General features: G+C 44.9%; 49 protein-coding genes, 1 tRNA gene and 1 pseudogene (1 of these 51 running past the window's edge). 30 read left to right on the top strand and 21 right to left on the bottom strand.

Annotation, left to right across the window (positions count from 1 at the left end; all coding sequences use genetic code 11):
* The 5 genes from RTR63_RS03330 to RTR63_RS03310 form a co-directional block, all read left to right on the top strand.
* Positions 1-714, top strand: partial view of an acyl-CoA dehydrogenase gene (locus RTR63_RS03330; RefSeq protein WP_312522648.1) — the 3' portion only. 384 nt of this gene lie to the left of the window's left edge; the window shows 714 of its 1,098 coding nt (coding positions 385-1,098); its start codon lies beyond the left edge, outside the window; its stop codon occupies positions 712-714.
* Positions 702-1,523 (top strand): PIG-L deacetylase family protein, encoded by an 822-nt coding sequence (locus tag RTR63_RS03325; RefSeq protein WP_312522646.1) that lies wholly within the window; start codon positions 702-704, stop codon positions 1,521-1,523. Before RTR63_RS03330 ends, RTR63_RS03325 begins: the two co-directional genes overlap by 13 nt.
* Positions 1,516-2,118 carry a class I SAM-dependent DNA methyltransferase gene (locus tag RTR63_RS03320; RefSeq protein WP_312522644.1) on the top strand — a complete coding sequence of 201 codons (603 nt, stop codon included), beginning with the start codon at positions 1,516-1,518 and terminating at the stop codon, positions 2,116-2,118. Before RTR63_RS03325 ends, RTR63_RS03320 begins: the two co-directional genes overlap by 8 nt.
* A 14-nt stretch (positions 2,119-2,132) precedes the next feature.
* On the top strand, positions 2,133-2,852 hold the full coding sequence (locus RTR63_RS03315) for a glycosyltransferase family 2 protein (protein ID WP_312522642.1): 720 nt from the start codon (positions 2,133-2,135) through the stop codon (positions 2,850-2,852).
* Between the two features lie 321 nt (positions 2,853-3,173).
* Positions 3,174-3,386: a cold-shock protein gene (locus tag RTR63_RS03310; protein WP_007116258.1), complete on the top strand. Its 213-nt coding sequence runs from the start codon at positions 3,174-3,176 to the stop codon at positions 3,384-3,386.
* A gap of 210 nt (positions 3,387-3,596) precedes the next feature.
* Here RTR63_RS03310 and RTR63_RS03305 read toward each other — a convergent pair whose 3' ends face one another.
* The 7 genes from RTR63_RS03305 to RTR63_RS03275 form a co-directional block, all read right to left on the bottom strand.
* Entirely contained in the window at positions 3,597-4,157 is a 561-nt protein-coding gene (locus RTR63_RS03305) for a response regulator transcription factor (RefSeq protein WP_312522640.1), read from the bottom strand.
* A gap of 9 nt (positions 4,158-4,166) precedes the next feature.
* Positions 4,167-5,474 (bottom strand): sensor histidine kinase, encoded by a 1,308-nt coding sequence (locus RTR63_RS03300; protein ID WP_312522638.1) that lies wholly within the window; start codon positions 5,472-5,474, stop codon positions 4,167-4,169.
* Positions 5,475-5,583: 109 nt separating this feature from the next.
* Complete coding sequence (locus RTR63_RS03295) at positions 5,584-6,396, bottom strand: SDR family oxidoreductase (RefSeq protein ID WP_312522660.1); 813 nt, start codon at positions 6,394-6,396, stop codon at positions 5,584-5,586.
* A gap of 224 nt (positions 6,397-6,620) precedes the next feature.
* The gene (locus RTR63_RS03290) at positions 6,621-7,424 is read right to left on the bottom strand and encodes an SDR family oxidoreductase (protein WP_312522659.1); all 804 of its coding nucleotides are present in this window, start codon (positions 7,422-7,424) and stop codon (positions 6,621-6,623) included.
* 100 nt (positions 7,425-7,524) lie between these two features.
* The gene (locus tag RTR63_RS03285) at positions 7,525-8,301 is read right to left on the bottom strand and encodes a histidine phosphatase family protein (protein WP_312522636.1); all 777 of its coding nucleotides are present in this window, start codon (positions 8,299-8,301) and stop codon (positions 7,525-7,527) included.
* A gap of 8 nt (positions 8,302-8,309) precedes the next feature.
* A complete protein-coding gene (locus tag RTR63_RS03280; RefSeq protein ID WP_312522634.1) occupies positions 8,310-9,377 on the bottom strand; it encodes a phosphotransferase family protein in 1,068 nt (355 codons plus the stop codon).
* A gap of 140 nt (positions 9,378-9,517) precedes the next feature.
* The gene (locus tag RTR63_RS03275; protein ID WP_050324210.1) at positions 9,518-10,756 is read right to left on the bottom strand and encodes an acyl-CoA dehydrogenase family protein; all 1,239 of its coding nucleotides are present in this window, start codon (positions 10,754-10,756) and stop codon (positions 9,518-9,520) included.
* A 173-nt stretch (positions 10,757-10,929) separates the two neighbouring features.
* On the opposite strand from RTR63_RS03275, the gene RTR63_RS03270 reads away from it, so the two are divergent.
* On the top strand, positions 10,930-11,874 hold the full coding sequence (locus tag RTR63_RS03270) for a LysR family transcriptional regulator (protein WP_312522632.1): 945 nt from the start codon (positions 10,930-10,932) through the stop codon (positions 11,872-11,874).
* A gap of 39 nt (positions 11,875-11,913) precedes the next feature.
* Here RTR63_RS03270 and gmk read toward each other — a convergent pair whose 3' ends face one another.
* A complete protein-coding gene (gene gmk / locus RTR63_RS03265) occupies positions 11,914-12,531 on the bottom strand; it encodes a guanylate kinase (protein ID WP_095355641.1) in 618 nt (205 codons plus the stop codon).
* A gap of 196 nt (positions 12,532-12,727) precedes the next feature.
* On the opposite strand from gmk, the gene ispH reads away from it, so the two are divergent.
* Together ispH and htpG are read left to right on the top strand one after the other, a co-directional pair.
* Complete coding sequence (ispH, locus tag RTR63_RS03260) at positions 12,728-13,696, top strand: 4-hydroxy-3-methylbut-2-enyl diphosphate reductase (protein ID WP_312522629.1); 969 nt, start codon at positions 12,728-12,730, stop codon at positions 13,694-13,696.
* Between the two features lie 237 nt (positions 13,697-13,933).
* Positions 13,934-15,904 carry a molecular chaperone HtpG gene (gene htpG / locus RTR63_RS03255; RefSeq protein WP_312522627.1) on the top strand — a complete coding sequence of 657 codons (1,971 nt, stop codon included), beginning with the start codon at positions 13,934-13,936 and terminating at the stop codon, positions 15,902-15,904.
* A gap of 137 nt (positions 15,905-16,041) precedes the next feature.
* Here the strand turns inward: htpG and RTR63_RS03250 are convergent, their stop codons facing one another.
* Positions 16,042-16,989: a pilin gene (locus RTR63_RS03250; protein WP_050324205.1), complete on the bottom strand. Its 948-nt coding sequence runs from the start codon at positions 16,987-16,989 to the stop codon at positions 16,042-16,044.
* 127 nt (positions 16,990-17,116) lie between these two features.
* Here RTR63_RS03250 and trmB point away from each other — a divergent pair, with 127 nt between their 5' ends.
* Positions 17,117-17,953, top strand: coding sequence for a tRNA (guanosine(46)-N7)-methyltransferase TrmB (gene trmB / locus RTR63_RS03245; protein WP_409418189.1), 837 nt, complete (start codon positions 17,117-17,119; stop codon positions 17,951-17,953).
* A gap of 209 nt (positions 17,954-18,162) precedes the next feature.
* Positions 18,163-19,650: pseudogene (putP, locus tag RTR63_RS03240) on the top strand (sodium/proline symporter PutP).
* A 201-nt stretch (positions 19,651-19,851) separates the two neighbouring features.
* Here the strand turns inward: putP and RTR63_RS03235 are convergent.
* Positions 19,852-19,928, bottom strand: a tRNA-Met gene (locus tag RTR63_RS03235).
* A gap of 346 nt (positions 19,929-20,274) precedes the next feature.
* On the opposite strand from RTR63_RS03235, the gene RTR63_RS03230 reads away from it, so the two are divergent.
* From RTR63_RS03230 to RTR63_RS03205, 6 genes are all read left to right on the top strand, one after another.
* Complete coding sequence (locus RTR63_RS03230) at positions 20,275-21,444, top strand: PhoH family protein (RefSeq protein ID WP_312522626.1); 1,170 nt, start codon at positions 20,275-20,277, stop codon at positions 21,442-21,444.
* A 3-nt stretch (positions 21,445-21,447) separates the two neighbouring features.
* Positions 21,448-22,074, top strand: coding sequence for an rRNA maturation RNase YbeY (ybeY, locus tag RTR63_RS03225; protein WP_312522624.1), 627 nt, complete (start codon positions 21,448-21,450; stop codon positions 22,072-22,074).
* Positions 22,075-22,082: 8 nt separating this feature from the next.
* Positions 22,083-23,177, top strand: a complete 1,095-nt coding sequence (locus RTR63_RS03220; protein WP_312522622.1) for an asparaginase — start codon at positions 22,083-22,085, stop codon at positions 23,175-23,177.
* A gap of 61 nt (positions 23,178-23,238) precedes the next feature.
* Complete coding sequence (gene truA / locus RTR63_RS03215; RefSeq protein WP_219331033.1) at positions 23,239-24,045, top strand: tRNA pseudouridine(38-40) synthase TruA; 807 nt, start codon at positions 23,239-23,241, stop codon at positions 24,043-24,045.
* 127 nt (positions 24,046-24,172) lie between these two features.
* The gene (infA, locus tag RTR63_RS03210; RefSeq protein WP_007116282.1) at positions 24,173-24,394 is read left to right on the top strand and encodes a translation initiation factor IF-1; all 222 of its coding nucleotides are present in this window, start codon (positions 24,173-24,175) and stop codon (positions 24,392-24,394) included.
* A 245-nt stretch (positions 24,395-24,639) separates the two neighbouring features.
* Entirely contained in the window at positions 24,640-26,106 is a 1,467-nt protein-coding gene (locus tag RTR63_RS03205; protein WP_312522620.1) for an OmpP1/FadL family transporter, read from the top strand.
* 134 nt (positions 26,107-26,240) lie between these two features.
* On the opposite strand, the gene RTR63_RS03200 is transcribed toward RTR63_RS03205, so the two are convergent.
* Both RTR63_RS03200 and RTR63_RS03195 read right to left on the bottom strand, forming a co-directional pair.
* Positions 26,241-27,347: an energy transducer TonB gene (locus tag RTR63_RS03200; RefSeq protein WP_312522618.1), complete on the bottom strand. Its 1,107-nt coding sequence runs from the start codon at positions 27,345-27,347 to the stop codon at positions 26,241-26,243.
* 133 nt (positions 27,348-27,480) lie between these two features.
* Positions 27,481-27,651: a DUF2256 domain-containing protein gene (locus tag RTR63_RS03195; RefSeq protein WP_312522617.1), complete on the bottom strand. Its 171-nt coding sequence runs from the start codon at positions 27,649-27,651 to the stop codon at positions 27,481-27,483.
* Positions 27,652-27,879: 228 nt separating this feature from the next.
* On the opposite strand from RTR63_RS03195, the gene RTR63_RS03190 reads away from it, so the two are divergent.
* Positions 27,880-29,445 (top strand): cryptochrome/photolyase family protein, encoded by a 1,566-nt coding sequence (locus tag RTR63_RS03190; protein WP_312522615.1) that lies wholly within the window; start codon positions 27,880-27,882, stop codon positions 29,443-29,445.
* 134 nt (positions 29,446-29,579) lie between these two features.
* Here the strand turns inward: RTR63_RS03190 and RTR63_RS03185 are convergent, their stop codons facing one another.
* Positions 29,580-32,000, bottom strand: coding sequence for a glucose/quinate/shikimate family membrane-bound PQQ-dependent dehydrogenase (locus RTR63_RS03185; RefSeq protein ID WP_312522657.1), 2,421 nt, complete (start codon positions 31,998-32,000; stop codon positions 29,580-29,582).
* Between the two features lie 577 nt (positions 32,001-32,577).
* On the opposite strand from RTR63_RS03185, the gene RTR63_RS03180 reads away from it, so the two are divergent.
* The 4 genes from RTR63_RS03180 (at position 32,578) to pncB (ending at position 36,501) form a co-directional block, all read left to right on the top strand.
* Entirely contained in the window at positions 32,578-33,555 is a 978-nt protein-coding gene (locus tag RTR63_RS03180; RefSeq protein WP_312522613.1) for a DUF1852 domain-containing protein, read from the top strand.
* Positions 33,556-33,633: 78 nt separating this feature from the next.
* A complete protein-coding gene (locus RTR63_RS03175) occupies positions 33,634-34,689 on the top strand; it encodes a methionine synthase (RefSeq protein WP_312522611.1) in 1,056 nt (351 codons plus the stop codon).
* 20 nt (positions 34,690-34,709) lie between these two features.
* Entirely contained in the window at positions 34,710-35,216 is a 507-nt protein-coding gene (locus tag RTR63_RS03170; RefSeq protein ID WP_007116291.1) for a flavin reductase, read from the top strand.
* A 91-nt stretch (positions 35,217-35,307) separates the two neighbouring features.
* A complete protein-coding gene (gene pncB / locus RTR63_RS03165; protein ID WP_007116292.1) occupies positions 35,308-36,501 on the top strand; it encodes a nicotinate phosphoribosyltransferase in 1,194 nt (397 codons plus the stop codon).
* Positions 36,502-36,605: 104 nt separating this feature from the next.
* Here pncB and RTR63_RS03160 read toward each other — a convergent pair whose 3' ends face one another.
* Positions 36,606-38,060 (bottom strand): NAD-dependent succinate-semialdehyde dehydrogenase, encoded by a 1,455-nt coding sequence (locus RTR63_RS03160; RefSeq protein ID WP_312384508.1) that lies wholly within the window; start codon positions 38,058-38,060, stop codon positions 36,606-36,608.
* Positions 38,061-38,406: 346 nt separating this feature from the next.
* Entirely contained in the window at positions 38,407-39,351 is a 945-nt protein-coding gene (locus tag RTR63_RS03155) for an alpha/beta hydrolase (RefSeq protein WP_312522609.1), read from the bottom strand.
* A 205-nt stretch (positions 39,352-39,556) separates the two neighbouring features.
* Between RTR63_RS03155 and RTR63_RS03150 the strand changes: the two genes are divergently transcribed.
* Both RTR63_RS03150 and RTR63_RS03145 read left to right on the top strand, forming a co-directional pair.
* Positions 39,557-39,988, top strand: coding sequence for a BLUF domain-containing protein (locus RTR63_RS03150; RefSeq protein WP_062334532.1), 432 nt, complete (start codon positions 39,557-39,559; stop codon positions 39,986-39,988).
* Positions 39,989-40,147: 159 nt separating this feature from the next.
* The gene (locus tag RTR63_RS03145) at positions 40,148-40,723 is read left to right on the top strand and encodes a BLUF domain-containing protein (protein WP_312522606.1); all 576 of its coding nucleotides are present in this window, start codon (positions 40,148-40,150) and stop codon (positions 40,721-40,723) included.
* A 158-nt stretch (positions 40,724-40,881) separates the two neighbouring features.
* Here the strand turns inward: RTR63_RS03145 and RTR63_RS03140 are convergent, their stop codons facing one another.
* The 6 genes from RTR63_RS03140 to RTR63_RS03115 form a co-directional block, all read right to left on the bottom strand.
* Entirely contained in the window at positions 40,882-41,454 is a 573-nt protein-coding gene (locus RTR63_RS03140; protein ID WP_050324187.1) for a BLUF domain-containing protein, read from the bottom strand.
* Between the two features lie 252 nt (positions 41,455-41,706).
* Positions 41,707-42,471 carry a hypothetical protein gene (locus RTR63_RS03135; protein WP_312522604.1) on the bottom strand — a complete coding sequence of 255 codons (765 nt, stop codon included), beginning with the start codon at positions 42,469-42,471 and terminating at the stop codon, positions 41,707-41,709.
* Between the two features lie 107 nt (positions 42,472-42,578).
* Positions 42,579-43,865 carry an ammonium transporter gene (locus RTR63_RS03130; RefSeq protein WP_409418188.1) on the bottom strand — a complete coding sequence of 429 codons (1,287 nt, stop codon included), beginning with the start codon at positions 43,863-43,865 and terminating at the stop codon, positions 42,579-42,581.
* A 270-nt stretch (positions 43,866-44,135) separates the two neighbouring features.
* Positions 44,136-44,345, bottom strand: a complete 210-nt coding sequence (gene cydX, locus RTR63_RS11790; protein ID WP_095355662.1) for a cytochrome bd-I oxidase subunit CydX — start codon at positions 44,343-44,345, stop codon at positions 44,136-44,138.
* Positions 44,346-44,377: 32 nt separating this feature from the next.
* Positions 44,378-45,514 (bottom strand): cytochrome d ubiquinol oxidase subunit II, encoded by a 1,137-nt coding sequence (gene cydB, locus RTR63_RS03120; RefSeq protein WP_312522656.1) that lies wholly within the window; start codon positions 45,512-45,514, stop codon positions 44,378-44,380.
* Positions 45,507-47,135, bottom strand: a complete 1,629-nt coding sequence (locus tag RTR63_RS03115; RefSeq protein ID WP_312522600.1) for a cytochrome ubiquinol oxidase subunit I — start codon at positions 47,133-47,135, stop codon at positions 45,507-45,509. Before RTR63_RS03115 ends, cydB begins: the two co-directional genes overlap by 8 nt.
* Positions 47,136-47,621: 486 nt before the next feature.
* On the opposite strand from RTR63_RS03115, the gene cydD reads away from it, so the two are divergent.
* From cydD to RTR63_RS03080, 7 genes are all read left to right on the top strand, one after another.
* Positions 47,622-49,319 (top strand): thiol reductant ABC exporter subunit CydD, encoded by a 1,698-nt coding sequence (gene cydD, locus RTR63_RS03110; RefSeq protein WP_312522598.1) that lies wholly within the window; start codon positions 47,622-47,624, stop codon positions 49,317-49,319.
* Positions 49,320-49,323: 4 nt separating this feature from the next.
* Positions 49,324-51,081, top strand: coding sequence for an amino acid ABC transporter ATP-binding/permease protein (locus RTR63_RS03105; protein ID WP_312522596.1), 1,758 nt, complete (start codon positions 49,324-49,326; stop codon positions 51,079-51,081).
* A 223-nt stretch (positions 51,082-51,304) separates the two neighbouring features.
* Entirely contained in the window at positions 51,305-52,162 is an 858-nt protein-coding gene (locus RTR63_RS03100; RefSeq protein ID WP_312522594.1) for a PepSY domain-containing protein, read from the top strand.
* Positions 52,163-52,273: 111 nt separating this feature from the next.
* A complete protein-coding gene (locus RTR63_RS03095) occupies positions 52,274-52,942 on the top strand; it encodes a response regulator (protein ID WP_036603962.1) in 669 nt (222 codons plus the stop codon).
* A gap of 68 nt (positions 52,943-53,010) precedes the next feature.
* Positions 53,011-54,876 carry a sensor histidine kinase gene (locus tag RTR63_RS03090; RefSeq protein ID WP_312522593.1) on the top strand — a complete coding sequence of 622 codons (1,866 nt, stop codon included), beginning with the start codon at positions 53,011-53,013 and terminating at the stop codon, positions 54,874-54,876.
* A 153-nt stretch (positions 54,877-55,029) separates the two neighbouring features.
* Positions 55,030-56,811, top strand: coding sequence for a TrkH family potassium uptake protein (locus tag RTR63_RS03085; protein ID WP_312522591.1), 1,782 nt, complete (start codon positions 55,030-55,032; stop codon positions 56,809-56,811).
* 23 nt (positions 56,812-56,834) lie between these two features.
* On the top strand, positions 56,835-57,539 hold the full coding sequence (locus RTR63_RS03080; RefSeq protein WP_312522590.1) for a potassium channel family protein: 705 nt from the start codon (positions 56,835-56,837) through the stop codon (positions 57,537-57,539).
* The last annotated feature ends 132 nt before the right edge of the window (positions 57,540-57,671 follow it).

Below are 57,671 nucleotides of genomic sequence, written 5' to 3'. Positions count from 1 at the left end.
GATGGCGAAACATGCACGGGACAAAAACTGTGGTGTTCGGGTGCGACCTTTGTCGATCATGGCTTGGTCAGTTTCCGAGATACCCATAATAACGCCCAATTGCTGATGTTAGCCATGAAGCAACCGCAAATCACCATTGATGACAGCGGTTGGTATGCGGTAGGTATGCCCTACACGGCGACAGCCACGCTCCATCTAAAAGGCGCTAACGCCACCCAAATCATATCAAATGCGATTGCCAAAGGTAGCAGCCCTTATCTTGACCGCCCAGGATTTTGGCAGGGTGCAGCAGGGGTAGCGGCTTGTTGGTATGGCGCGGCAGCCCAGTTGGCACAGTTTTTATTGGACAGTTATCAGCAAAAACCCCAAGCCTTTAAAGCACTTTATCTTGGCGAAGTGTCGCAAGCACTCAGTGTCACCCAAGCGTACTTTTATCAAGTTGCGCAATTAATCGATAGTGAGCCTAGCCAAAGTCATGCACTCGCCATCCGTATCTTAAGAGCGCAAGTGGAGACTACCGCCATGCTAGTGCTTGAAAAAGTGGGTAAAGCCTTGGGCGCAACGCCTTATTGCAAAAACGCCCATTTTGCACGGCTAGCAGCAGATTTATCGGTATTTATCCGTCAAACCCATGGCGCATTTGACAGTGAAGCGATTGGCAAATTGACTGCCGAACAGCTAGGCGATTCACAAGGGGCATTATGGCAACTGTAGATTCTAAGCCCGCCCCACTGCATCCGATTGTGGGTGACCGTTTAATTGCTGGCGACGGCACATCTGCACAAGACTGGCAAGCGTGGCAAGGGTTAGACAGTCTCACCAGACTCGATATATCGACCCATTTTCCCAAACATCGGCGTGTGTGTATTTTTGCGCCGCACCCAGATGATGAGATTTTGGGCTGTGGTGGGCTGCTGCAAGCGTTGGTGGCTCAAGGCAATCAAGTATTGATTGTTAGTGTCACCCAAGGCGAGAAAAGCCACCCTAACTCACCGCTGTATCCGACCGACAAACTGGCAAAAATTCGAGCACTTGAAAGTCAGCTTGCGCTTGAAACGCTCGATAGCAGTTTGGATTTGCCCAATGTGTCGATGACGAGCTTAAATTTTCCTGATGGTGAAGTTTTTGGCCGACAAGTGGATTTTTTTGACAAGTTAACATCGCTGATTCAGCCCGCTGATATTTTAATCACCCCATTTGCATACGATGGTCATCCCGACCATGAAGGCACTGGGCAAGTGGTGCAGCGTTTTGCCAATGCTTTTAAAAGCCGCCTAAATTTAACTTGCTATCACGTGCTGATCTGGGCATGGCATTGGGCAAAACCTGGCGATAGCCGTATTCCCTGGCACAAGGCATGGCGATTTGATTTAAGCGAATTGCAGGCGCAGCGAAAAAATTATGCCATGCGCTGTTTTAGCAGTCAAATCTATGCTGACCCAACAACGGGAACAGCGCCTATTTTGTCAGATACCACGTTAACTAGGCTTAGCCAACCGTTTGAGGTATATCTTCATGACTGATGTGTCAGCGTATTTTGCCCAAATTTATGCCGATAGTAGCGACCCTTGGCAATATGAAAAACGCTGGTATGAAGTGCGAAAACGCGCGATTTGCTTGTCATTGTTGCCCTACCCACATTTTGCCAAGGCGATTGAACTGGGCTGTAGCAATGGTGTATTTAGTGAGCAGTTAGCCCAGCGCTGCGATTATTTACGGTGTGTGGATGGGCAGCTTGAGGCAGTCGAACTTGCCAGTGAGCGTCTGCAAAACCAGGCGCATGTGCAGGTGATGCAAGGCTTGATACCGCAGGATTTACCCAGTGAGCGATTTGATTTGATTGTGGTCAGTGAGATTTTATACTACTTGGCGCCTGACGCACTGACCGAAGTCATCGCTTGGCTAAACAGCGCATTAACCGACAATGGTGTGATTTTAGCTTGTCATTGGCGCTATCCGATTGACGGGTTTCAACTGACAGGCGAAACAGTCCACGACAGTTTGCAACAACAGCTGCACTACCCTCAGCAAAGTCATGTGATTGACCAAGATTTTTTGTTGACCATTTGGCAAGCCAATCACCAAAGCCTTGCCAAGCAAGAAAATCTAGTGGAATAACTGAGAAAAACATCATGCCAAATACTCCAGCCCCACAGCGGCGACCCAAAAAAATCGGCATAGTCATCCCTGCCCATAATGAAGCCGATAACATCAGTGCGTGTTTGGATGCGATTAAACAGGCGATTGCTCAGCTATCAAGCGACATAGCGGTACAAATGGTGGTCGTGCTAGATAGCTGTGATGATGATACCTTATCAAAAGTACAAAACGCCCACGTAGACTGGATGCGCTGTGAGTTTCGCTGTGTGGGTAAAGTCAGGGATTTGGGCGTGCGCTACTTAATAGAACAAGGGGCTGATTGGATTGCTTGCACCGATGCCGATAGTATAGTGGAAGCTGATTGGTTAGTTGCACAAATCAAACACCTAAAAGCCGAACCCACAACTATGCCCACAGCTATGATATGTGGCGTAGTGAGTGTCGATTGTTGGGATGCGTTGTCAGAGAGTACCAAACAGCAATACCTCGCCCATTATCAAGATTGTATGAATCATCGCCATATTCATGGGGCGAATTTGAGCTTTGCCAGTCAAGATTATCTGGCGGTGGGTGGTTTTGATGAATTAACTTGCCATGAAGATGTGGGTTTGGTGAAAAAATTTGAGCAAGCCAATTTACCCATTATTTGGAGTAATTTGGTACGCGTGATGACCAGTAGTCGCCTTGACGCCCGCGCTGATGAAGGATTTGCCCATTTTTTAAGGGGGTTAGAGAATCAGCCCTTGTTTTAACTGAAAACCAGCCTTTGAATGAAATAAAGGTAAAAAGTTGGCTTTAACACAGTTCACTTACAAAACTATTGTGATATTCCTTGCTATCTGCCTGTATTACTATATACTGGACAACAGCTAGAAAGCAGTCAGAAGTTTCAATCGCATTACATTAAGTCTATTCTAAGTTCGTTTCCATTACGCTTGTGTCCTAGATTTTAAGTGAATCGTGTATCAAAACTGCCGCAATTCTTTCATACCGAATAGAATCGTGTTGTGGCTTAGTTCCAGCTTTAGGGTCAGATGACCACTTTTAAAATCTATTTAATCAAGGACAATCCTATGTCAAATACTGTAAACGGCACCGTAAAATGGTTTAACGAATCAAAAGGCTTCGGCTTTATCGAACAAGACAATGGCGGCAAAGACGTTTTCGCACATTATAGCCAAATCGCAAGCTCAGGTTTCAAAACATTGAGCGAAGGTCAACGCGTATCTTTCGTTGTGACCCAAGGTCAAAAAGGCGACCAAGCTAGCAATATCGTTGCTATCTAAGGTTAGCTAAGCCTACTATCGTAAATGGTTTGATAACGCGTGGCGTGAATAACGCTGCATTGATTGATTAGCCATTTGCCTAGATATCAGAAAATAGCTATCAAAAAAGCGCTTATTTATTATAAGCGCTTTTTTTGTGTCTTTTGCTCACCCAACTTTTTGGCTGCCTCGGCCGATAATTTGTGGGCTGCTGTGTGCGGTTAAAAAAGGTTATTGCGCATCCACTTTACGTTTTTTTTGAAGTTTTCGTTGTAAAGTGCGCCGGTGCATTTTGAGTACCCTCGCCGCTTCACTGATATTGCCTTGGCATTCATCTAATACTTGGTGGATGTATTCCCATTCGTGATGTTCAAGTGACAAACGTTCATCTGTGGCACTACCGATTGACTTTGTAGGGGTTGCTACGATGTCCAATACTTTATAGATGTCATCCAGGCTACACGGCTTAGGCAAATAATGATACGCGCCCATTTTGACTGCACTGACGGCGGTCGCAATGCTGGCATAGCCAGTAAGCATTAAAATTTTGGCGGTGGGGGTAATAGCGAGCAAAGGCTCAATCAGATGAATACCATTGTCATCACCGATGTTGAGATCCAATACAATAAACTTGGGTAATTGCTTCTTTGCCAGTTGTAGCGCGCTATCGGCATTGCTGGCCGTTAATACCTGATTGCCCTGTTTTTCCAATGACTTTTTTAAAATACGGCAAAACACCTCATCATCATCAATGATAAGCCATGTCTCTGTTAACAGGGATGGGTGTTGCAATCTAGTCTCCTACAACAAACTGGCGGGCGCATCGATTACTGGTAAAGTTATCTTTACGCACGTACCTGAATCATCTAACCTTTTTTTCACGGGTGAATTTTGCTTATTGGTCAGCTCAAGGTGTCCGCCAACATATTCTATAACCGTTTTGGCAATCGTCAAGCCAAGCCCTAAGCCATGATCAGATTCGATGGCGATTTGGTGTTGGATACGCTGTACCATGCTACTGTCGATACCCTGTCCGTTGTCTTCAATAATAATCATCACGTTTTGAGCAAGCTGTACGCTAATACTAAGCATTGTGGCTTGTGCCTGCATGGCATTATTGAGCATATTCATCACAATAGAATACAGCTGTTCTTCACTCAAGGGCACATCGATCGGTTGTGGTGGTACATTGAGTGCTACTTCAACATGGGGGTTGATAAATTGCCAATCATTGACGACTTTGGGCAATAGCGTTTGTAAATTTGATGACGTTACCCATGCCAATGGCTCTGATTGCGCTGGCGGGAGCGCATTGGATTGGATATGGGATTTGAGCTTGTGCAGCGATTGGCGGCAGACGTCGATTTGTGACTGTAACAGTTTTATGTCATCCAATAACTCGTCGTCTTCCTCTAATTGCTGGGCAATGTCATCGCTCAGTAATTGCATCGATGCAATCGGCGTGCTCATCTCATGGGCGATATTGGCAGCAAGACTACTGATGGCAAGCAACCGACGTTGTTGGTGAATCGCTTGCTGCGCTTGCTCAAGCGCCTGATAACTGCGGCTCATCGCTTGTTTAAAATAAACCGTTAAAGCAGTGAACATGATGGCGGCAAAAATAAACACCCCAAACATACCCAGTAAATGGAGTTTTTGACCCACCGCATGATCATGGTGGCTAAGGGTCAGCGGCACATAGCAATACCATAACAGCGTATATAGCCCAACTGACAGCATCGACAAGCTGATGATGTGCACGGTGCGCATCACCATAGACGCCACAGCAATCACCGTCAAAAATAAGGTAATTAACGGATTGGCGGCGCCACCTGAATAATAAATAAAGGCTGACCACGCCAGTAAATCCCCGATAAATCCCGCCATTGTGACCCAAGAGTGTTGTGGGTTAAATTGTCGAATAGCCATTAGGCGTTTAGTTAGCTCAACGCTGACCCCATACATAATGGTAATCGTGAGTAGATGAGTGATTTGCTGTTTGGCAACGCCCCACTGGTCGGCACAAATCATGGCGGCGACCATAATAGCTAACCAGGTATAGCGAGCAATCATGGGGGCTTTTGCGACGTTGTTGATGGCTTGATGCATGGACAAACTTTTGAAGAACCATAAAACAAGATTTTAGCATGAAACAAGCCATCAGCTGCCAAGGCGTTGTTGATTATGCTGAGACTTTAAAATTTTTTTAAACATGGGCTTATAAAAATTTGGTCATAACTTTAAGCGGCAATATTTTCATACCAATCCCAATCGGCAGCCAAGGCCATGCTGGGACAAAGGCTTCATTTACTTTGGCTTCAATCGCTTCGACAATCGCTTCGACACCCTCTTGTTCTGTACTTTCAAACGGCAAATATTTGGCACCGATATTAAGCTCGGTACGGATATAACCAGGGTAAATCGTGGTGACAGTAATCGGACGTTTTTCCTGCATCATATCAGCGCGAATGCCTTCGGCTAAATTTGCCAGTCCCGCCTTGGCAGCGGCATAGGTGGTAAGATGACGGGGCAAACCGCGCACCGCTGACATACTTGAGATGACCACCAACTGACCGCTGTTTTGGGCACGGAAAATCTTCATCGCCGCCTCACACTGGGCAATCGCCGCGATAAAATTGACTTCAGCGGTATGGCGATTGGTCTCAAAGCGTCCATGACCAATGACTCGGCTATCGCCCACCCCTGCATTGACGATAATTTTATCAATGGTTTTACCTCGGGTTTTGCAGTCACTCACAAAGCTATCAAATACCGTAAAAATCTGATTATAATCGGTGACATCCAAAGTTTTGACAGCGACTTTGATAGGGTACTTGCTTTCAATGTCTTGCTTTAACGCATTTAATCGCTCTTCTCGTCTGGCGCAAATTGCCAAATCATAGCCTAGATAAGCAAATCGGCGTGCCATCATCGCGCCAATCCCTGAACTAGCACCGGTAATCAATACGGTTTTGCCTTGACCGATACCTTGTAGCTCAGCTAATGAGCGTCGATTAACCAGTTTTTTCATCACAAATTGACCGTATTTATCAATTTTTTGTAGCGCGTTTTCAAGTTTTTTCATCGTTTGCTTGCCTGTACCACTCAGTTATCGTAACAATAAATAAAAAATCATCAAAGAGTCGCTGATTTTATCACTACGACCCTTGTCTAGCCTACTGCAAATATCGCTATAGGCGTTAAATACATAAGATAAACAAGGATGGTGATAGGGTTAACGATGACTGACAGCGTTTATGCCAACCCATTGACCCATGTCAGTGGGGCGTTTTTCATCCAGTCACTTATCAGTGTCCAGGGTTGTTCAGGGACACACGCTTCATCAGGCTCGCCTTCAATCGCGATTGCCAATGCTTTGGTACCGATTTCTTCACTCACTTCAAAGGGTAACGGTTTAGCACCTTCATTAATCTCAGTGCGTATATACCCTGGATAAATCGTTGACACTTTAATCGGTAACTCAGATAGCAGCATATCGGCGCGAATCCCTTCAGCAAGCTTTGCAATCGCTGATTTACTTGCCGCATAAACTGACATATGTTTTGGTAGACCACGAAACGCCGACATACTTGAGATAACCACCAAATGACCGCTATTTTGGGCGCGGAAAATTTCCATCGCTGCTTCACACTGGGCAAGACCTGAGATAAAATTGATTTCGGCAGTTTTGCGATTAATCTCAAAATTACCCTTGCCAATGCGGCGTCCCTCACCGACCCCTGCATTGATGATGATACGATCAAGCTTGCCAAACTCTTGGGCAAATTCATGAAACACTTTAAAAACCTGCGTATAATTAGTTACATCGAGTGCCTTGACACTAACTTTAATCGTCGGATTATCCGCTAATAGGTTGGCTTTGAGTTGTTCTAGGCGTTCGGTACGGCGCGCACAAATTGCCAGATTATAGCCCATGCAAGCAAAATGGGTCGCCATGCCTGCCCCAAGGCCTGAGCTTGCGCCAGTAATCAAAATGGTTTTGCCCTTACCCACTTGGTTATCGATAAAAGGCGATAAGTCAGTGTTAGGGGGTGTCATTGTGGTTTGAACTTGCTGCAGTAATTCCGGTAGTGTTTGCATTATTTCATCCTTAATTATTTGTTAAATTTTTTTAAACGTTAAACTGATAAGCTAAACCTTAGCGCCAAGTCACCATCTGCTCGCCTTGTTGATACAAATAGCTAAACTCATTAAAGGTTTGTAAAAAAACACCTTGGTCACTCACGCGAAATTGGTGAACACTGGCATTGGCGATATGCCAGTTCAAATCAAAAGCTTGGACATCTGATAGTTTCATCACTTGCTGCATGATACTGGCAATCACGCCACCTGAGGTAAATACCATCGCATGTTCATGCTCGCCAGTTTGCGCCATCAAACGCTCAAAACCGTTCCAGGTGCGCTGTAAAAAGTGTTGCCAACTTTCATCATAATCACTGTCGTACTGACCGCTTTGCCAACGGCTCATGGCTTGGGTAAAAATCTCAGTAAAGCTAATTTCAGGGTGTGTTTGACTGGACAAATACGCCATAAAACTGGCTTTATCCGCAAATGGCAACCCCGCTTTATAAAGAATTTGCTCATGATTAAACTCATTAAAACTGCTATCTTCACCCAACAATAGCGGCATGGTCAAACTGGGATTTGCCTGATTTTTTAAAGCGTTTTGCACATGGTGGGTGATTTCGGTCAGTTCAATGCCTTCACGGGTGACATAATAATGGCTTAAAAAATGCTTGAGACTGTCTTTTTGCCGCGCCATACTGCCTGACATCAGCGCGTGCACTTGCCGACCGGACTGGCGAAAACTATCACCAAGCCACTGGGTCTGAGCGATACCTTTTGGGGACAGTTGGTCGTAATTGTCTGCGCCAAATGACGCTTGCCCATGACGGACAAGGCTGATGAGCTTCATGAAAACCCCTATGATTTATTGTTATTTTTTTCGATAAGTTCGATACAGCGGTCGTGCAAGGCGTTGACTATCACGCCAAAATCTTTAAACGCCGGGTTGTCGGTCTGCCCATGATAATAGCGGTAATAAATCTGCTGTGCAATCGCTGCCAAACGAAACGCCCCAAACACTTCATAAAAGCGCCAGTTATCCACTTTCAAGCCTGTTTTTTGCAGGTAATATTCGACCACTTCGCCACGGGTCATCATGCCTGGCAGATTGGTCGGCTGACGGCGCGTAGCTTTCATCACCGCATTGTCATCGGCTTGAATCCAGTAAGCTAACGCACAGCCCAAATCCATCAAGGGGTCGCCTATCGTTGCCATTTCCCAGTCGAGCACGCCAATGATGTTGGTTGGATTGTTTGGGTCTAAAATCACATTGTCAAAACGCCAGTCATTATGAATCACGCTAGTTTTAACATCGGTTGGGGTGTTGGCTGTTAACCACTGACGCACATCGGCAAAATCAGGCACATCAGGCGTGCGGGCTTGCTCATAGCGTTTATCCCAGCCCATGACTTGACGCTCGCAGTAGCCTTCGCCTTTGCCAAGTGCGACCAAATCAGGATTTTGGGTGTAATCGACCTTGTGTAAATCAATCAACGCATCGACTACCTGCCTGCACAGCTCGCTGACTTGCTGTTCGCTTAACGTCAACGCTTTTGGCAAATTGGCACGGGGAATAATGCCCTCGATGCGATCCATGACATAAAAATCGCAACCAATCACGCGGTCATCGGTACACAGGGCGACCATATTGGGGACGCGTGGGTATTGTGATTGCAGTGCTTTTTGAACTGTGTACTCACGTACCATATCATGGGCGGATTTGGCTTTGGTACCTTTGGGTGGGCGTCGTAAAATTAAATCACGGTTGGCATATTTTAGGCGGTATGTCCAGTTGGATGCGCCCCCTGAAAACTGGGTAACTTCTGGCTCACCTTGCAAAGCGATGCCTTGGCTCATTAAATACTCGGTGACCGCATTGCTGTCAATCTCTTCGCCTTTGCGTACTGGGTTCGCAGTATCAAGCATAATTTCATCCTTGTTTCTTATTTTGTTTTTTAACTTGTATTTTAACTTGTATTTTTAACTAGGTAAAATAGCAAAATGACGTAACCTGACATTACGCCTTTTCTGTTAGCTAGCTATCCTTTTTATTAACTAGCTATTAGCTATTTGGTCGTCGCTTGTTGGCGTTTTTTCACTTCCAGTTTGGCAATCATGCCTTTATGCACTTCGTCAGGTCCATCGGCAAGGCGTAGGCTACGGGCTTGGTTAAAGAACATCGGCAGCAACGTATCTTGGCTCACACCCATCCCCCCATGTAGCTGAATCGCCATATCGACGACTTCTTGTAATACCGTTGGGGCGACCACTTTAATCGCTGAGATTTCGGTCAACGCCGCTTTGGTGCCAAGTTTATCCATTTTATAGGCGGCATACAGGGTTAACAGACGCGCTTGGTCAATTTTGACACGGGCGTCAGCGATACGTTCACGGTTGCCACCTAAATCAAGCAGCGGTTTACCAAATGCGCTACGGCTTAGCCCGCGATCGATGGCAAGCTCTAGCGATTTTTCTGCCGCGCCAATACAACGCATACAGTGGTGAATCCGACCCGGTCCTAAGCGCCCTTGGGCAATTGCAAATCCCTCGCCTGCCCCGCCGATGACATTGCTAAGCGGTACACGCACGTTGTCAAAACGCATTTCGCCATGTCCATGTGGTGCATCATAATCATTAAACACTTTGAGCATACGTTCAATCTTGACGCCTTTGGCATCTATAGGTACCAGTACCATGGTGTGCTGATGGTGGCGATCTTTGCTCTCATCTGGGGTGTGTGCCATAAAAATAATAAGTTTAGCATTTGGATCGCCCAAACCTGAAGACCACCATTTGCGGCCGTTAAGCACAATTTCATCGCCTTCGACAATCGCCGTGGCTTGCATATTGGTGGCATCACTACTGGCCACTGCAGGCTCTGTCATGCCAAACACGGAGCGAATCTCGCCTGCCAATAACGGCGTTAACCATTGCTGTTTTTGGGCGTCGTTACCGTAGCGCCAAATCAATTCCATATTGCCACTATCGGGCGCATTACAGTTAAACACATGTGGGGCAATGAGGCTTCTGCCAGACAACTCAGCAATATGGGCGTATTCTTGCACGCTTAATCCTTGACCCAGTTGCTCGTCTGGCAAAAACATATTCCATAAATTTTGCGCACGGGCTTTGGTTTTTAATTCTTCAAGTTTGGCAGGCCATTGCCAAGTCGTCCAATCGCCTGTGGGATTAAGCTTATGCGCCGCTTGCCAAAATTCTGCTTCAATCGGTTCGATTTCGGTTTCAATAAATGCTTTGGTACGGGCGATGTAATCTTTTGCTTTATCGCTAAGTTGGAATTCCATTGGGCGTTGTCCTTTTTTGGCTAAAACAATCATTGAATCAGCTTAACGGATTTATTATCATGAATAAAATGATTTTAATTAGTATAATACCATGAATAAAATTCATACCATTGAAAGGTCTTAGCCAAATTATTGAGCAAATAATTGTCCTATACTTGTAAGGTATTATCCATATGTTGCGTAAAAACCCATTAAAGCAGCTTGATTTAAATCTACTTAGGCTATTTATTTATATTTTTGAGCTTAGAAATCTTACCCATACCGCAGAAGCTTTGCATTTGAGCCAATCTGCCATTAGCCATGCGTTAGGTCGGTTACGTCAGGCGCTCGGGGACGAACTTTTTTATCGGGAAAAAGGTGAACTGCACCCCACCCTGTATGCCAAACGTCTATACCCAACGGTCAAACAAAGCTTTGAAAATCTCGAACAAATATTTCAAACTAACCATTCATTGAGCGAGGACAAACTTGGCGAGCTGGCGCAGCAGAGCTTTGCCTCATTGACGATTGCCATGCACGATGAAATTGAATTGATTGTGTTTAACAAATTGGTCAGCCAAATTCATCAAGTCCTGCCCAATTGCCAAATCACCAGTAGCCGGCTCAATCGCTCAGAACTCGCGCATGAACTAAAAGTTGGACAGCTGGATTTTGCCATTGATGTGGCGCGGGTGGTGGATAGTGAGATTGTGCACCGACCCTTGTTGCGAGATGAGTTTGTGCTGGTGTTGTATGCGCCAAATTTTGCCGCTGAATTGGCGAATGAACCGACTATCACCCAAGCTCAGTATTTTGCCAGTCAACATATAACTGTGTCATCGCGGCGGCTAGGTCTGTCGATTGAAGATAGTTTATTGTCCAAAGCAGGTTGGCAGCGGCAGAGTAAAATCCGTTGCCAACATTATGCCACTGCTTTTCAATTGCTAAAACAAGATAAGTTATTGCTCACCTTGCCGCGCCAGTTAGCCACCACATTTTTGCCACCCGCCCAAGGCTGGCAGATTTTGGATTTGCCGATTGAGTTGACTCATATCGAGTTACACGGCTATTGGCACCAACAACAGGTTGACCCGCTGTATGGCTGGCTAAGACAGCAGATTTTTAGTGCGTTTCATTAGCTCGCTGCGCTTAATAATTATTTATAGGCTATTGATGATTTATTCAGACAATAGCTGCTCAATACGGCCAGCGTGACGCTCTTGCTGTTTAGCGAGAGTCAAACGATTGGCGATGATGATTGATTTTAACTCCGCTAATGCCACGTCGAAATTGTCATTAATCACCACATAATCAAAATTCACGTATTGCGACATTTCATTGACCGAACCAGCAAGACGTCTTTCAATCACTTCTTGACTGTCTTGCCCGCGATTGGAAAGCCGCTGGCGCAGCGATTGGCGGTCGGGCGGTAGGATAAAAATGGTCGTGGCATCGGGACGCAATTTTTGCACTTGCAGCGCGCCCTGCCAGTCGATTTCTAAGATGACATCTAAGCCATTGGTCAGCATAAATTCTACTGTGGACTGGGCGGTACCATAGTAGTTTTCAAACACTTCAGCATGCTCCAAAAACTCACCTTGCTTAATCATATCAGCAAATATCTCGCGGCTGACAAAGTGATAATGCTGCCCATCAATCTCACCAGGACGCGGCTTGCGAGTCGAATGCGAGATACTTACCGCCAAGTCATTGGTCGTTGCAATCAGCTGTTTGACCAGCGATGTTTTGCCAGTACCGCTTGCTGCGGTGATGATAAATAATGAGCCTTTGGTCATGACATATCCTTAGGGGTTTGATGAAGTGAGTAGTAGCCATTTTTGAATCGGCTATTTTAGCAATTTTTGCTAAAAATTTCTGCGTAATTTAGCCTTTCAATAGCGATTCGCTGATTTTTTACGTTTAACATATTTTGCGTGTATGAACTCATGGTAAACTAGCCATATGAATCATCAATGACTGAAGAACTGCGTTATGAAAATTTTACTCGCCAATCCCCGTGGTTTTTGTGCTGGGGTCGATAGAGCCATCGAAATCGTCAATGTCTGCCTTGAGCGCTTTGAACCACCTATTTATGTACGTCATGAAGTGGTACACAACAAATTTGTGGTGGAAGACCTTGCCAATCGCGGTGCGGTATTTGTCGAAGAGTTGGATGAAGTGCCGGATGGGGCGATTGTGATTTTTTCAGCGCATGGCGTCTCCAAAGCGGTGGAAGATGAAGCCGAACGCCGTGATTTGACGGTGTTTGATGCCACTTGCCCACTGGTTACCAAAGTCCATATCGAAGTCAATAAATTTGCCAAAACAGGCGTAGATGCGGTGTTGATTGGTCATGCCGGTCATCCAGAAGTAGAAGGCACGATGGGGCGCTTCGATCCACAATACGGTGGACGTATTCACTTAATTGAAGATGTGCTGGATGTTGCCAATCTTGATTTACCGACTGATACTGATTTGGCTTTTGTCACCCAAACCACCCTATCGATGGATGACACCGCAGAAGTGATTGATGCGCTAAAAAATAAATTCCCTAAAATCCATGCGCCGCGTAAAGATGACATTTGTTATGCCACTCAAAACCGTCAAGATGCGGTCAAGGAGCTTGCGGCGCGTTGTCAAGTGGTGTTAGTGGTGGGCTCACCCAACTCATCGAACTCCAACCGCTTGCGTGAACTCGCGGAGCGCTTGGGCGCCAAAGCGCATTTGATTGATAATGCCGGCGAAATGCAAAAAGACTGGTTTGCCGGTGTGGATACGGTGGGTGTTACTGCGGGTGCATCCGCGCCTGAAGTATTGATTCAAGAAGTGTTAGATACCTTACAATCTTGGGGCGGCGAAAAACCTGAAGAATTATCAGGTATTTTGGAAAACGTGACCTTTAGCTTGCCCAAAGCATTGCGTTCACCACAACTGCGTAATCCTAGTGAATCCAAGATTTAAAAGAGATATAGCATCGGATAGATAGCAAGTAAAGCCGGGTATAAGTCTGCTCGGCTTTTTATTGGTCATTTAATTATTGGTGATTTAAACCCTGCTTGCATCATTTTTTTATTATTTAAAAATTAAAAAATTGTGATGCTTATGCTTGAAATAGTTTTAGACTCACCCTAACTATGACAACGAACCATCATAAATTGGGTTAATTATTTTTATTCTTATTTTTAGGAGTTACTTACTATGGCAGATTCAAACAAACCTGAGCCAAAAAAACATAGCTTTGAAGCTGAAGTCGCGCAACTATTACATTTAGTCACCCACTCGCTTTACTCTAATGCGGATATCTTTGTGCGTGAGCTGGTGTCAAATGCGTCTGATGCCTGTGACAAGTTGCGCTTTGAAGGCAATCAAAACGACGCGCTGTATGAAGGTGACAGTGAACTATGCATTCGCATTGATATTGATAAAGATGCCAAAACCATCAGCTTTATTGACAATGGTATCGGTATGAATGAAGCCGATGCCATCGAGCATTTGGGTACTATTGCCAAATCAGGCACCAAAGCTTTCTTAGAAAAATTATCCGATGCACAAAAACAAGACGGCAATTTGATTGGTCAATTTGGGGTGGGTTTTTATTCAGGTTTTATCGTAGCGGACACCATCACGGTGGAATCTCGTAAAGCAGGTGAGCCTGCCAGCCAAGGTGTACGCTGGATTTCAGACGGTACCGGTGAATTTACCACCGAAACCATCGAAAAGCCTACCCGTGGCACGACAGTGATTTTGCATATCACCGATGAACACAGCGAATACCTTGACCGCCAAAAAATCAAATCTTTAGTCAATAAATACTCTGATCATATCAGCTTGCCAATCCAAATGCGCAAAGAAGTTTGGCAAGAAGAAGAACTCACTGACGCGCAAAAAACTGCTAATTCAGAAGCAGGGGGCGAAACTGCCAAAGGTGAGATACCCCAAGGTCAAATGATAACCACCGCTGAATGGGAAACCATCAACCAAGCCAATGCCCTATGGACGCGCTCACCTTCAGAAATTGAAGATGAAGAGTATAAAGAATTTTATAAAAATCTTACCTATGACTATGATGAGCCGCTAACTTGGACGCACAACCGTGTCGAAGGACGTCTACAATATACCCAGCTGCTATATATCCCTAAAAAAGCGCCGTTTGACCTGTACCAACGTGAGCAAAAACACGGTCTAAAACTGTACGTCAAACGTGTATTTATCATGGATGATGCCGAGCAGTTATTGCCGATGTACCTGCGTTTTGTCAAAGGGGTCATTGATACCGCTGATTTACCGCTCAATGTCAGCCGTGAAATCCTGCAAGAGTCTCGCGATGTCAAATCTATCCGCGATGGTAACGCCCGCCGTATATTGACCGTGCTAGCTAGCCTAGCCAATAGCGATGAAGCTGAAAAACAAGAAAAATATAAACAGTTTTATGCTGAATTTGGCAACGTCTTAAAAGAAGGCTTGGGTGAAGACCAGAGCAATAAGGATAAAATTGCCAAATTATTGCGCTATGCCACTACCACTGATGACAATGTGGTCACCAGCTTTGACGACTATAAAGGTCGTATGAAAGACGGTCAAAAGGCGATTTATTATCTAACAGCTGAAAACCTTGCCGCCGCCAAAGCCAGTCCGCAACTTGAAGTGTTCAAGAAAAAAGGCATTGAAGTCATCTTGATGACCAACCCCGTTGATGAATGGGCAATGAACTTTATGTTTGAGTACGATGGCACACCGCTACAAAATATCGCCAAAGGCGCGGTAGACTTAGGTGATTTGACCGATGAAGCCGAAAAAGAAGAAGCCAAAAAGGCGGAAGAAACCTTCAAGCCTGTGGTAGAAAAACTCAAAGGCGTGTTAGGTAGCCGTGCTAAAGATGTGCGCGTGTCAAATCGTTTGGTGGATAGCCCTGCTCTGCTCGTTACCGCTGATGGTGAACTATCACCACAGATGATGCAAATGCTCAAACAAATGGGTCAGCCTGTGCCGGAGAGCAAGCCAATTTTAGAAGTCAACCCGAACCATCCGCTCATTCGAAAATTGGAAAGCGCGGAGCAGTTCGATGACCTCGCGCAAGTGATTTTTGACCAAGCACTACTTGCCGAAGGCGGTCAGCTTGAAGACCCAGCCGCTTATCTAAAACGCGTCAATGCGTTGTTGATGAAGTAAGTTATTTTGCTGACTTCAATATAAAACCCATAAATAAAAACAAAAAAACCGAAGCCTAGGCTGTTGCTTAGGCTTCGGTTTTTTTTTGAAAACCACTGCCATCGCATCGGCTAGTGGTTGTAAGGACAACTATTTTATCAGCGCTCGGCAAGCATACACTGTTTGGGGATTTGCTTGCGATTGAGTGAGGTGATACAGCCCCAACTACCATCGACTTTACTATCGCCAATACGATACATGGTCAGCGTCTGACCATTGAGCCAGCGATTGGGAAACGGCACGCCTCGTACGGTCGCTTGAATCATACAATGACTGTCAGTTGGAATGCTTTCTGCTTGGGTAAGCACTTTTAGCACCACTTTTTGGTTATCTGTGCTTAGTGGTGTATTGACAGGACATTGACCGGTGGCTTTGTAGATGGCATCGACTCGCCCCTGTGCGCTTTCTACGATATCAAGCACCTCAAACAGCGTGGCATTGGCTTTTTGTTTGGCATAAATCGGCAAAAACTGCACTTGTATTACAAACAAAGAAAACGCATAAAACCCAAACGCCAGCGCCAAACCCACCAAACTCACCCCGCCGTGCCTGCGGATATGAGCGAGCTGTTTTTCCTCATCCCGCGGATACATTTCAATCGCATCGGCAATTTCACGGCGCGCCATCCGATAATAATAAGCATCGCTCCAACGTGCCACCATCACTGACCAAAACAGCCAAATCGCAAGCCCAATGCCAATACGTAGCGGCATACGAATCGCTTCATCAAGATTGCGTATCAATAAATACTCTATCGCCACCAAAATGATGGTGACATTGAGCTGAATAAATGACCATCCCGCCACCGAATAGACAATGCTATCTAAGAATCGCTTACGGTATAACAGCCAAGGAAACGTCATCAAAAACCCTGCCCAATGCCACTTTGCCGTCAATCGCCCTGCCTGATCAAACTGGGCAAAACGCTTGAGATAATAGGCCTGAGAACGATTGCCGATAAAGGCTTTGTCGTACATCAGACGCTGTTTATCGGTTAGCTGTGGCTGCCAAAATGGCGGCGGTGATGTTTTTTCAAGAAATAACATGGCGATTAGGGATTATCCATTGGTTGTGTTCACTTGTTGAGGTTTTTACTTTTTGGGGTTTTCACTTATAATAGCCGAATTTTATCACAACCACCCTTTATCACACCAACTACGATTTTTGCAAATGATGACACCCCAACATACCCAAACTTCTGAGACAGTCGATGCGGCTAAACCCGATGCACCATTGCTTTCTCCCAATCTCCCCACTAGCCCACAACCGAATGATGAAAACCCTGATTCATCCCCGCACTATCGCGCCATTCAAACTTTTATGAAACGCAAAACCCATGTGGGCAAAAAGGCAGAAGCTGGGTTACAGTCAGACTTTGCCCATTTTTTTGTCCAGCCCAATTTGGATGCAATACAAGCAATGGATATCGGTGGCATAACCAATTTGCGTGAGCTATTTTCAAACCCTGATGCGCCTTTGACACTGGAAATTGGCTTTGGTATGGGCACAAGCTTGGTAGAAATGGCAAAAAATGACCCAACACGAAACTTTGTCGGCATTGAAGTGCATGAGGCAGGACTGGGTAACTGTGCATTTTTGGCAGGGGAACTGGGTCTCAATAACCTCAAACTCATCAGTGGCGATGCCATTGCCCTGATGCAGCAATTACCGGCGGCGCATATTGACACGCTGCAGTTGTATTTTCCCGACCCTTGGCAAAAAAAGCGCCATTACAAACGCCGTTTTGTCAGTGCTGATCGCATGAGGGTGGTGGAACGGGTGCTTAAAAAAGGCGGCATGTTCCATGCTGCTACCGATTGGGAACATTATGCCCACTGGATGATTGAAGTCATGGATAGTTTAACCGCGTTTGCAAATGTCGAAGGCAAAAACAGCGAAGGTATAGGTAACTTTTTGCCACGTCCCGATTTTCGCCCCCTGACTAAATTTGAAAAACGCGGTATGGAGGAAGGTCGCGCTATTTACGATATTATGTATCGCAAAATTTAGCGCGTTGACAATTTTATGCCATAAACAGGATAATCAAAGCGATTATCCTTTTTTTATGCCTGATATTTTTCTACAATGTGACTTTTCGTTATTAGATGGTATCTATCAGGATGTCGATTAGCGTGTGATGCCACGTAAAATCTCTATGACTGCTATCAATTTTTAGTGGTTTTATTACCTTGAATCGGGATGACCTTAGGAGTGATGGGATGACACCCGTTTATATTACATTTACGTTGTATTTGATTTTGGTATTGGGCATCGGGTTTGCGGCATATTTTGCCACGCGTAACTTTGATGACTATATTTTGGGTGGTCGTAGTCTGGGCAGTTTTGTGACCGCGATGTCGGCAGGTGCGTCAGATATGTCAGGATAGCTGCTGATGGGGTTACCTGGGGCGATTTATGTATCGGGGTTGAGTGAATCTTGGATTGCGATTGGCTTGGTGATTGGTGCGTATTTTAACTGGCTTTTAGTGGCGGGTCGACTGCGGGTGCATACTGAGTTTAATAACAATGCGCTGACTTTGCCTGAATACTTTCACCACCGCTTTGGCGCCAACAATAAATTGATTAAAATTGCTTCGGCGGCGATTATTTTGTTTTTCTTTACCATTTATTGCGCCTCAGGCATTGTCGCAGGTGCGCGGCTATTTGAAAGCTTGTTTGAAATTGACTATGCCACGGCTATGTGGCTAGGGGCATTTGCCACCATTATCTATACCTTTATTGGGGGATTTTTGGCGGTAAGCTGGACGGATACTATTCAAGCAAGTTTGATGATTTTTGCACTGGTATTCGCACCCATCATGGTTTATTTAAACTTAGGCGGTATGGATGAAATTCATGCGGCGGTCAGTATGGCGGCACAGGCAAATAACAAAAACTACGGTAACTTGCTGTTTGGTACGTCATTCGTCGGTATCATCAGTGCGGCTGCGTGGGGCTTGGGTTATTTCGGTCAGCCGCATATTTTGGCGCGTTTTATGGCAGCAAATTCGGTCAAATCACTGAATAATGCTCGTCGTATCGGTATGACTTGGATGATTTTATGCCTAGCAGGCGCGGTAGCGGTAGGTTATTTTGGGCTTGCCTATATGACGGTGCATCCTGAGCAAACTGCCATTTTAAAAGATAATAACGAGCGTATCTTTATCGGTTTGGCACAATTGTTATTTAACCCTTGGATTGTCGGTGTGGTGTTGTCTGCTATTTTGGCGGCGGTCATGAGTACCCTCAGCTGTCAATTATTGGTATGCTCAAGCGCGATTACAGAAGATTTTTATAAAGGGTTTATTCGCCCTACTGCCACGCAAAAAGAGCTGGTTTGGATTGGTCGCTTCATGGTGCTTTTGGTCTCAGCGATTGCCATTGTCATTGCCCAAAACCCAGACAGCAAAGTATTAGGATTGGTCTCGTATGCATGGGCAGGATTTGGCGCGGCGTTTGGTCCTGTGGTATTGATGTCATTATTTTGGCGACGTATGACTGGCACAGGCGCGTTGGCAGGTATGCTTGTAGGCGCGTTGACGGTCATCGCTTGGAAACCATTAACCGGTAGTAGTCTGTATGAAATCGTACCAGGCTTTATTTTAGGCATGATTGCCATCTATGTGGTGTCGCTGTTAACGCCCGCATCTGACAAAGTTATGGCACGTTTTGATGATGCCAATAAAGCCTATAACGCAGCTCGTTAATATTGCATGACAATTTAAATAGTAATTTAAATGACAAAAGGGTGATACAGCTATCGCCCTTTTTTTGTTTTTCTTTTTCATTTTTTTATTGTCAAATGACAAACAACCAAATGACAAGCAACAAAAAAGCCAAACATCAAAATGCTTGGCTTAGCAAAATACGGGACTTATCAAAATACTGGGCGTTAAGTTATTTGCAAATGGTGGCGATGAAGAGACTTGAACTCTTGACCTCACGATTATGAGTCGTGCGCTCTAACCAGCTGAGCTACATCGCCATGTTTGGCAAATTTGCAGGATTTAGGCAGAATTTTTAAACTATTTCTTGCCTGTCATGGGGTGCATATTATGCGTATTTAACCCTATGTCGTCAAGCATTTTGTCACATTTTTTTTCATTTTCTCAAAATTTAATTTTTTGCCCGTCGTGGCTGAGCATTGGCTCCGTGTCGACCTCAAAATCACTTGAAATGACAAAAACCCGTGAACGTCACTTGAATTTTTGCATATATTTACCATAATAGTATCAACGTGCCAAAATATTATATTGGTTACTGTGATACTCCCCTAATCTCTCAACCTTATGATTTATCACAACTATAAGAACCCATAAAAGGAAGCACTCTTGAGCGATACCATCAGCAGAACGGTCGATTTATCATCTCTAAAAGCCCATCAACTCAAAACCCTATTGGGCGAATACAATAACCACATTAAGTACCTTGAACATCGCCTGTCAGTCCACATTCACCAACGCAAAACTGATTTTGTGATTTCAGGTGAGCTTGATTCAGTCACACGTGCTGAGCGTATCTTGGCACAGCTTGCCGATGAAGCACAAAGCAACGACGTCATCTCGCCAGAAGATTTGCACCTGCTCGTGCAAACGAGTTTTAGCCGCGAGCAAGATTTAGCGCTAGAAAATGATGCCGCTAGTGAAAATGGCAGCGAGCGCGCAGATAGTACTGATTTCACCCCAATTAGTTTGAGAACCCGTAAAGGAAAAATCATTCCCCGCGGTTACAACCAACAGCAATATGTCAAAAAAATCTTACTCTCTGATGTTTCGTTTGGCGTAGGGCCTGCAGGGACGGGTAAGACTTACTTGGCGGTGGCTTGTGCGGTGGATATGCTAGAGCGCAATGAGATTGAGCGTATTTTGCTTGTGCGCCCGGCGGTAGAAGCAGGGGAAAAACTGGGCTTTCTACCGGGGGATTTGACCCAAAAAATCGACCCTTATTTACGCCCACTTTATGACGCTTTATATGAAATGCTAGGGTTTGAAAAAGTGGCAAAACTGATTGAAAAACAAGTCATTGAAGTAGCCCCCCTCGCCTACATGCGCGGTCGTACCTTAAATAATTCGTTTGTGATTTTGGATGAAGCACAAAACACCACCCCTGAGCAGATGAAAATGTTTTTGACTCGTTTGGGTTTTGGCTCGCGGGCGGTCATCACGGGCGATATGTCACAGGTGGACTTACCTCGCGGCACCAAGTCAGGCTTGCGGCATTCGCTAGAAATCTTGGCGGATATTGAAGAAATTCATGTGACGCGGTTTGATAGCAAAGATGTGGTACGCCATCAATTGGTTCAAAAAATCGTGCAAGCCTACGATAAATACGATGAAGCGCAAGAAGCGATTAAAGAAGCCAAAAAGCAATCGCGCCTACTTGAACAAAGCCAAGCACAGTCACAAGCCGCAAGCTCGGCTATCGGGGTGACGGATAACAATGCACCGATTGATAAAGCTCCGATTGATAATGCACCCATTGATATAGGTATCGCGGAGTAGCTTATGTCATCAGCTTTACCAACCCAAATTGATTTAACAGGTGATTTAGCAGGCGCTTTGCCGCAAGCGCCGATGAGTCAAGTACCGATGAGTCAAGTGATAATTAGTTTTGCCGAAGACTTACTTGAACTGCCAACTTTTGGCGAACTTGAAGCCTTGTACCAACAAGACAAGATTGTCGCTATTTTGCAACAAGTTCTGCAGTATTTTGAAACCCATCAAGACACTACTGAGATACCTAGTCAACTGGGTGAATTTATCTTTCAAAAAACGGTTGAATTAGAAATTTATGTCACGGAGCCTGTGGAAGCTCGCGCCATCAATTTGGAGGCGCGTGGCAAAGACTACGCTACCAATATTTTATCCTATGCCAGTGAATTGCCTGAAGCTGTGCTAGAATTACTGCCCGCACTGCCGCTAGGTGAACTAGTGATTTGCCATGCGGTGGTGGTTAGTCAAGCCGCTGAACAAGGCAAAACGGCTCAGCAGCATCTAACCCATTTGCTGGTGCATGGGATGCTGCATTTACTGGGTTTTGACCATGAACTTGGGCAAGCTGAGCAAGATGAAATGGAAGCGATTGAAATCGCTGTCCTTGATAAGTTATCCATTGCCAACCCTTATGAGTAAAATTTCAATTGAGTAAATCTATCAGCAAATCAGGTATTGGCATCATCTACGCGGGCGGCACTTTTGGCAGTTATGGCAAACCGCTTGCTAGCTTAGATGCTGATATTTTTTTACCTGTGTTATCACAGATACTACAGACCCATTTTGCCACCTACCCAAACCATGCACACGACCCTGTGGATTGGCGGATATTGGATAATGATGTCATTAAAGACAGTAGCCAGTTAACACCTGCCGATTTTGCGCATTTTTATCAATTGATACTACAAGCCATTGGACAAGGGCTTCGCCAATTTGTGGTGCTAACAGGCACCGATACGCTCAGCTACCTCGCGGCTTTTTTGGCAGAGTGTTTTGCGGGTAGTCATATCAGTATTGTGGTGACAGGGGCGATGAGACCTTTGCTTGATAGCAATGTGTTAACCGATTACCGCATCGACCCGCAGAGCGATGCCACACAGAATTTATTTGATGCCTGTAAACTAGCCCGTCATGGTGAGCCTGGGGTGCGGGTGTGTTTTTCTGGTGAAGATTGGCCTGCCCAAACTGTGCAAAAAATTCATAGCCATGATTTAATGGCGTTTGTGGGGCACCACCGTGCTGGTTATCCCGCCAATAGCTATACCTCAAAAATCACCGAGGCTCAGCATCAACTTTGGCTAGAAGATCGGTTGAGTGAATTGCCGCAAGTCTTTGACAGCTTGTCCCATGCCAACATTGCCACACTCTATTTGACGCCCGTGGATACGCATTTGCTCGCTGCTCGCTTGGGTAATTTATTGTCTGAAAAACCTGATGCCATCATTATTTTGGCATTTGGTGCAGGCAATGTGCCGTATGCCGAATCCATCAAAAACCAATTATTACAGGCGAAAAAACAAGGCTGTCTGGTTGCAGTGACCACCCAATGCGCGTATGGCGGCGTCAGCCAAGCGTATGAAGCGGGGGCATGGCTGGCTCAGTGTGAAGTTTTGATGACGGGACGATTGACCTTACCTGCGATATTTGCTCGTCTGCTTTGGTTGATTGGCAGTTATGATACCCCTGCTCGCCGCCGTCAGCGCTGGGCGCATTGTCTAAAAGATACCCACACCGTCGCCTAATAACTGATTAGTTGTTATACTAGGCTTTTTTATCGTAGGTTTTGGCAAATTTGGCTTTTTTATGACTGTAAATACTTATGCGATCAGCATCGAATTTATTGGTACTCGCTATCGCGGCTGGCAACGACAACAAGAAGTTGATAGTATTCAGCAGCATGTTGAAGCAGCGTTATCAAAGATAGCCAATGAACCCATAGAAGTCATCGCTGCAGGTCGTACTGATGCCGGTGTCCATGCGTCAAATATGATAGCCCATTTTCAGACCAGTGCCACGCGTCAGCCTTATAATTGGCTGCGTGCCGCAAATTCTCTACTACCTGATGATATCGCGGTGCGCTGGATACAAGTGATGCCTGCTGAGTTTCATGCGCGCTTTTCTGCCATTGCTCGACGCTACCGCTATATTACCCTCAACCACCCCTTTCGACCTGCGATACTCAATCAGCAAATTACTCATGAGTACGCCCCGCTTAATGTCCAACTGATGCAGCAGGCAGCGACCTACCTTGAAGGCACCCATGATTTTACCAGTTTTCGTGCCGCTTCCTGTCAATCTAACCAGCCTGTGCGCCATGTCCATTTTGCCAAATTAATTCAGCATGGTGAGCTATTGGTACTGGATATCCAAGCCGATGGTTTTTTGCATCACATGGTGCGAAATATTATGGGTACGTTATTTGAAATTGGGCGCAGTGAAAAGCCAGTCGCATGGATTGAGACATTGCTACTTAGCAAAAATCGGTCACTTGCGGCAGCGACGGCTTCTGCCGATGGGCTGTACTTTATCAACGCGCTATATCCACCCCAATTTCAATCACTGTTACCGGCAACAAGGCTATCCCCTATTTGGCTAAATTTGCCTGAATAAGGGCGCGATGCGCGCAAATCTTTTAGCTGTTTTTTTCAATTGATTGATTTAGGGGTTAAAAGTTGCGATAACACACGCATCAGCGTATAATCTGCATTTATACATTTGACTCATAGATATAGGTATTATGGCAAAAAAAGACGATGTAATTGAATTTGAAGGCGAAGTGGTCGATACTTTACCTAACACATTATTTAAAGTGCGTTTAGAAAATGGGCATGAAATTATTGCGCATATTTCTGGAAAAATGCGTAAAAACTATATTCGTATCTTAACGGGCGATAAAGTTAAAGTTGAAATGACACCTTACGACTTATCGAAAGGACGTATTACTTATCGCGGTCGATAGTTGTTTAGGCACATATAGTCAGTAAAAAGAGGGTGTTAACTCATTGGGTTAACACCCTCTTTTTTTCGTGACTGCTCAGGTCAATAAATTCTTACAAAAATGTGATTCTATGGTTGTCAATTGTTAAAATTTTGATTATTCTTTGACTGACGAAAGGAAGGTATTACGTCAATTTTAATTTACTGATAAGTTTTTGTTAAATTAGCTGTTAGACGTGATGATTAACATCAAACAGGGAGCTTCACATGTCATTTAAAATTTCTTCTCTTGCGCTAGCTGTTGCTACGCTTTCTACTGTTTCTATCGCAAATGCCGCCGGTTTAGACCGCTCTACCCAACCAAGCTGGGCTTTTACCGAGCAAGGTACTTTTGCCTATGTGGAGCACATTACTATCGCTCCAACAGTCGAGGGTAAAGATAACAAAAAAGTTGCGACAACTGACGCAAACTTTACCGCTGGTCGCAATGTCCCTGATATGGCAGAGGATTACCAGTTTTTAAACTTTGGGGCAAAAGCCGATGTTAATGACACCATCAGCGTAGGGGCATTTTTTGATCAGCCTTGGGCCGCAGATGTTGAGTATTCTGGCGATAACAACTTTGTTGGCGCACCAACTGCGGTTATTGGTGGTATTTTGAACGATGTGACTACTGCTTTACGAACACAAAACGCGCAAGCACCTGCTATTACTTCGGTAGAAGAGTTCAATGGCTTGACTACACAACTAGGATTGTCGCCAGCTCAACTTCCTACGCTTCAAAATCAGCTAACTCAAGTGAATAATGGCTTAGCAGCCAATCCAAATTCTACTACTCTTCAAACTCAAAGAGCTCGATTGGAAAGTGCTATTAAGCTTATAAATGCAAATGTTGCAGCTAATGGACTATCTACGGTCTCTGGGGCAACCAACGTTTCTGTCAGCAGCCAAAATTTCACAGGACTGTTGGGGGTAAAACTGGGTGAAAAGAAAAACATTCAAATCTATGGTGGTCCTACGATTCAGCGTTTAGAAGGTGATGTCCACTTACGTGGTAACGCTTATAAAACCGCCTCTGGGTATGATGCAAATATTACGCGTGATACGGCTTATGGCTGGATGGCTGGGATTGCTTATTTAAAACCTGAAATTGCCCTCAAAGCCGCGTTAACTTATCGCTCAGAAATTGACCATGATACAACGACGTATGAAAATTTCCCAGCATTAGCTGCTAGAGGATTACCTACTCAAGGCACCAATGAAATTACTATCACCACGCCAAAATCTGTTAACTTAGATTTCCAAACAGGTATCAATCCAACAACCCTTTTAACCGCAAAAGCACGTTGGGTACCTTGGAGCGATTTTGCGATTAAACCAACAATCTATGGTAAAGCAAGCGGTTTAAATTTAGTTTCTTATGACGATGACGCTTGGACTGCTGAAGTCGGTCTAGGTAAGAAACTATCACCACAATTAGCTATTTCGGGCGCTGTGGGTTATGACTCAGGTGCAGGCAATCCCATCACTTCTCTAGGACCTGTGGAAGGTAACTGGAATGTGGGCTTGGGGGCAAAATACAATTTGACACCTGAATGGGCTGTCTCAGGCGGCGTTAAATACTTGATGTTTGGTGATGCCAAAGCGAAACTACCCGATGGTAGCATTGTTGGCGATTTCCAAGACAATGATGGCTGGGTATACGGCGTACGTTTATCTTACCAAAAGAAATAAGCTAACTTTCAATAACATGAAAGCCAATCTGTTCATCAGATTGGCTTTTTTTATGTGTCTAGGTAATCAATTGTTACACAGTAAGCCCTTCATGATTATTACATAGGTGCCGCTTCAACCATATATTGTAGGGTTTAATTTGCAAGATTGGTCAGTGCTATGGTGAGATTACCAATGCTTGGTACCGTGACGCCATTGGCTTTTTTTGGGTAAAGTTTGGCTTTTTGCACTTGTTGGCAAATAAATTTATCCACCTCTGGATCACCCGATGTTTGCGTAATCCTGCATTTTTCCACGTCACCTTTGGCATTGACATTAAGTTTTACTTGCAGGCTTGATAGCTGCTTTAGTGTCACAATACGCGATAAATTGGGTGGTAACTGCGTGTTCGGTTTTTTCTGCCAACTTGCATCCGCATTGCCAAAGGTGATGGGTGTTGCTGGTTTTGCTGACGAATTAATAGCTGGGACATCGGGGATAGCTGAAATAACTGGGCTAACGGGCTGATTTGGCGTTTTTTGTATTTGAGGGCGCATCGAGTCTTTAGATGATTTAGCAGATGATTTAGCACGCTCATCGTGAGTTATAGGTTTTAAAGCATTATCGGCATTGGTATGGCTTTGGTTGATGGTCGCTGATTTGGACTGAGTAAGAGATTGGCTATTATTTAAATTTATGTTGCGTTCTATTTGTGCCGCTTGCTGTTGTTTATAGTGAGCGTTATTTTCACGCGCGTTCATTAATGGCTCGCTAGGAATATCTTGTGATTTTTTTTGGGGTTGAGTTTGGCTTTGACTTGTTTTAGATAACGAATTTTTAGGTTGACTGGCTTTTTTTTGGTTAGCCGAATTATCCATCGTTGGTCTGAGTTCGATTGGCTTGTGGCTACTATTTTTTGCTGGGTGATTCACCAGTTTAGCGGGTGTAGGGTTTGGTTTTGGGAACGTTTTTTCTTTAATATCAGCTACTTGTGTGTTAGTGCTAGGATAAGCTTGCTTGGTAGGGTTTGCATGATTAATGGCGACAGGCGGTTGTGAATGGTAGGTCTGCGAGGAGTGAGGCTTCAGCTGGATAAAGCTAATTTCTAGCGGCTGTGTGGTTTGCGGTTTGATTTTTAATGGCGTTTGGTACTGAAAAAATAGATATAGCAGCAGCCCATGCAACGCGGTAACGATGCCAACTACCACTACCCTAATATATAGTTTTGACGATTTGTTATCAGATGATGGGGTAGATAGCATAACAGGGAAATCGTTTGATGCACGCTTGAATGATGGGAGATGACATTGCCATCTTAATATAATTATGTCATAAATCAAATAGTTAGTTTGCTATTTGATTTTGGGTCTATCACAAGTCAATGAGTTTTTAGGGTTATTTTTTTAATTTGCTGCTACGGCTATTACCTTGACAGCGCTTTGAGCAATAAATGACATTCACCCAATCTTTTTCCCATTTTTTTCGCCAGGTAAATGGACGCTGACACATTGGGCAGATTTTGCTCGGTAAATCAGATTTTTTAACGGTTTTATTAGAATTTTTCATCGTACCTTTCTATAGATTTACTTAATCGCTGGCTATTTAAAGCACGTAAATCTATTATCTATTATCTAGTTTAGTTGACTTTTTATGTGGGTCATTGCACATTTTTGCAACGGGATAACTGGCTTTTACCGTTATGATGGCGCAACAAACCTGAAAAAATGTCTTGGGAAACCAAGCCTTTGTTGACATAATACCCTAACTATAAATTGTTGTATTGGGGTAAAGATAATGAGCAGCACAATGAACTTGATGTGGTTTCGCCAAGATTTGCGCACCTTTGACAATACCGCTTTTGCGGCTTGCTGTGAGCATGCACGGCAAAATCATGCTGGCGTCATCGCCGTGGTTTATTTGACACCCAAGCAATGGCAATCACACCGCAAATCGCTGTGGCAAATTGACTTGATACTGCGGCAAATCCGCGCACTTGAGCAGAGCTTATCTCAGTTGAATATTGGTACCATCGTCAGAGTGGTGGATGATTTTGCCTTGCAGGCGACGGACGTACTTGAGCTTTGCCAGCAGCTTGCTATAAGCCATTTATTTGCCAATCTGGAGTACCCGGTGAATGAAGTTGCCCGCGATCAGTATATCGCCCAGCAGGCTCAGTCGTTAGGCATAGTTACTCAATGGTTTGATGATAGTCAAGTGATTGACCCTCAGCGTATCGTCACCGACAAAGGTATGCCGTACAAAGTCTTTACCCCTTTTTACAAGTGTTGGCTTGCGATGATTGAAACTGGCGGCTTAACCCTATCGCCCACCCCTGCTGCCATGGCTATAAACACCACACAACTTGCCAAGGACAGCCGCAATACCAATACCAATATCAATACCAATACCAATACCAATGACCATATAATGATTGATGCATTTTATCGCGCTTATCTTCACCCCACCGCTGCGCTTGATAAACAACTCAATCACGTGAGTAAGTTAGCACAATTGTTATACCCTGCCGGTGAAGCGGCTGCCCAATTACGACTGGATGATTTTTTAAAAAACCATATCGCTGATTACAATACCGCCAGAGACGTGCCCGCTTTGAATAATCACTTGGGTGCGACCAGTCGTTTATCGCCCTATTTGGCCATCGGTATACTATCACCCAGATTATGCTATCTCAAAGCCAGACAAGTGCTGAACAGTCAGCAAGGACTGGGAAGTGAGAAAGACATCATGCGCTGGATTAGCGAGCTGGCTTGGCGCGATTTTTATTATGACGTTATGGTTAACCGTCCAGATATCGTTAAAGGCAAGGCGTTTTTGACCCCACTCGATGAATCTGTGGCTTGGCGCTATGACCTAGCCGACTTTGAAAGCTGGTATCAAGGTAAGACCGGTGTGCCGCTGGTGGATGCAGCGATGCGCTGTCTCAATGCTACAGGTTTTATGCACAATCGGCTGCGTATGGTGGTGGCGATGTATCTGAGCAAAAACCTATTAATCGATTGGCGTTGGGGTGAGGCGTATTTTATGCAGCATTTGGTAGATGGTGATTTTGCCAGTAATAATGGCGGATGGCAATGGTCAGCTTCCGTCGGTACCGATGCCCAACCTTATTTTCGGGTCATGAATCCATTTAATCAGGCGGCAACACATGACCCTGACGCCAGCTATATTCAACACTGGTTACCCGAGCTTGCAACAGTGCCAGCTAACATCATCAACGATGAGCAAAAACTGCAAACCTACCTAAAACAACATCCTCACATCGCCTATCCAAAGCTTGACACCCCAACAAAAGTCTCACGGGCGATGGCGATTGAGGCATTTAAAAAACCAGTTGAGTAATTGCTATCGTTAAGTGTTTTTTAATTGCTGATATAAATTATGACTAAATACACTGCCCACTTAATCTAGGCTCATAAAAAAACCACGTTAAAATGTTAACGTGGTTTTCTTAAAGCCTCAATAAGCCTCAATGACTAATCGGGTAACGCATAGGCAACCATGTAGTCACCCATCTTGGTACCAAACGAGCCATGCCCGCCTGCCATGATGACCACATACTGTTTGCCATTAATCTCATAAGTCATTGGCGTGGCTTGCCCACCAGCAGGCAAACGCGCTTCCCAGAGTTTATCGCCGTTACTGACATTAAAAGCACGGATATAATTATCTTGGGTCGCCGCGACAAACATCACATTTCCCGCTGTCGAAATCGAACCACCCAGTCCGGGTACACCGATTTTTAATGGCGGTAACTGCATCAGTTTTGGTAAGCTATCACGGATAGTACCGATACGTTTTTTCCACACGATTTGATGCGTGGTCAAGTCCACCCCTGCCACATAGCCCCAGCCAGGTTGTTTACAAGGTAATCCGACAGGTGATAAGAAAGGTTTGATTTCCACACCATAAGGCGCACCATACATAGGCTGGACGCCTTGTTCAGTGCCTGCGCCTTTTTCTTTTTGTGGACGGTTAGGATCTTGTGGGATCAAAGTACTAACGAAAGGTAACGCTAAAGGATTCATCACCGCGACTTGGCGATCGGGATTGACTGAAATACCGCCCCATTCAAATACCCCTAAATTGCCTGGGAAAACCAAGGTACCGTTTTCTGACGGTGGCGTATAGATACCCTCATAATTGAGTGATTTAAAATACGCACGGCAATATAGCTGGTCAAACATGGTCGCGCCCCACATATCTTTATCCTGCAGCGGATTCGGTGGCGCAAGGTTTAACTCAGAAAATGGCTGAGTGGCAGCGTATTTTTCACCTTTGGTTTGGTTACCGCGTTTGACCGTTTGCGGCACGGCACGTTCTGTCACCGGTACCACAGGTTTACCCGTGCGGCGGTCAAGGACAAACACATTGCCCGTTTTGGTGGTGACATAGACCACAGGCGTGGTTTTGCCCGTTTGGTCAGTCAATTCTGCAATGGTTGGCTGCGAGGGTACATCCATATCCCACAAGTCGTGATGCGTGGTCTGGAAGCTCCATAGCACTTTACCTGTGGTGCCATTGAGCGCAACAACCGAGTTGGCAAAACGCTCTTGTAGTCGGTCACGATTGCCGCCCCAAATATCTGGCGTACCCACACCGACAGGCACATATACGACATCGGCTTGGCTATCATACGCAAGCGGTGCCCATGCATTTGGCGAGTTGTGTACAAATTTTTGCCCAGGTGCTGGGATGGCGTTGGGGTCTTCTGCGCCTGTGTCAAACACCCACATTAATTTACCGGTATTAACATCATAGCCACGGATAACGCCCGAAGGCTCTTTAGTAGAGAGGTTGTCAGTCACAGACCCACCGATGACAATCGTCGTCCCTGTCACTACAGGTGGTGACGTTGGGTTATAGCCACCGGGATAGGGGTATGGCATATCTTGTTGCAGATTGACTTCACCATTGGTACCAAAATCGCTACAACGTTGACCCGTATCGGCATTGACGGCGACTAAGCGACCATCATTGACCGGCAAAATAATTTTGCGCGGGCAAAGCGCCGATTTAGTTTGGCGCGCTTGTAAACTGGCAGCATTTTTACTGACATTGGCGTCATCGTGATACGATACCCCACGGCAGGTCAAATGTTGGAAGGTTTTATCTGATTTAAGTTTCGGATCAAACCGCCATTTTTGTTTACCTGTGGCAGGGTCAAGCGCAATCAAAAACTGATGCGCGGTACAAAAATATAAGGTATTGTTGACTTTAAGCGGGGTGACTTGGTTGGTGGTTTCCCCAGAATCATTAGCAGTTTTAAAGTCGCCAGTACGAAACGTCCACGCTTCTTTAAGATTTTTGACATTGCTATCATTGATTTGGGTCAAAGGTGAATAGCGTGTACCTTCAGGTGTCCGTCCATAATCGGTCCAATCGCCAGGAGCAATGCCTGCCAGTGGTTTTGGCGTAGGCTGCGCACGGGTGATGGTACCGTTGATTTCTTGGGGGTCATGAAAAGCGGCATAACCCATCAACGCAAAAATTGATAGAATGACTAAGCCTAAGCCATGTCGAACCGGAGTTATCCAAGTATGATCAAATAACGTTGCTTTAGGCGTTGATGATGGATCTGCTGAGTTAATTGGCTGATGAGATTTAACATAGCGGGTGATATGTGGCAACCATAGCCAAATCCCCATAAAGGTTAAAATATCCAGTCTAGGGGCAAGTGCCCAAAAATCGCTGCCCACTTCCCATAGCGACCATACCGCTGTCACAACCAATAAGGCAGCAAACAGCCAGAGCGCCAATGCAGCGCGTTTTTTAAGTAATACCGCCGTAGCTAATATCCAAATACCGGCTACCAAGTAGTACCACGAGCCGCCCAAACTAATGAGATAAATCCCGCCAAACAATAATACAAAGCCTATGATGGCAAAAATCGCCATCGTGATATAGGGTGGTTTTACCGCATTGATTGCTGACGAGGGTATATTTTGATGATTGCTTATTGTCATATCACCCTCCTTATTTTCCCGTGATTATAGAGCGGGCTATTCACCCTTTAATGCTACAGACTTGTAGCTTAATGTTGGTAATTGGTAAGTTAACCTTTCTGATGAATAATTACTTGTTTTATACCTACAAAATTTATTACTTTGTTGCACAAATTATTTTTTATTTATCAACTTTTGTTGAATATGCAAAACTTCTAACAAAATTAATCTTCTTCAACCTCAAAAAATACACAGCATCACTAGCTTCGCTGAATCTATGTTAGGAAATTTTGACATCGCTAATACCAAATCTCAGTGCTGCTAAAAAACGGTTAGACACTCTCTAGCCGTTTTTTATTCAAGTGAATACTTAAAATGAATAAAATTCATTATTTTTAAATTTTAATTCGTTTTTATTCATCTTAATTTTAGCGTATAACTGTCTTTGTACTTTTAGCAGTGACGATTTTTAGTAATCGTAGGGTGCTAAAAGAAAATTTTTTGCGTGACTGTTACGGAGATTATAGACATGACTTTACCGATTGATTGTCATATCAAAACCATTGCCTTTGATGAAAACTACCAACCTGCCAAAGATACTAGGCTGACTACCAACTTTGCCAATCTGGCACGGGGTGAACACCGCGAGCAAAACTTACGCAATACCCTGCAAATGATTAACCGTCGATTTAATGACTTGGCACATTGGGACAATGTGACTGGCGACCGCTATCAGGTCGAGCTTGAGATTGTATCTGCCAATCTTGAGATAGCGGGTACGAAAGACAGCTTTCCGGCTATTGAGATTTTAAAAACCGTTATCTTTGACACCCATACCCAGCAGCGAATCGATGGCATCGTGGGTAACAGTTTTTCTTCCTATGTGCGCGATTATGACTTTAGTGTATGGCTGTTGGCGCATAACAAAAACCAGCCATCGTTTAGCGTGCCCGAGCGCTTTGGGGATTTGCATGGTAAGTTGTTTGAGTATGTGTTGAACTCGCCTGCCTATCGTGAGCAATTTAACAAACCCCCGGTGATTTGTCTGAGTGTATCGACCACTAAGACCTACACCCGAACCGCCAATTGTCATCCGATTTTGGGCACTGAATATGTACAAGACGCGTATTCGCTGACAGATGAGTACTTTAGCAAAATGGGGTTATCGGTGCGTTATTTTATGCCGCCAAAATCAGTGGCGCCTTTTGCATTTTATTTTAAAGGTGATTTGCTCAATGACTACACCAACCTTGAGCTTATCAGCGCGATTAGCACGATGGAAACGTTCCAAAAAATCTATCGTCCTGAGATTTATAACGCCAATACCGTGGCAGGTCAAAGTTATCAACCCAGTTTAAATCATGAGGATTATTCACTGACCAAAATCGAGTATGACCGTGAAGAACGTAGCCAGCTGGCGATTCAACAAGGTCAATACACAGAAACCCACTTTATCAAACCCTATCAAACCTTGTTACAAAATTGGTTAAATTCCCAAGTCGCTTAACCCAAGTAGCTTAACCCAAGTAGCTTAGTAAGTCGCTTAAGCAGTTTTTGCTGACACCAAACAATTAAAGAGAAAACAATGACGACACTTTTTCCAACATCAACGGCAGGTAGCCTGCCTAAACCAAGCTGGCTTGCTGAACCTGAACAACTTTGGTCACCTTGGAAGCTAACAGACAGCGCCCTTGTCCAAGGCAAACAAGACGCGTTATTGGTATCATTGCAGCAGCAACTAGCGGCAGGCATTGATATTGTGAGTGATGGCGAGCAGACCCGCCAACATTTTGTCACCACCTTTATTGAGCATCTAGATGGGGTTGATTTTGCCAATCGCGCTACGGTAAAAATTCGCAATCGCTATGAAGCCAGTGTGCCGACTGTGGTGGGTGCGGTGTCGCGCCCGCAATCGGTATTTGCTGAGGACGCCAAGTTTTTACGTCAGCACACAGACAAACCTATCAAATGGGCGCTACCTGGACCCATGACCATGATTGATACCTTAAGTGACCAATACTACGGCAGCCGCGAAAAGCTGGCTTGGGAATTTGCCACCCTACTCAACCAAGAAGCCAAAGAACTCGAGGCGGCAGAGGTTGATATTATTCAATTTGATGAGCCTGCCTTTAATGTATTTTTTGATGAAGTTAATGATTGGGGCATTGCGGCACTCGAACGTGCTATCGAAGGGTTGAAATGTGACACTGCCGTCCATATCTGTTATGGTTATGGTATCAAAGCCAATACCGATTGGAAACAAACCTTGGGCAGTGAATGGCGACAATATGAAGCCATCTTCCCCAAACTACAGCAATCGGCGATTGATATGGTGTCGCTAGAATGTCACAATTCGCGCGTACCGATGGAACTTATCGAATTGATTCGTGGCAAAAAAGTGATGGTGGGCGCGATTGATGTGGCGACGCATCAGATAGAAACGCCTGAGCAAGTGGCAGCAACGCTACATAAAGCCTTGCAGTTTGTGGATGCCAAAAATTTGTACCCTTGTACCAATTGCGGGATGGCGCCGCTCCCCCGTCATGTGGCACAAGGCAAGTTGTCTGCCTTAGCACAAGGCGCCAAGCTTGTCCGAAATGACTATTTAGCCACGCATCAATTGGACGACCTCATAATTTAAAAAGTACTTTGGAAAAAATAATGGTTGACGTTACTGATTTTAGAAATGCCATGTCGATGTTATCGGCTGCGGTCAATGTGGTCACTACTGATGGCCCTGCGGGTCGTCATGGCTTTACTGCATCGGCGGTGTGCAGTGTAACCGATACCCCACCGACCTTGCTCGTATGCATGAATACCGCCTCACGCTCGTATGAATATTTCGTGCAAAACAAGGTATTGGCGGTGAATGTGCTTGCCGATCATCATGCACCATTATCTGCGGTTTTTGCATCAAAACTCGAAGCGCAAGCGCGCTTTGAGCATGGCACATGGCATACCTTGATGACCCAATCACCGATTTTGGACAATGCCTTGGCGAGCTTTGATTGCCAAATCGAGCAAATCCAGGAAGTCGGCACACACGGGATTTTTATTTGTCGTATCGAAGCCATACAACAAGGCAAAGACCAGACAGGCTTGGTGTATTTTAATCGTGAATACCATGCCGTCAATAAAATTAAAGTCGAAACGCCCAACCAACCATAATGCCAAGCACAGAGTCAGATTTTGTACAATCCAAGCGAATTAATGCTAAAGTAGTCACTCTTATCAATAGTTACAGAATTTAGGATGGGTAATGGCGATTATTAAGTCTTTGTTGGACACGGATTTATACAAATTTACCATGCTACAAGTGGTACTACACAAGTTTCCACAGACGCATAGCGTATATGCGTTTCGCTGTCGCAACCTTGAAGACACCGCCTATCCTCTTTCAACGCTACTCGATGAAGTCAATGCCGAGCTCGATGCGCTTTGTGAACTACGCTTTACAGCTGATGAGCTGCAATACCTTCGTGGTCTGCGCTTTATCAAAAGTGATTTTGTTGATTATCTGGAATTATTTCAACTCAAACGGCGTTTTATCAAAGCGACCCTTGATGCCGAAGGTCGGTTAGACATTCGTATTGAAGGCCCGATGATTCAAGCGATGATGTTTGAAATCTTTGTGTTGGCGATTGTCAATGAACTGTATTTTAGTCACCTTGATCAGCAATCGGCTTGGCAAGTCGGTGAACAACGGCTAAACGATAAACTGCTACTGTTACAAGATTATCGTCGCCAAATGGCGGCTTATGACGTCCCGTTTTTGGTATCAGATTTTGGTACGCGTCGACGTTATAGTGTCGCTTGGCAAGAACAAGTGATTGAGCGGTTGATGGCAGTGCCGGAAATATTTCGCGGTACGAGCAATGTGTATTTTGCCAAACAGTTCGATATCACCCCAATTGGCACAATGGCTCATGAATTTCTGCAAGCCTTTCAGGCGCTCGATGTGCGCTTGCGTAATTTCCAAAAAGCGGCACTCGAAGCTTGGGTTCAAGAATATCGAGGAGACTTAGGTATTGCATTGACAGACGTGGTCGGAATGGATGCCTTTTTGCGCGATTTTGACTTGTATTTTGCCAAGCTATTTGATGGACTGCGTCATGACAGTGGTGACCCGTATGAATGGGGCGAAAAAGCCTACGCGCACTACCAACAACTCAAAATCAACCCAAAAACCAAAATGTTAAATTTTAGCGATGGGTTGACGCTGCAGAAGGCGTGGGCACTGTACTTGCATTTTAACGACCGTTTTCAACTAGGGTTTGGTATCGGGACTCACCTGACCAATGATATGGGGCAAACACCGCTCAACATCGTCCTAAAACTGGTTGAATGTAACGGGCAATCGGTTGCCAAAATATCCGATAGCCCGGGCAAAACCATGACCGATAACGATACCTTTTTGGCATATCTGCGCCAAGTATTTGATATCGCTGAGTAAAAATTCTAAAGCGCTCATTGCAAAAAACCAATAAACTAAATCTGCGCGTTCAATCTCACGCCCAATCATGGCAATGTATGCCATGAATTTGGACGATTGAACTATTATTGCACATCAATACACCAATATTTGGTAGTCACATAATCTTCAATCCCATATTTTGAGCCTTCACGACCGAAACCGGATTGCTTCACACCGCCGAATGGTGCAACTTCAGTTGATAACAGTCCTGTGTTTTGCGCAACCATACCATATTCGAGTCCTTCACACACTTTCCACGAACGCGCAACGCTTTGGGTATAAAAATACGCCGCTAGTCCATAAATCGTATTGTTGGCATGGGCAATCACTTCGTCATCGGTATCAAAAATAAATACCGGGGCGACGGGACCAAAAATCTCTTGGCTAGCGATGTCCATGTCATCGGTGATACCCGTGATAATGGTTGGCTCAAAACTTAAATCTGACGCGCTGTGTTTCTTTCCACCGGTGACCACGGTCGCGCCTTTGTTGACCGCATCTTCAAGTAACTGCTCGACTTTGTCCATTGCATCTTGGTTGATGAGCGGACCGATATTCACGCCCTCTGTCATACCGTTACCAACTTTTAAGGCTTCTACTTTTTGTTTGAAGATGGCTAAAAATTTGTCTTTAATACTTGATTGCACATACACGCGGTTTGCACAGACACAGGTTTGCCCCGCGTTACGGTATTTGGAAGCAATAAGACCGGTTGCTGCTTTCTCTAAGTCGGCATCATCAAAGACGATAAAGGGCGCATTGCCGCCAAGCTCCATCGAGAGTTTTTTGACCGTGGACGCGCATTGTGACATCAGCACGCGACCAACTTCGGTAGAGCCAGTGAATGACAATTTGTGGATACGTTCATCTTGGGTGAGCACTTCACCAATCACTGAGGATTTACCGGTGACGATTTGTAGCAAGCCTGCAGGTAAGCCTGCACGTATGGCAAGTTCGCCCAGTGCTAATGCGGTCAAGGGTGTTTCAGTGGCAGGTTTGACAATTATGCTACAGCCAGCAGCTAATGCCGGTGCCACTTTACGTGTAATCATGGCGGCGGGGAAATTCCACGGGGTAATCGCCGCGCATACGCCAATCGGTTGTTTTAACACCACGTAGCGTAGGTCTTTGTTGGTGCTAGGGATGATGTCGCCATAGATGCGCTTGCCTTCTTCGGCAAACCAGCGAATAAAGCTATTGGCATAGCCGATTTCACCGCGCGATTCGGTCATTGGCTTGCCTTGCTCGGCTGTCATGATTATTGCCAAATCTTCTTTATTTTGGTCGATTAAATCCGCCCAGTTGTTTAAAATAGCTGCGCGCTCGTTGGCGGTTTTTTGTGCCCAGTCTATTTGCGCTTTGTGGGCGATGGCAACGGCGTCGATGACTTGGGATTTTTCTAGACTCGGTATAGTGGCAATCACTTGGTTGTCAAATGGATTGGTGACATCAATGGTGTCGCCTGTCGTGGCGTCCGTCCATTGGTTGTCAATGAGTGATTGGGTTTTAAGTAAGGTTTGGTCTTTAAGTAGTAGCATCAGGAATTCCTGTTCGTTATGTTGTTATGAGGATATTGAAAATTTTTTTATGATAAGCAGGTCAATGCCGCTTATTATAAGCGGATAGCAGCTGTGTGGAATAGCGTCATTATGTTGCAGCAGCTGTCTAGGCAGTAAAAATTACAGCAAAGATTGGATAGAAAGTTGCATAAATATAATTAATTGCATAAAAATGCAAACCGAGTCGGTTACGTCAACTCGGTTATGATTCTTTCATCGCATTTGAGGCTACTGGCTCAGCAGTGGTATGCCTTTGACTGCATGATTCTGTGAAAATTGCCGCTGCTTAAAAGTTTTTCTTTATACTTTTTGTTGGAAATTCTTCTCAACGCGCTGTTAGCAAATGCCGCTGCATAAAATCATTGACCTTGTTAAAGGTGGGATAAAACGACTGTAACGGTGTTGCCAGTCCAATGACGACGCCTGCGTGAGTGGCAGGGACTTGTACCCGCTCCACGTTGCCGCCTGCTTGGGTCAGCGCTTTTTGTAGGCTATCAGCATTTTGTGGGTAGACAAGCATATCTTTACTGCCTGTGACCAACAAATGCGGAGGTACATCTTGGCGGATATGATACACAGGCATCACTTGCTGGCGGGTGCTATCAGCTGGAAAGGCAACTTTGGTAGTACCGCTACGAAAATCATAATCATACGGACCTGCTAGTCCAATCACACCTAATATTGCCTTGTTGGGAATGCGGGTTGTTGTCCAAAAACGGTTATCATCCACCGCAGATACCACATTAAACGCACCTGCCGAATGCCCCATAACAAACAGTTGATTAGGATTGCCGCCATATTGAGCGACATTGCGATACACCCAACCCATGGCACTGGCTGTATCAAGCACATAATCTGGGAATACGTTTGCAGGGGCTAAGCGATAATCCACCACCACTGTGGTGTAGCCCGACTTGGCAAACTGCTTACCGACAAAGCCATAGGTTTGACGTTTGCCATGTTGCCAGCTGCCCCCATATACAAATATCAACACAGGGTGACGCTGACCATCTGCAGGGGTATAAATATCGAGTTGTTGGCGGGTATCTGTGCCATAGGCAATATTTTTGATGGTTTTAATACCATTTGACACAGTGCTAGTGCTATCAGCTTTTGCTGCGATGGGTGCGTTTTTTGTCGCCATGGCCTGACAGCCTATCAAATTTAACCCCACAAGGGCTATAGCCGTAGCAGCTCCAAGTTTGTATTTATTCAAGCGGACGGTGGCAGGTTGATAGTGTTCTTTAGCATGGGTCGATGAATTTGACATAGGTTTCTCTTTTTTAAAGGTTTCTCTTTTTTAAGGTTTTTGCTTTTTTAAATAAGTAAGTTTTCAAGTTAGGACGTTAAATTTGAAATTATTAAATATTTATGTAAGAAAATGGCTTTTTGTTAAGTATAATCGCTTATAAGCGTTAATCAAATGCCTGCTGTAGTGAATTGGTAACAGCGGTAACCTTATGTTGGATATCGTTATGTGTGATGCTATTTATTATTTAACTTACACCAGTAAAATCACCTTACTGGGCGCGATTAATCCTTTTACTTTCAAAACTATCGAGCAGATTTCTAGGCAAAACAATCATGCCCAACATATCACGGGATTTTTGCTATTCAAACATGGGCATTTTTTTCAATATTTGGAAGGGGATAAGGCATTGGTCACTCACCTGTACCAAGATTTACTGAAAGATTATCGCCATAAAAATTTAAAAATAATTACCGAGGGTCATCGGGAACAGCCGCGGTTCAAAAAATGGGATATGTACTGTATTGACATTGATAAGGATGTGAATAATTTATCCATTAGCCGACTATTTCAAGCGTTTAACCCCACCGATTGGCAGTCACCGGAGGTGAATGAGCTAATCACAGATATGCAAACACAGCATCATAAAAATAATTAAATTTTTACCCTAAAAAGATTTATAAACTTTAATTTATTTTTGTATGAATTAAGGGTTATACTTTAGTTTTAATAAAAGATGCTAAATTAATAATAACATTAAAAATTATTATGCTACACTCAAAGTAACATATAAAGAGTATGGCTGAGGAGTTCTACGATGATGTCTCCCCCTACTTATTACCTGACTTATACCAGTTCGCTTACTTGGTCAGCCGCTTTAAAGCCCAGCACATTTACCCAAATTTATCAAAGTGCGAGAGATAATAATCAAAAAACCGGCATCATGGGTTTTATCCTATTCAAAGATGGTCGCTTTCTGCATTTTATGGAAGGTAGTGAAATGTATATAGCGAATTTGTACCTCGCTATCACCCATGATAAACGCCACCATAAAATTCATCTTATCCATCAAGGTACGACCCATTCTAAACGCTTTAAGCAATGCGATATGCTATGCGTGACACCCAGCATATCCCATACCACCCCAGTGATTAGTAAGCTGTTAGCACAGTTTGAAACCTACCAATGGCAGACCGAACAAGTCGAGCAATTACTCAATGAGATGGTCGCATTCTATGAGCGCGATGATGCTGATATTGCCCCCTACCAAGTCAAAGCGGAAAGCTACATCGGCGCCATCATCAAACACCATGTCAAAAAACACCTTTTTTTCATGTTCACCATCATCACGGTTCCATGGTTGGTGATATTTATGTTGTTAATTGACCTGTAAATTTTTGCCAATCTGATGGCGAAAAGGCTAACCATTAAACGCTTACGCAAGCGCAAGATAGCGACGCGGTTTAAACTCAATTGTTTCGACGTCTTTATTGGGTATTTGGTAGTCGTCACTGTCGGTTTATACCCTATCGCGTTAATCAATGTTTGCTATTAATAGTTGCTTTTTAGGAACAATAAACTGATGAAAAACATACCTAATATCAGCAGTTGAATGATTAAATATTTTTTATTCTGCCGCATAAAGCGGCGATAAACCACCGAGAAAAAACTGCCTGTTTGGGGTGTCATGCCAAGCAAATGGTTTTTTGCCATTAGTGACATCACCTCATGTACGTGAGCTTGGCTCCAATGATAAATATCAAAGTCGTACACCATATCTGGAAGATTAAGCAGTTCAAGGGTTTGGGTTTTTTCATCCATGTTATAACAATTCATCAGCCATTGCTGATAATAGCGTTTTTCTAACTGTCCCTGGTCTAACACCACCATCTCTTTATGTCGTCGGTCTTGCTTTATGGTGTTAAATAATTGTTCACATACCGCTTTTTGACCTTCAATATACTGCAAAAATTTGCCATCCTTAAACAATAAAAACCCCGTAATATGATGGTGTTGATTGTTGGACTGGGCTTGCTCGCGAATATCAGTGAATAAATTGTGGTCAAAAATTTGGGTCAAATTTATTTTACTGGCGTAAACATAATACTGAATTTGATGATTCATGACATTTTCCGAAAATTTGTGAGGGAAGCCAGTTGCAATAAATTTTCATCGGTTAAAAAAAACTTAATCTTATGACACCTAGAATTGGTCTCATAAAATTAAGCTAGAATACAGCATCAAGCACAGTGCTAAACTCTCTAAAATGGACCTGGAAATAAAATGAACTGGGAACTTGCCATTCAGCATCTTTAGGTCTGCATAAAAATTGTACTATGATACTGTCAATCCGTAGTATTTTATATAAATGGCATTCTACATAAATTTTTCAACCAAAGATACGTCAAACTTGGCTTTGGTAATCTTGTTTGCCTGCGCCAAGGCAATATCTGCATCAGTAGGTCCCGCCCATTGACACGCTTGCTGATAAAATAACGATAAGATAGTTCTAAACCCTGCTGTATCCGCATCGGTCAAGGACATTGTCAACGCACTTTGTTTGTCCCCACCAAAAAACTGATCAAAAAAGTGAATCATGGTTAAGGTTAAAGCCTGATTGGTTTCTGCCTTGCGAGCTAATAGCCCAAAACCACGAGATTTTGATGAATTATGATGCTGATGAATCGTCTGCCTGACACTGTCTAAAATTTGGCTGCCCAATAATGGTGAAAATTGCGCCGTAAAACTATCAATCAGTAACTCAAAGGCGGCTATTTGGTTAGATGTTTGGCTAGATATTGGGTCAGATATTGCGTCAGGTTTTTGGTTAGAGATAGCTACTTGACTGGGTGATGGGTGAATTACTAGCCTATTTTGCCCCAAATTAGGGATATCATGGGTTATCGGTTGGGGGTTGGCTGCACCCATTTGGTAATCACTCAGCGCTTTCATCAAACTTCGACGGATATTTGAGCGATATTCTTTGGTTTCGTTGTCTTGCGTAATTTCATGGACAAAACGCTGGATTTGGTAGGGCGTAATATCGGCATAATTTTTATGAAAGATGTCCATGGCTTTACGGATATCAGCATCTTTTAAAAACGGTGTTAACGCAGATTTAATAGTAGCTTCTTTGTTCATGACGGTGCCAAATATTTAAAGTTAATAAAATTACAATGGACGCAAATGACTGTGGTGGGTCGGGTACCTGTGACGACAGAGCAGACAGGTACCGCAAAAATTTAAAACTAGTGCCGCTCAGTTAGCGTTTGCTGACTAAATAAGCTATCTTGGAATTCAGGGTAAGCCCCTTCGGCATGTTCGGTAAAGTCGAGCCCGCGTTGCTCATGCTGTGCAAGTACGCGAAGACCGATGGTTTTTTCTATCACAAAATACACCACCATACCCAGTCCAAACGACCAAACAAACATTGCCGCGATGCCCATCAGCTGTACGATAATACGATGGCTGTCGAATAAATCACCTTCATAAAACAGCCCTGCTGCCAGCGTACCCCACACACCGCCGCCCACATGCACGGCAACGGCATACACCGCATCATCCATTTGAACATTATCCAATAACCGCTTCACCGCCAAATACGCCAAACATGCACCAACACCGGTAACAATCGCATACACAGGCGACATGGTCGCACAGCCTGCGGTAATGGCGACCAATCCTGCAAGGCTGATATTGACCGTATCACTCAATAAAATTGCCTTACGCATCACCCCTGAAATCAGCAAATAAGCCGTCACCGCACTCACCCCTGCTAGATGGGTATTTAGCATGATTTTGCCCAAGTTGCCTGAGCTGGTCAGTGTAGAACCTGCGTTAAATCCAAACCACGCCAACCATAGGATAAAGCCGCCCAATGTGACCAGCGTGAGATTATGACCGGCAATCAAGCGCGGCGTGCCATCAGGGGCAAAGCGACCAATACGCGGTCCAAGGACGATAATACCCGCGAGCGCTAACCACCCACCGACAGAGTGCACCACCGAAGAGCCGGCAAAATCAATAAATCCAAGCTGGGTAAGCCAGCCTTGACCGCCATAATAACCACCCCATGCCCAACTTGCTACGACGGGATAAATCAGTCCGCAAGTCATCAACGTACCAATCAGATACCCTGAAAATTTAATGCGCTCCGCCATCGCACCACTGGCAATGGTGGCGGCGGTGGAAGCAAACATCATCTGAAAAAACAAATGTGCCCATTGCATATTGCTAAGCTGCTCTGGTAAAAACTCGCTTTGACCCACGTAACCTGTGGGGTTGTTGCCTGCCATCAAACCATAGCCCAAGATATAAAAAATTAACCCGCCAATCGCCATGTCGGTGTAGTTTTTCATCAACACATTCACGGTATTTTTACTACGCACTGAGCCTGCTTCAATGAGCGCAAAGCCCGCCTGCATAAAGAACACCAGCAAACCACCAATAACTACCCACATCACATTTTGGTAGTCATATAGCTGCTCATTGGTGGGCGTCGCAGCGTACACCGAGGAATGTTGATAAAAAACCATCACGGATAATAGCCATTTATAGGCTTTATTAAGCCGTTTACCCGTATGCCGTTGAACCGTATTGTTTAACTTTCTCATGAAGCTTTTACCCTTATGCCCTTATGCCCTCGATAAAAAACTATCGCTCAAGTATTAATCAGTTTTGCCAAGACAAGGAATGCAAATTGTGTACCAAATAAGAAAATGATTAAAAAATAGCGGGTTTTGACAACGCATAAAAAAGCGCTTTAAGCCGTGATGACTTAAAGCGCTAATAGTTGAGGTTAATGGCTATAAGGACTCGTTATCTGAAGTGTCGCCTGTTTTATGGATATCTTCAGTGGGATTGCCTTCTGTCACCGTACCATCATTGGTGGGTTCGTCCGCAAGTTTTGGATTAAAGGCCTTATTACGCGCATCGGCATTTTCAAGCCACAGCGCGTTTAAAATCGCCAATAATACCGCAAACCCCAATCCTAATATCCACGCAAAATACCACATTGTGTTCTCCTATTAAGTTGCCTTGATTTGGGTCAGTAAAGTGAATGCTCTTGCTCTCGAACATAAGCCTTGGTCACTTTACCGCGCATCACGCTATATGCCCAGCTGGTGTAACCTACAATCATCGGTAATAACACCACCACGACAACCAACATAATCATCAAGGTAAGATGACTCGATACACTGTCCCAAACCGTCAAGCTTGACCGTGGATCGCTAGACGATGGCATGACAAACGGAAATAACGCCACCCCTGCGGTCATAATCACACTAAGCACAGCAATACTGGAGGCGATAAATGCGCTCAAGGTTTTACGCGCTTTTAGCAATATCGCCGTTACAAGCGGCATGATGACACCAAGTACAGGGAATGCCCATGCCAGCGGATACTGATGATAATTTGCCATCCATGCGCCCGCTTGACGTGTCACCTCTTTATTAAGCACATTTGGCAAGGCTTGGGGGTCAATAGGGCTTGTGATATGATAGCCGTCAATGGATTGTATCCATACCCCTGCTATCACAAACAGCACCGCCATCACCAGACTACTGATAGCAGCGTAGTTAATGGTACGATTTTGTACCTCGTCAATGGTACGATGCGCCAAATACGCCCCACCTTGCATAATCAACATAGACGCACTGATTAAGCCACACAGTAGGGCAAATGGATTAAGCAATGCCCAAAAAGAGCCTGTGTAAGTCGATACCAAATGGTCATTAAAACTAAATGGCACGCCTAAAAACAAATTACCAAATGCCACGCCAAACACCACAGCCGGAATAAATGAACCGACAAATAACGCCCAGTCCCACGCTTTTCGCCAGGTTGGATTGTGTATCATACTGCGATATTTAAACCCCACCGGGCGGAAAAACAACGCCCACAATACTGCCATCAACGCCCAATAAAAACCGCTAAAGGCAGTGGCGTACACCATCGGCCATGCCGCAAAAATCGCGCCACCTGCGGTGATAAACCACACTTGGTTACCTTCCCAGTGCGGACCAATGGTATTGATAATCACCCGGCGCTCTTCATCATCCTTGCCGACAAAAGGCAGTAACGAACACACGCCCATATCATGCCCATCCATGATAGCAAACCCAATGAGCAGCGCACCGACCAATAACCACCAAATAATTTTGAGTGTTTCATAATCAAACAACATGATTCACCTCGGCTGTATCATGGGGCAAATTTAATGAAGGACTCACATGAACCTTGTGAGTATCTTCGCCGTAGTATTTGCCTGTACCTAGACTTGCCGGTCCTTTACGGGCATATTTCACCATCAAGTACATTTCAATCATCAGCAGCACCGTATAAAAACCAACAAATCCCGCCAGCGAGGCATACACATTCGCCACGCTAATGTTGGAGACTGAAAAATAGGTCGGCAACATGCCATAAATCGTCCAAGGTTGACGCCCATACTCAGCAACAAACCAACCAAATTCAGCAGCAAGCCAAGGCGCAGGCAGCATCAATAATGCCCAACGTAACAGCCAAGGTTTTTCGATAAAGTTGCCTTTGACACTTGACCAAAGACTAATCGTAAACAATGCCAACAATAAAAAGCCCAAGCCCACCATGGCACGAAATGACCAAAACATCGGGACAATAGGCGGAATGGTGGCATCGGTGGCCTGTTTAATCATGGCAGGCGTAGCTTTGCTGACATCTGGCGAATAGCGTTTGAGCAATAACCCAAAGCCCAAGTCTTTTTTTACCTTTTCAAATTCAGCCACTGTCACAGGATTTGGGGTTGAACCTGGGGGCGCACTGCGTAATTGCTCCAGCAGCAGCACCGCTTTTTGACCATTGATGATACGTTTTTCATTGATGATTTTGATGTCATGGATGCCCAAAATCGGGGTATCCAGCGAGCGCGTCCCAATCAAGCCCATCACATACGGGATTTGTACTGCCCAGTTGTTTTTTTGCTCGGCTTGGTTGATATCTGCAATCAAATTAAAACTGGCAGGCGCAGGCTCGGTTTCCCACATCGCCTCTATCGCTGCCATTTTGGTTTGCTGTGCCAAGCCAATAGAATAACCCGACTCATCACCCAGCACGATGGTGCTACAAATCGACGCAAAACCAAATGCCGCCGCGACTTGAAAGCTGCGTTTGGCAAATTCGACATCGCGTTTTTTGAGCAGATACCACGCTGAGATGGCAAGCACAAAGGTCGCCCCCACCGTATAGCCGGCAGAGACGGTATGCACAAATTTGTTTTGCGCCTCAGGGTTAAATAATACTGCCGCAAAATCGGTCATTTCCATGCGCATGGTTTGGTAATTAAACTCCGCGCCAACCGGATTTTGCATCCACCCATTGGCAATCAAAATCCACAACGCGGATAGATTGGTACCCAGCGCCATCAATATAGTCACCAGCAAATGCTGTCCGCGCGACAGTCTATCCCAACCAAAGAAAAACAGTCCGACCATGGTCGATTCTAAAAAAAACGCCATCAAGCCTTCAATGGCAAGCGGCGCCCCAAAAATATCGCCGACATATTGTGAGTAATATGCCCAGTTGGTACCAAACTGGAATTCCATGGTGATGCCGGTGGTGACACCCAAGGCAAAGTTGATGCCAAACAGTTTGCCCCAAAAACGTGTCATGTCTTTCCACACTTCTTTGCCTGTCATCACGTACATGGATTCCATGATGACCAGCAGCCACACCATGCCCAGTGTGAGTGGTACAAATAAAAAATGATATAACGCCGTGACTGCAAATTGCAGACGGGATATATCGACGAGGTGTTCTGTTATCATGTTGACTCCTTGGTTTGACAACCAATTGAGATGTCAATTACCCTCATGCGTGGTTTAAAAAAGGGTAATTTTTTATTTACAAACATTATATAAATCTATAAATTATTTGTCATGCGGCATAATGTCGCACCCGACTACAAAATACTATGATGAGTATTGCGTTGCTGCTACCATCTTCTCATACCCTGTCAAAGATGGTAATCGTTGAATGAGTGATAGTTGAATGAGTGATAGTTGACTGCGTAATAGTTTATGGGTCTTTTGAAGGTAGTCGTTTAAAGTGAGCTCGTTCATCGCTTTACTTATTTAATTGCCTTTTATATGGCTTGTTATATGCCTTTATCCAGGTTTTATCAACCCTTATCGGTGGGCAATGTGTTTACATTTTTTAGTCTCATTGCATTGATGAGCATGATTTGTCGTACCTAACCCGTGCTTGATACGCTATGATGTGTCAATTGATTTTATCGTTACTGTTAACCAACCATGTCTGAAACTTCTGCTGTCAACCAAACCCTTCGTCACTATGCCGCTATGGCAAAGCGACCGATTTATATGGCATGGGGACTGTCAGTTGTGTCCACGCTGGTATTGATCGTGCAGTCTTGGCTGATTGCGGTCATCTTTGCAGATTGGTTAACGCAAATTACCCATCACCGCCCTGCCACTGACGTATTTTTTGATTATTTGCCGTGGCTCATAGGGTGTCTGTTGCTACGTCCTTTACTGCATTTTTGCAAGGACCAGCTGGCGTTAGAGGCGGGGCTACAAGTAGCCAGCATCCTACGAAAAACGCTAGTTGAAAAACTGGCACAAGTAGGTGTAGCACGCGACCAGTATGGCAGTGATGGCGGGCTTGCCAGTATGGTGATTGAGCAATGTGACGCCTTAACGGGCTATGTCAGCCGTTTTTATCTGCAGCGACTGATTGTGGTGACCACGCCTATCATGCTATTAGTCGCCGCTGCAACCCAAAGCTGGATAGCGACGCTGATTTTACTGCTGACCGCACCCCTAGTTCCTGTATTTATGGTATTAATTGGTCATGCCACCGCCCGTAAAAGTCGGCAACAATTTGCCGCGATGGCACAGCTGAGCGGGCGATTTTTAGATTGGTTACGTGGCACAGCGACACTGCAACGGCTGGATGCTGTCGGGCACGCGAGTCAAGACATCGATGCCTCAGCCGAAGCCTACCGTATCCGCACCATGTCGGTACTCAAAATTGCGTTTTTAAACACCGCCGCGCTAGAACTATTAGCCGCGCTGTCGATTGCGCTACTTGCCGTGTATTTGGGTTTTGGTTTAATCGGTATTTTACCCTGGCAAAAAAACACGGTGCCTGTGCCTTACCAGTCGGCGCTATTTTTACTGCTATTGGCACCTGAATTTTATGCCCCGCTACGTCAGTTGGGCGCGGATTATCATGTTAAAGCGCAAGCGGAAGGTGCGATTGCTGAATTATCACCGTTGTTAGCTTTTCAGTCAGCGGAAAAAACAAAAGCTAACCCCTTTATATTAACTGCGCCCCCTGCCATTGACGCGGATAATATTTGGGTCAATCATCAGCAGCGCACACGACTCGCGCCGTTAAGTTTTGCTATTGCCGCAGGGGAACGGTTGGCGATTGTCGGTCAAAGTGGCAGCGGCAAATCCACGCTATTGCAAATTTTTTTGGGTTTTTGTGCCTATCAAGGCGATATCTTTATTGATAACCAAAATTTTAATACCATCAATTCCACGCAATTTCGCCACCAAATCGCCTATTTGTCACAGCAAACCATGCTACTGCCGATGAGTATCGCCGATAATTTGCGCCTGCCAAACCCAACCGCCAGTAATGACAAACTATGGCAAATTCTTGCGCAAGTGGGGTTAAAACCTTTGATAAAGGCACTGCCAAATCAGCTAGATACTCAGTTAGGTGAGCGTGGTAGCGGGTTGTCCGGTGGACAGCAGCGACGATTGGCAATAGCCCAGTTACTATTACAAGACGCACAGCTTTGGCTACTCGATGAACCCACTGAGCATTTAGATAGTGACACCGCAGCCGAGATTAATGCGCTATTACAACAAGTGACGAGGGGGAAAACCGTGTTATGGGTGACGCACGATGCCACAAAACTACCTTGGCTGGATCGGCAAATAAGCCTTGATATTGCATCTACTTTGGCGAAGGCGTAACGGTATGACAGACTCTAATAGTAAAAATAGGCTTATTAGTCAAAATAGCCTTGTCAACACTCACCGGCAAAAAAAAGCAAACAGTCATCAAACCTTTCGTTTAACCCAGCTGTTTAGCACGCAGCTAGATAAATGGCTCATTGCTGCCTGTTTAGCCATGATGACTGCGTTATCCGTGATTGGCCTATTGATGACGTCAGGGTGGTTTATTTCTGCGGCAGCAATGACAGGGATGGTGGCGCTGGGCTCACACAGTTTTAATTATCTGGTACCGGCAGCGATTATCCGTGTGATGGCGATGGTACGTACCGCAGGACGCTATGGTGAAATGATGGTGTCCCACCATGCGGTGTTTGGTTTGTTGCAGCGGCTGCGAGTGCGGTTTTTTAACCAGTTTTCACGCCTGCCACTGGCAAATTTATCAATTACCTTACAATCTACCCATGCCATGCACCGTTTAACCCATGATATTGATGTGCTCAATGAGTTGCCACTGCGCGTGGTATCGCCTTGGCTAGTCGCGACAACCGCTAGCTTGCTAGTAGCCACCTTACTTTATCAGTATGAGGTTAACCCCGTGCTGATTACCATATTTTTAATCGCGGGTTTGATGCTACCTGCCATGCTGACATGGCGCAGTATCAAGCACGCCCTCGCTCATCAGGCATTGGCAGAGTCTAGGCGCGTTAGTTTGCTCAATCCGCTATCGGCGCTTACCCATTTATTGATTTGGCAGCGCTGGCAATCCGAATTGACTGCTTTTAACAGCTTCGACACTCAACATACGCATCAGCAAAAGCGCATCCAGCGCGCCCAGTCGTTGGTCATGCTGATTATGCAGTGGCTGATTGCAGCGGTTTTGGTCGGCTTGTTAGTGGGTTTTTATCACACGCCCCTTGTCATCAGTGTGCCGATGTTGCTTGCGCTATTCCTCGGTATCATGGGCATGACTGACTTGCTAGCACCGTTAGTAACCCATTCGTTAGCCCTTGGCAATAGTTTGGCAGCAAAACATCAACTCAATGAATTACTCAATCCTTCGCTACAACCTAGCCATCATTTAAACCATGATTTAGCCCCTTTACCCATTGATGTTGCGCGCCTAAGTGCACCACTCACACTCACCATCCATCAGTTAGCTGGCAAAATGCCGCAGGCGATTGTCGGTTTCAAAGCTATCAGCTTGACTGCCACCCAAGGCATCCCGGTATTGATTACTGGGCGCTCGGGCGCGGGCAAATCAACACTGTTACAGGTGCTAGCCCATGAACTAGCACCGCAACAAGGCAGCATCGAGCTCAATGGTATGGATTGGCTAGCTTTACACAATACGCCCGCCCTCACAGGTTATCTGGGGCAACAGATTGATATTTTTGACCAAACCTTGGCAACCAATTTAAGATTGGGCAACGCCGATGCCAGTGATGAACAGCTTTGGCAAGTGCTGGGTAAGGTTGGGCTCAAAGACTGGGCGCGCAGTCAGCCGCTACGATTACAGACCCCGCTAGGGGAATACGGGCAAGCTATTTCGGGTGGACAAGCCAGACGTATTGCCTTGGCACGGCTATTACTTAGCCCAAAAAAAATCTTGCTGCTTGATGAGCCGTTTGCAGGACTTGATAAAAAAAGCCGTGAAGCACTTTGGCAAATGCTGGTACAGCATCAGCAGCAAGGCATTTTAATCATTGTCACCCATCATCTTTGGCAAACTGAGTGTCCAATTAATATCGTGCAATTACCTGAGCCTGATGTTTTTATTTAACCTGTCGGGGGAAGCCTTGATTTGACAGGCAAAGAAATTGATACAAACATTTTTGAACATTGCTGCGGGCGTTTATGCAAAGCAAATTTTTTTAATCCGATTGCTATAACCTACCTAGCCTGATTCTGCGTTATCGCTAAGTTTCTGCTGTCTTAATTTTTGTATGATAGTACTATCCAATCAAGGGTTATCAACCACTATATTAACAACCGCAGGAAAACCTATGAACTTAGCAAAATTTAACCCCTCATTTTTAGCCACTGGGCTTAGTGTAGCCTTGCTTAGTGTCATTACAGGTGCGACAGTCACCGCCTGTGCTAGTACCTCAGCGGCACCCCAAGCGCAAAAAATGCAAAAACGCCACCCCGCCAATGCCAAGCACTTTGAGCAACGCTTACAAGCTATGCAGGCCAACGCCCAAGCAGCCGCCAATGCCAGCATCAGTGCCTCTCAAGCAGTCGCCTTGGTACAAAAACAAGCCGCGAACACACGTATTGTTGGTGTACATTATTATGACAGTAGCAACCGACCCAACCCAAATCCTGCCCGTAGCGGCAACAACGCCAATGACAACATTGTCGGCTACCGGGTCATGACCCTTAATGCAAATGGTCAACCACAGCTATATATCGTCAATACGTCTAATGGTCAAGTGACCCAAGCAAGCATGCCATCACGACCGCAACAACCCAATGACCCCAATAACATGGGCAACCCCAACAATCAACCGCCTGCGCCGCCTGCCACCAATGTCAGCCTAGAGCGCGCCATGCAATTGGCAGCAAGCCAAGTGGGTGGTGAAGCCATTGGCGCCCATTTGGGTGGGGATAAAGGGGGCAAAATGGGTCATGGTCCTCGTGACGGTCAACGCCGCCCTAACAGAGACCCACAAATGGGCAATACAGGCATGCCGCCTGCACCAAACCCTGCCCAGAATCAATCACCAAGAACCCCAAGCTATCAGATTGAAGTGGTAAAAGGTAAAGAAGTCTATCATGTCAAAGTTGATGCCCAAACAGGTGCCGTGAGCGATGTCAAATCACTTAACGACCTCAACCGTCGTGCGCCTACTCAGCCATAATTGAGTGCCAAATGGCAACTTTGCCTATGAGCAACACCGTCATTCTTAGAATGGCGGTTTTTTGTGTTATAGTTTATTTATTGAACAGTATTCGTGTATAAAGGTAACCCAATGAGAGTATTACTCGTCGAAGATGACGTATTCATTGCCGACAGTCTGATTGATAGTCTAGAAGAAGAAGCGTATGCGGTAGACTGGGCAAAAGATGGGCGAGAAGCGATTTTGACCCTCAAAGTCGAATCGTATGACGTGATTTTGCTGGATTTGGGCTTACCAGAAATTGACGGCATGAGCGTGTTAGAGACGCTTCGCAGTGCCAAAATCGATACGCCTGTACTGGTGCTGACCGCTCGAGACCAAATCAAAGACCGCGTGAAAGGGCTGGATGCTGGGGCAGATGACTATATGACTAAGCCATTTGCGATGAGTGAATTGCTTGCTCGTATGCGTGTGTTGGTGCGCCGCTCACAAGGCAATAGCCAAAACACCCTACAAGTCGGCGACTTAACCCTCGATATCAATGCCAAACGCCTCAAACGTGACGGCATAGAAATCGATATTACCGCCAAAGAATACATGCTGCTCACCACTTTTATGACCGCGCCCGATAAAGTGTTTTCTAAAAGTGAATTGGAAAATTCTATCTACAATTGGGAAGCCGGGATAGAGAGCAATGCCATTGAATTTTTAATCTATGGACTGCGCAAAAAAATTGGTCAAAAACGGATTAAAAATATCCGTGGTTTAGGCTGGTATATCAGCGCCGAAGCCCAAGACTGATAAAAAGCGATAGAAAAAGGCTCAAAAAATATCCAGACAATGACCGCCAAATAGCGGCGAAAATGACCATGACTACCCCTACAAAAACCGCCCTTCCCTTGCAAAAATCGTTGCAAAAATCACTGCAAAAACAGTTGCTGGTCTGGATCCTTGGCACGTTACTATCGATTGGCATTTTGGTACAGATTGCGGTATTTTGCTATACCTATCAAGAGTTTAACACCTCACAAGAAACCAATCTTAGCTATCTTGCTGAGCTGGTTAGCTCGCGCGCGGCCCTGCGACCCCCTCCCCGTAACCTGAAGCCTAATAGGCGTCTATCAAACCCAGATAACGATTTTGCACCGCATGACTTACCACCGCCTAGACCACCTCTACCAGCTAAGATAGCTTCTGCCCCTAGCAGTAGCACGCCGACCACGGTTTTCTCATCCAATGATGAAAGCAACGTACTACAGTATCAAGGCGTTAAAGACGGTGTGCAAGTTGATATCTTCCCGGCCCGTTTTGGCAAAATTGACACCAATTTTATTGAGCCAATGGCTCACCCGCAATTGATTAACACCCCTATTGGTTTTAGTGAATTAACCCTCGATGGTGAAATCTGGAAAGTCTTTCGTAAAGACACCCCAAGGCGGGTGATTTTTGTGCGTCAACCTGTCGAATGGCAGAAAAAAATTGCGTTAAAATCGGCTTGGCAATCTATTATTCCAATTTTACTAACGACCCTATTGCTGCTTGCCCTATTGCCTTGGGTATTAAAGCGCGTATTGCGTCCGATTCAGATATTAGCTAGGCAAATGGCAAAACGTCATGGTCAAGATCTCAGCTTGATCGAGCTACCCACTGACAGCCAACATCGCTCGATTCTGCCCAGCGAGCTCATGCCCTTGGTCATTGAAATCAATGCCTTGTTACAAAGGGTTGACGCGCATATCCAAAACCAAAATCGCTTCATCGCGGATGCCGCGCATGAGCTACGCTCGCCATTGACCGCCATCTCGCTGCAAGTGCAACAACTGCAAAAATACAGTCAAGACGCGGCGATGTATAGCGACCCTGCAAGGCAAGCCAAATTCAAACAAAACATTCATAAGCTCGCTGTCAGAGTGGAACACAATCAACATCTGGTGGAACAGCTACTTACCCTTGCCCGTATGGACGCCCAGCAATCACAGCTGACCGAGCGCACCAACACGCCCACCGATTTAATCGCAGTGCTACGAGAAGCCATCAAACTGCTATTTCCGATTGCCGATAGCAAAGACCAAACCCTGTCGGTTGACAACCATCTCGCCGCGCTGGGTACGTCAGCGACGCAGGTCAGTCTAGATGAAACTGCCTTGTTTATCCTCCTCAAAAATTTACTGCAAAATGCCATTTTATATACCCCAACCACAGGCAATATCGCTGTTGTCATTGACCACATGACTATCGAAGATTTAACGCAGTCGTCAAGCAGCACCGATTCGACCCATGCCACCCATGCCAACTTCGCTAACCCATTGACCCCGACCCCTGTGTTGGTGAACAACGCTAGCAACAAACCCAATCACCGCGCAAAACGACTCATCGTCCAAGTTGCCGATACCGGCATTGGCATTGATGCAGCCCATTATCAGGACGTCTTTCAACCCTTTTACCGCGTCAATCAAAATGCGTCAAGCGCATCCCTAGCACACGGACAAGGGCAAGGACAACCAAGTAGCACACAAACCCATAGTGATACTGCGAAAAAATCTTTTTCCTCCAAAGACACAAGCGCCCATTCAGGTTTGACGGTGATTGGCGGTACCGGCTTGGGTTTATCGATTGTTTATCAAATTTGTCAACAAGCCCATATCGATATTTATCTGAGTCCTACGCAAGTGGTTGAGAATAACGCCCAAACCACTGCCACCACCCAAGGCTTAACGGTAACCTTGGTGTTTTAGCCTGCCTCAAAAACAACGTAATTTTGTCAAATCATTGCTGCTTTTTTTAAATCATTGTTCAATCTAGTTTTCTCAAACGTATAATTGCGGTATAAAGTACAACAACTATGCTTGGGTAAAACGGAAGTCAACTTTACGATGTTTGATTTTATATTGAAAAAAAATAAAAAAAATGCGCTAGACTCAATGCATGACAAGCCATCGGGTGTGCTTAATAAACTGGTATTTTATAGCGGTTTATTCGCTGTATTGCTTGCGATTATTGAGACAGGGTTTGTTTTTAAAGTTTGGTTGCATGGCGTGGCTTCGACGTTTTATTTGATCGTGCTTGGGCTTAATTTTATTGAATTATTGAGTCAATATGTGCAAAAAGGTATACGCTCAAAGCTTGTGCTAACGTTTGATTTGTGCATTGCTTTATTAGTCATTGCGTTATTGGTGACACATTTTTTTGCCGATAATAGTTCTTTTTTATACAAATTCTTGTTTGAAAAATCGCTGATAAAAATTGCGTTGTTGGTTTCTTTTATTCGTCAGTTATTGGTAATGGAGTTTAGCTTTAAGATAGTCGTTGCGCACCCTGCCCAGTTGTTTATTTTAAGTTTTCTATTGCTTATTTTGCTCGGCACGTTTTTGCTGATGATGCCAAATGCCACGTATGGTCATATTGCGTTTGTTGATGCTTTATTTACTGCCACGAGTGCGGTGTGTATTACAGGTCTGGCGGTAAAAGACACAGGCGCTTTTTTTACCCCATTGGGTCAAATCATTATCATGTGTTTGTTTCAATTGGGCGGCTTAGGGATTTTAACTTTTGCCACTTATTTTAGCTATTTTTTTCGAGGGCGCATCAGTTATCAAACACAGCTACAGATTGGGCATGTGACCTCAGCCAATCGTATGAGTGATGTACTAAAGACGCTCAAAGTAATTTTTGCGGTCACGTTTGCGGTGGAGTCCGTGGCAGCCATGGCGATTTATCTCAGTATGCTTGATGTCCCTATGAGTATCCATCGTCGCATCTTTTTTTCGGTTTTTCATGCCATCTCTGCATTTTGTAATGCAGGTTTTTCAACGATGACTGATAGCTTATATGAGTTACAACTGCGCTTTAATTATCCGTTACAAATGGTTGTGGCGGTGACATTTTTGTTTGGGGGGTTGGGGTTTGCGATAGTTGCCAATGTCGTGGAATATTTGCGCCATCAGGTGATGCGCCTGTTGTTTCCTAACCGCTCACGATATGGTGCCAAGCCGTGGCTACTGAGTATCAATAGTCGCATTAGTCTAGTGACGACCGTATCCTTGCTAGTGCTTGCCTTTGTCAGTGTGCTTGCCTTTGAGTGGCAAGGCACCTTAACTGAGCATACCAGTGTCATAGGCAAACTTGTGACAGGGTTTTTTGTGGCAGCTGCACCGCGCTCATCAGGAATCAACGTGGTAGACATGGCACAGCTAGCGCCACCGACCGTGATGCTTACCATTGCATTGATGTGGGTTGGGGCATCCCCAAACTCTACAGGCGGTGGTATCAAAACCACAACCTTTGCGGTCGCTGTGCTCAATATTGTGTCACTGGCACGCGGCTATTCTCGTATCGAAATATTTCGTCGTGAAATTGCGGATATCTCAGTGAAGCGGGCATTTGCGATTATCTGTTTATCAGTGATTATCATTGCATTTGGTTGTACGTTAATACGCTGGGCAGAGCCCAACATGAGTATGACAGAAGTGTTATTTGAAAGTGTTTCTGCTTACACTACCACAGGGTTAAGCTTAGGCATCACCCCGCATTTAAGTGCATTTAGTAAATCCGTACTGATTGGGCTGATGTTTTGTGGACGGGTTGGGGCATTGACCATCTTAATTGCCTTATTAAATCGCCCAAGGCATCAAAGCTATCGCTATCCTAGCGAAGAGATTATTATCACCTAAAGATAAATTGATAAGGTATAGATATGAAATACATCATCGTCGGTCTAGGCAATTTTGGCTCATCACTTGCCACCAAACTCACCAGTCAAGGACATGAGGTCATTGGTATTGATATCGACATGGATAAAGTTGAGCGCTACAAAGAATCCATTTCGCACACGATTTGTATCGATTCTACCAGTGAAAATGCCGTCTCGGGGTTACCCATTGCCCAGACAGATGTGGTACTCATTACCATTGGCGAAGACCAAGGGCAAAACGTGATGGTCACTGCGCTATTCAAAAATCTTAATGCCAAATATATCATTAGCCGAGCCATTAACCCACTGCACGAAAAAGTGCTACAAGCATTGGGGGTTGATGACATCATCCAGCCCGAAAACGAGGCGGCAACCCACTGGGCAAAGAAACTGTCGCTAACTGGCTTAATTGATTCATTTGAACTCGATAACGATTATAGTATCGTTCAAATACAGACACCGCCTACATTTTACGGTAAGACAGTTCACGCGCTCGATTTAATCAATCAATTTAATGTGATGCTGTTAACCACCATTTCATTTCACCAAAACCAATTTGGATTTGGCCGAAATCAAACTAAATCCAAAATTGATGGCATTGTGCATGCAGATTTTGTCATTGAGCCTGATACGGTTTTAGTATTATTTGGGGAAACCAATGACTTAAGACGGCTGTTCAAGTATATGCACGCATCCCAGAATTCATAACAATAGCCCATCCAAGCATCTTGTGTTTTCACAACAGCTTGCGACCTTATATGTCGTCAGACAAAATTTTCGGTCAAAAAATGGTCACGTTTTGGTCACAAGCGTTTGGTCACGTTAGTTTTACTTAAATAT

This window comes from Moraxella sp. CTOTU47724 (assembly GCF_032014955.1).
Taxonomy (GTDB): Bacteria; Pseudomonadota; Gammaproteobacteria; order Pseudomonadales; family Moraxellaceae; genus Faucicola; species Faucicola tetraodonis.
This window is presented reverse-complemented; position numbering and strand designations above follow the sequence as displayed.

Bases quoted from the DNA above. Each gene is read 5' to 3' on its own strand.
- RTR63_RS03190 (WP_312522615.1), top strand. From the start codon at position 27,880: ATGAGCAGCACAATGAACTTGATGTGGTTTCGCCAAGATTTGCGCACC.
- RTR63_RS03270 (WP_312522632.1), top strand. From the start codon at position 10,930: ATGTTGCGTAAAAACCCATTAAAGCAGCTTGATTTAAATCTACTTAGG.
- RTR63_RS03185 (WP_312522657.1), bottom strand. From the start codon at position 32,000: ATGGCGATTTTTGCCATCATAGGCTTTGTATTATTGTTTGGCGGGATT.
- infA (WP_007116282.1), top strand. From the start codon at position 24,173: ATGGCAAAAAAAGACGATGTAATTGAATTTGAAGGCGAAGTGGTCGAT.
- RTR63_RS03095 (WP_036603962.1), top strand. From the start codon at position 52,274: ATGAGAGTATTACTCGTCGAAGATGACGTATTCATTGCCGACAGTCTG.
- RTR63_RS03310 (WP_007116258.1), top strand. From the start codon at position 3,174: ATGTCAAATACTGTAAACGGCACCGTAAAATGGTTTAACGAATCAAAA.
- RTR63_RS03140 (WP_050324187.1), bottom strand. From the start codon at position 41,454: ATGAATCATCAAATTCAGTATTATGTTTACGCCAGTAAAATAAATTTG.
- RTR63_RS03105 (WP_312522596.1), top strand. From the start codon at position 49,324: ATGACAGACTCTAATAGTAAAAATAGGCTTATTAGTCAAAATAGCCTT.
- RTR63_RS03320 (WP_312522644.1), top strand. From the start codon at position 1,516: ATGACTGATGTGTCAGCGTATTTTGCCCAAATTTATGCCGATAGTAGC.
- RTR63_RS03155 (WP_312522609.1), bottom strand. From the start codon at position 39,351: ATGTCAAATTCATCGACCCATGCTAAAGAACACTATCAACCTGCCACC.
- RTR63_RS03290 (WP_312522659.1), bottom strand. From the start codon at position 7,424: ATGACACCCCCTAACACTGACTTATCGCCTTTTATCGATAACCAAGTG.
- RTR63_RS03150 (WP_062334532.1), top strand. From the start codon at position 39,557: ATGTGTGATGCTATTTATTATTTAACTTACACCAGTAAAATCACCTTA.
- RTR63_RS03080 (WP_312522590.1), top strand. From the start codon at position 56,835: ATGAAATACATCATCGTCGGTCTAGGCAATTTTGGCTCATCACTTGCC.
- RTR63_RS03285 (WP_312522636.1), bottom strand. From the start codon at position 8,301: ATGAAGCTCATCAGCCTTGTCCGTCATGGGCAAGCGTCATTTGGCGCA.
- cydX (WP_095355662.1), bottom strand. From the start codon at position 44,345: ATGTGGTATTTTGCGTGGATATTAGGATTGGGGTTTGCGGTATTATTG.
- cydD (WP_312522598.1), top strand. From the start codon at position 47,622: ATGTCTGAAACTTCTGCTGTCAACCAAACCCTTCGTCACTATGCCGCT.
- trmB (WP_409418189.1), top strand. From the start codon at position 17,117: ATGACACCCCAACATACCCAAACTTCTGAGACAGTCGATGCGGCTAAA.
- truA (WP_219331033.1), top strand. From the start codon at position 23,239: ATGACTGTAAATACTTATGCGATCAGCATCGAATTTATTGGTACTCGC.
- RTR63_RS03170 (WP_007116291.1), top strand. From the start codon at position 34,710: ATGGTTGACGTTACTGATTTTAGAAATGCCATGTCGATGTTATCGGCT.
- RTR63_RS03130 (WP_409418188.1), bottom strand. From the start codon at position 43,865: ATGGTTTTTTATCAACATTCCTCGGTGTACGCTGCGACGCCCACCAAT.
- RTR63_RS03180 (WP_312522613.1), top strand. From the start codon at position 32,578: ATGACTTTACCGATTGATTGTCATATCAAAACCATTGCCTTTGATGAA.
- pncB (WP_007116292.1), top strand. From the start codon at position 35,308: ATGGCGATTATTAAGTCTTTGTTGGACACGGATTTATACAAATTTACC.
- RTR63_RS03315 (WP_312522642.1), top strand. From the start codon at position 2,133: ATGCCAAATACTCCAGCCCCACAGCGGCGACCCAAAAAAATCGGCATA.
- RTR63_RS03145 (WP_312522606.1), top strand. From the start codon at position 40,148: ATGATGTCTCCCCCTACTTATTACCTGACTTATACCAGTTCGCTTACT.
- htpG (WP_312522627.1), top strand. From the start codon at position 13,934: ATGGCAGATTCAAACAAACCTGAGCCAAAAAAACATAGCTTTGAAGCT.
- RTR63_RS03295 (WP_312522660.1), bottom strand. From the start codon at position 6,396: ATGAAAAAACTGGTTAATCGACGCTCATTAGCTGAGCTACAAGGTATC.
- RTR63_RS03090 (WP_312522593.1), top strand. From the start codon at position 53,011: ATGACTACCCCTACAAAAACCGCCCTTCCCTTGCAAAAATCGTTGCAA.
- gmk (WP_095355641.1), bottom strand. From the start codon at position 12,531: ATGACCAAAGGCTCATTATTTATCATCACCGCAGCAAGCGGTACTGGC.
- RTR63_RS03275 (WP_050324210.1), bottom strand. From the start codon at position 10,756: ATGGAATTCCAACTTAGCGATAAAGCAAAAGATTACATCGCCCGTACC.
- RTR63_RS03325 (WP_312522646.1), top strand. From the start codon at position 702: ATGGCAACTGTAGATTCTAAGCCCGCCCCACTGCATCCGATTGTGGGT.
- ybeY (WP_312522624.1), top strand. From the start codon at position 21,448: ATGTCATCAGCTTTACCAACCCAAATTGATTTAACAGGTGATTTAGCA.
- RTR63_RS03175 (WP_312522611.1), top strand. From the start codon at position 33,634: ATGACGACACTTTTTCCAACATCAACGGCAGGTAGCCTGCCTAAACCA.
- RTR63_RS03280 (WP_312522634.1), bottom strand. From the start codon at position 9,377: ATGCTTGATACTGCGAACCCAGTACGCAAAGGCGAAGAGATTGACAGC.
- RTR63_RS03115 (WP_312522600.1), bottom strand. From the start codon at position 47,135: ATGATAACAGAACACCTCGTCGATATATCCCGTCTGCAATTTGCAGTC.
- RTR63_RS03250 (WP_050324205.1), bottom strand. From the start codon at position 16,989: ATGTTATTTCTTGAAAAAACATCACCGCCGCCATTTTGGCAGCCACAG.
- RTR63_RS03300 (WP_312522638.1), bottom strand. From the start codon at position 5,474: ATGCATCAAGCCATCAACAACGTCGCAAAAGCCCCCATGATTGCTCGC.
- ispH (WP_312522629.1), top strand. From the start codon at position 12,728: ATGAAAATTTTACTCGCCAATCCCCGTGGTTTTTGTGCTGGGGTCGAT.
- RTR63_RS03200 (WP_312522618.1), bottom strand. From the start codon at position 27,347: ATGCTATCTACCCCATCATCTGATAACAAATCGTCAAAACTATATATT.
- RTR63_RS03160 (WP_312384508.1), bottom strand. From the start codon at position 38,060: ATGCTACTACTTAAAGACCAAACCTTACTTAAAACCCAATCACTCATT.
- RTR63_RS03195 (WP_312522617.1), bottom strand. From the start codon at position 27,651: ATGAAAAATTCTAATAAAACCGTTAAAAAATCTGATTTACCGAGCAAA.
- RTR63_RS03205 (WP_312522620.1), top strand. From the start codon at position 24,640: ATGTCATTTAAAATTTCTTCTCTTGCGCTAGCTGTTGCTACGCTTTCT.
- RTR63_RS03100 (WP_312522594.1), top strand. From the start codon at position 51,305: ATGAACTTAGCAAAATTTAACCCCTCATTTTTAGCCACTGGGCTTAGT.
- RTR63_RS03135 (WP_312522604.1), bottom strand. From the start codon at position 42,471: ATGAACAAAGAAGCTACTATTAAATCTGCGTTAACACCGTTTTTAAAA.